The sequence below is a fragment of the Streptomyces speibonae genome (genome assembly GCF_984686075.1).
On sequence record NZ_OZ480260.1, the window covers coordinates 2,947,192 to 3,001,622 of the forward strand.

The 54,431-nt window shown below is 72.4% G+C and carries 56 protein-coding genes and 2 pseudogenes (2 of these 58 only partly in view); 20 read left to right on the forward strand and 38 right to left on the reverse strand.

Annotated features, from left to right (window positions below; translation table 11 throughout):
- The 8 genes from phoH2 to AC5L3C_RS13085 all read right to left on the reverse strand — a co-directional run.
- Positions 1 to 225, reverse strand: partial view of an RNA 5'-3' helicase PhoH2 gene (gene phoH2 / locus AC5L3C_RS13050; protein WP_125504459.1) — the 5' portion only. Its footprint begins 1,101 nt before the window's first position; the window shows 225 of its 1,326 coding nt (coding positions 1-225); the start codon lies at positions 223 to 225; its stop codon lies off the left edge, out of view.
- A gap of 351 nt (positions 226 to 576) precedes the next feature.
- Positions 577 to 1,350, reverse strand: coding sequence for an isoprenyl transferase (locus AC5L3C_RS13055; protein WP_493649138.1), 774 nt, complete (start codon positions 1,348 to 1,350; stop codon positions 577 to 579).
- A 169-nt stretch (positions 1,351 to 1,519) separates the two neighbouring features.
- The gene (locus AC5L3C_RS13060) at positions 1,520 to 2,182 is read right to left on the reverse strand and encodes a hypothetical protein (protein ID WP_493649139.1); all 663 of its coding nucleotides are present in this window, start codon (positions 2,180 to 2,182) and stop codon (positions 1,520 to 1,522) included.
- Positions 2,183 to 2,779: 597 nt separating this feature from the next.
- Positions 2,780 to 3,568 carry a class I SAM-dependent methyltransferase gene (locus AC5L3C_RS13065; RefSeq protein WP_493649140.1) on the reverse strand — a complete coding sequence of 263 codons (789 nt, stop codon included), beginning with the start codon at positions 3,566 to 3,568 and terminating at the stop codon, positions 2,780 to 2,782.
- A 60-nt stretch (positions 3,569 to 3,628) separates the two neighbouring features.
- Positions 3,629 to 4,504, reverse strand: a complete 876-nt coding sequence (locus AC5L3C_RS13070) for an LLM class flavin-dependent oxidoreductase (RefSeq protein ID WP_493649141.1) — start codon at positions 4,502 to 4,504, stop codon at positions 3,629 to 3,631.
- A gap of 65 nt (positions 4,505 to 4,569) precedes the next feature.
- Positions 4,570 to 5,079 carry a hypothetical protein gene (locus AC5L3C_RS13075; RefSeq protein ID WP_493649142.1) on the reverse strand — a complete coding sequence of 170 codons (510 nt, stop codon included), beginning with the start codon at positions 5,077 to 5,079 and terminating at the stop codon, positions 4,570 to 4,572.
- Positions 5,076 to 5,789, reverse strand: coding sequence for an Imm52 family immunity protein (locus AC5L3C_RS13080; protein ID WP_493649143.1), 714 nt, complete (start codon positions 5,787 to 5,789; stop codon positions 5,076 to 5,078). The genes AC5L3C_RS13075 and AC5L3C_RS13080 overlap by 4 nt, the downstream gene beginning before the upstream one ends.
- A 111-nt stretch (positions 5,790 to 5,900) precedes the next feature.
- Positions 5,901 to 8,333 (reverse strand): Tox-REase-5 domain-containing protein, encoded by a 2,433-nt coding sequence (locus AC5L3C_RS13085; protein WP_493649144.1) that lies wholly within the window; start codon positions 8,331 to 8,333, stop codon positions 5,901 to 5,903.
- Positions 8,334 to 8,832: 499 nt separating this feature from the next.
- Here AC5L3C_RS13085 and AC5L3C_RS13090 point away from each other — a divergent pair, with 499 nt between their 5' ends.
- Positions 8,833 to 9,702: an endo alpha-1,4 polygalactosaminidase gene (locus tag AC5L3C_RS13090; protein ID WP_493649145.1), complete on the forward strand. Its 870-nt coding sequence runs from the start codon at positions 8,833 to 8,835 to the stop codon at positions 9,700 to 9,702.
- A gap of 95 nt (positions 9,703 to 9,797) precedes the next feature.
- A complete protein-coding gene (locus tag AC5L3C_RS13095) occupies positions 9,798 to 10,199 on the forward strand; it encodes a DUF192 domain-containing protein (RefSeq protein WP_493649146.1) in 402 nt (133 codons plus the stop codon).
- Here AC5L3C_RS13095 and AC5L3C_RS13100 read toward each other — a convergent pair.
- On the reverse strand, positions 10,191 to 10,712 hold the full coding sequence (locus AC5L3C_RS13100) for an ATP-binding protein (RefSeq protein ID WP_493649147.1): 522 nt from the start codon (positions 10,710 to 10,712) through the stop codon (positions 10,191 to 10,193). The genes AC5L3C_RS13095 and AC5L3C_RS13100 overlap by 9 nt on opposite strands.
- A gap of 171 nt (positions 10,713 to 10,883) precedes the next feature.
- Here AC5L3C_RS13100 and AC5L3C_RS13105 point away from each other — a divergent pair, with 171 nt between their 5' ends.
- Positions 10,884 to 11,735 (forward strand): helix-turn-helix domain-containing protein, encoded by an 852-nt coding sequence (locus tag AC5L3C_RS13105; RefSeq protein ID WP_493649148.1) that lies wholly within the window; start codon positions 10,884 to 10,886, stop codon positions 11,733 to 11,735.
- A gap of 10 nt (positions 11,736 to 11,745) precedes the next feature.
- On the forward strand, positions 11,746 to 11,937 hold the full coding sequence (locus AC5L3C_RS13110) for a hypothetical protein (protein WP_493649149.1): 192 nt from the start codon (positions 11,746 to 11,748) through the stop codon (positions 11,935 to 11,937).
- Here AC5L3C_RS13110 and AC5L3C_RS13115 read toward each other — a convergent pair whose 3' ends face one another.
- The 14 genes from AC5L3C_RS13115 to AC5L3C_RS13180 form a co-directional block, all read right to left on the reverse strand.
- Positions 11,938 to 12,552, reverse strand: a complete 615-nt coding sequence (locus AC5L3C_RS13115; RefSeq protein WP_493649150.1) for an OmpA family protein — start codon at positions 12,550 to 12,552, stop codon at positions 11,938 to 11,940.
- A 7-nt stretch (positions 12,553 to 12,559) separates the two neighbouring features.
- Positions 12,560 to 13,141 (reverse strand): hypothetical protein, encoded by a 582-nt coding sequence (locus AC5L3C_RS13120; RefSeq protein WP_493649151.1) that lies wholly within the window; start codon positions 13,139 to 13,141, stop codon positions 12,560 to 12,562.
- A gap of 34 nt (positions 13,142 to 13,175) precedes the next feature.
- Complete coding sequence (locus AC5L3C_RS13125; protein ID WP_493653854.1) at positions 13,176 to 13,781, reverse strand: pilus assembly protein TadG-related protein; 606 nt, start codon at positions 13,779 to 13,781, stop codon at positions 13,176 to 13,178.
- A 2-nt stretch (positions 13,782 to 13,783) separates the two neighbouring features.
- Positions 13,784 to 13,984 (reverse strand): Flp family type IVb pilin, encoded by a 201-nt coding sequence (locus AC5L3C_RS13130; RefSeq protein WP_493649152.1) that lies wholly within the window; start codon positions 13,982 to 13,984, stop codon positions 13,784 to 13,786.
- A 156-nt stretch (positions 13,985 to 14,140) separates the two neighbouring features.
- A complete protein-coding gene (locus AC5L3C_RS13135; RefSeq protein WP_493649153.1) occupies positions 14,141 to 14,953 on the reverse strand; it encodes a response regulator in 813 nt (270 codons plus the stop codon).
- Complete coding sequence (locus tag AC5L3C_RS13140; RefSeq protein ID WP_493649154.1) at positions 14,950 to 16,521, reverse strand: sensor histidine kinase; 1,572 nt, start codon at positions 16,519 to 16,521, stop codon at positions 14,950 to 14,952. Before AC5L3C_RS13140 ends, AC5L3C_RS13135 begins: the two co-directional genes overlap by 4 nt.
- Before the next feature lie 16 nt (positions 16,522 to 16,537).
- Positions 16,538 to 17,425 carry a DUF5936 domain-containing protein gene (locus AC5L3C_RS13145; RefSeq protein ID WP_493649155.1) on the reverse strand — a complete coding sequence of 296 codons (888 nt, stop codon included), beginning with the start codon at positions 17,423 to 17,425 and terminating at the stop codon, positions 16,538 to 16,540.
- Positions 17,426 to 17,446: 21 nt separating this feature from the next.
- Complete coding sequence (locus tag AC5L3C_RS13150) at positions 17,447 to 18,391, reverse strand: type II secretion system F family protein (RefSeq protein WP_493649156.1); 945 nt, start codon at positions 18,389 to 18,391, stop codon at positions 17,447 to 17,449.
- A gap of 11 nt (positions 18,392 to 18,402) precedes the next feature.
- Positions 18,403 to 19,740, reverse strand: a complete 1,338-nt coding sequence (locus AC5L3C_RS13155; RefSeq protein WP_493649157.1) for a TadA family conjugal transfer-associated ATPase — start codon at positions 19,738 to 19,740, stop codon at positions 18,403 to 18,405.
- 45 nt (positions 19,741 to 19,785) lie between these two features.
- Entirely contained in the window at positions 19,786 to 20,154 is a 369-nt protein-coding gene (locus AC5L3C_RS13160; RefSeq protein WP_493649158.1) for a TadE/TadG family type IV pilus assembly protein, read from the reverse strand.
- Position 20,155: 1 nt separating this feature from the next.
- Entirely contained in the window at positions 20,156 to 20,485 is a 330-nt protein-coding gene (locus AC5L3C_RS13165; RefSeq protein ID WP_493653855.1) for a pilus assembly protein, read from the reverse strand.
- Positions 20,486 to 20,588: 103 nt separating this feature from the next.
- Positions 20,589 to 21,842 carry a CpaE/TadZ family protein gene (locus AC5L3C_RS13170; protein ID WP_493649159.1) on the reverse strand — a complete coding sequence of 418 codons (1,254 nt, stop codon included), beginning with the start codon at positions 21,840 to 21,842 and terminating at the stop codon, positions 20,589 to 20,591.
- Between the two features lie 9 nt (positions 21,843 to 21,851).
- Positions 21,852 to 22,559: a Flp pilus assembly protein CpaB gene (gene cpaB / locus AC5L3C_RS13175; RefSeq protein ID WP_493649160.1), complete on the reverse strand. Its 708-nt coding sequence runs from the start codon at positions 22,557 to 22,559 to the stop codon at positions 21,852 to 21,854.
- A gap of 87 nt (positions 22,560 to 22,646) precedes the next feature.
- Positions 22,647 to 23,480 (reverse strand): hypothetical protein, encoded by an 834-nt coding sequence (locus AC5L3C_RS13180; protein WP_493653857.1) that lies wholly within the window; start codon positions 23,478 to 23,480, stop codon positions 22,647 to 22,649.
- 436 nt (positions 23,481 to 23,916) lie between these two features.
- On the opposite strand from AC5L3C_RS13180, the gene AC5L3C_RS13185 reads away from it, so the two are divergent.
- Both AC5L3C_RS13185 and AC5L3C_RS13190 read left to right on the forward strand, forming a co-directional pair.
- Complete coding sequence (locus AC5L3C_RS13185; RefSeq protein ID WP_493649161.1) at positions 23,917 to 25,629, forward strand: chitinase; 1,713 nt, start codon at positions 23,917 to 23,919, stop codon at positions 25,627 to 25,629.
- 173 nt (positions 25,630 to 25,802) lie between these two features.
- Complete coding sequence (locus AC5L3C_RS13190; protein WP_493649162.1) at positions 25,803 to 28,142, forward strand: serine/threonine-protein kinase; 2,340 nt, start codon at positions 25,803 to 25,805, stop codon at positions 28,140 to 28,142.
- Between the two features lie 19 nt (positions 28,143 to 28,161).
- On the opposite strand, the gene AC5L3C_RS13195 is transcribed toward AC5L3C_RS13190, so the two are convergent.
- From AC5L3C_RS13195 to AC5L3C_RS13220, 6 genes are all read right to left on the reverse strand, one after another.
- A complete protein-coding gene (locus AC5L3C_RS13195) occupies positions 28,162 to 29,484 on the reverse strand; it encodes an Nramp family divalent metal transporter (RefSeq protein WP_493649163.1) in 1,323 nt (440 codons plus the stop codon).
- A gap of 126 nt (positions 29,485 to 29,610) precedes the next feature.
- Positions 29,611 to 30,339 carry a hypothetical protein gene (locus AC5L3C_RS13200; RefSeq protein ID WP_493649164.1) on the reverse strand — a complete coding sequence of 243 codons (729 nt, stop codon included), beginning with the start codon at positions 30,337 to 30,339 and terminating at the stop codon, positions 29,611 to 29,613.
- An 83-nt stretch (positions 30,340 to 30,422) separates the two neighbouring features.
- Positions 30,423 to 31,910, reverse strand: coding sequence for a GntP family permease (locus tag AC5L3C_RS13205; protein WP_493649165.1), 1,488 nt, complete (start codon positions 31,908 to 31,910; stop codon positions 30,423 to 30,425).
- Between the two features lie 126 nt (positions 31,911 to 32,036).
- A complete protein-coding gene (locus AC5L3C_RS13210) occupies positions 32,037 to 32,447 on the reverse strand; it encodes a RidA family protein (protein WP_125504490.1) in 411 nt (136 codons plus the stop codon).
- Positions 32,448 to 32,460: 13 nt separating this feature from the next.
- Complete coding sequence (locus tag AC5L3C_RS13215; protein ID WP_125504491.1) at positions 32,461 to 33,219, reverse strand: IclR family transcriptional regulator; 759 nt, start codon at positions 33,217 to 33,219, stop codon at positions 32,461 to 32,463.
- The gene (locus AC5L3C_RS13220; RefSeq protein ID WP_493649166.1) at positions 33,216 to 34,412 is read right to left on the reverse strand and encodes a sugar kinase; all 1,197 of its coding nucleotides are present in this window, start codon (positions 34,410 to 34,412) and stop codon (positions 33,216 to 33,218) included. The genes AC5L3C_RS13215 and AC5L3C_RS13220 overlap by 4 nt, the downstream gene beginning before the upstream one ends.
- A gap of 137 nt (positions 34,413 to 34,549) precedes the next feature.
- Here AC5L3C_RS13220 and AC5L3C_RS13225 point away from each other — a divergent pair, with 137 nt between their 5' ends.
- Positions 34,550 to 35,821, forward strand: coding sequence for an amino acid deaminase (locus tag AC5L3C_RS13225; protein ID WP_493649167.1), 1,272 nt, complete (start codon positions 34,550 to 34,552; stop codon positions 35,819 to 35,821).
- Positions 35,822 to 35,832: 11 nt separating this feature from the next.
- A complete protein-coding gene (locus AC5L3C_RS13230) occupies positions 35,833 to 37,443 on the forward strand; it encodes an N-acyl-D-amino-acid deacylase family protein (RefSeq protein ID WP_493649168.1) in 1,611 nt (536 codons plus the stop codon).
- A 332-nt stretch (positions 37,444 to 37,775) separates the two neighbouring features.
- Here the strand turns inward: AC5L3C_RS13230 and AC5L3C_RS13235 are convergent.
- A pseudogene (locus AC5L3C_RS13235) lies at positions 37,776 to 38,351 on the reverse strand (serine protease); the annotation flags it as partial.
- Positions 38,352 to 39,830: 1,479 nt separating this feature from the next.
- On the opposite strand from AC5L3C_RS13235, the gene AC5L3C_RS13240 reads away from it, so the two are divergent.
- The gene (locus AC5L3C_RS13240; protein WP_493649169.1) at positions 39,831 to 41,042 is read left to right on the forward strand and encodes a pyridoxal phosphate-dependent aminotransferase; all 1,212 of its coding nucleotides are present in this window, start codon (positions 39,831 to 39,833) and stop codon (positions 41,040 to 41,042) included.
- 93 nt (positions 41,043 to 41,135) lie between these two features.
- Positions 41,136 to 41,558: an SCO4983 family protein gene (locus tag AC5L3C_RS13245; RefSeq protein WP_493649170.1), complete on the forward strand. Its 423-nt coding sequence runs from the start codon at positions 41,136 to 41,138 to the stop codon at positions 41,556 to 41,558.
- Between the two features lie 149 nt (positions 41,559 to 41,707).
- Here the strand turns inward: AC5L3C_RS13245 and AC5L3C_RS13250 are convergent, their stop codons facing one another.
- Positions 41,708 to 42,577, reverse strand: coding sequence for an alpha/beta fold hydrolase (locus tag AC5L3C_RS13250; protein ID WP_493649171.1), 870 nt, complete (start codon positions 42,575 to 42,577; stop codon positions 41,708 to 41,710).
- A 369-nt stretch (positions 42,578 to 42,946) separates the two neighbouring features.
- Entirely contained in the window at positions 42,947 to 43,111 is a 165-nt protein-coding gene (locus AC5L3C_RS13255; RefSeq protein ID WP_493649172.1) for a hypothetical protein, read from the reverse strand.
- Positions 43,112 to 43,612: 501 nt separating this feature from the next.
- Here AC5L3C_RS13255 and AC5L3C_RS13260 point away from each other — a divergent pair.
- The 4 genes from AC5L3C_RS13260 to AC5L3C_RS13275 all read left to right on the forward strand — a co-directional run bounded on the left by AC5L3C_RS13260 (position 43,613) and on the right by AC5L3C_RS13275 (position 45,676).
- Positions 43,613 to 44,170: a SigE family RNA polymerase sigma factor gene (locus AC5L3C_RS13260; RefSeq protein WP_493649173.1), complete on the forward strand. Its 558-nt coding sequence runs from the start codon at positions 43,613 to 43,615 to the stop codon at positions 44,168 to 44,170.
- Complete coding sequence (locus AC5L3C_RS13265; protein ID WP_493649174.1) at positions 44,163 to 44,747, forward strand: hypothetical protein; 585 nt, start codon at positions 44,163 to 44,165, stop codon at positions 44,745 to 44,747. Before AC5L3C_RS13260 ends, AC5L3C_RS13265 begins: the two co-directional genes overlap by 8 nt.
- A gap of 122 nt (positions 44,748 to 44,869) precedes the next feature.
- A complete protein-coding gene (locus AC5L3C_RS13270; RefSeq protein ID WP_125504501.1) occupies positions 44,870 to 45,430 on the forward strand; it encodes a hypothetical protein in 561 nt (186 codons plus the stop codon).
- A gap of 3 nt (positions 45,431 to 45,433) precedes the next feature.
- Positions 45,434 to 45,676, forward strand: a complete 243-nt coding sequence (locus tag AC5L3C_RS13275; RefSeq protein WP_493653859.1) for a peptidoglycan-binding domain-containing protein — start codon at positions 45,434 to 45,436, stop codon at positions 45,674 to 45,676.
- 40 nt (positions 45,677 to 45,716) lie between these two features.
- On the opposite strand, the gene AC5L3C_RS13280 is transcribed toward AC5L3C_RS13275, so the two are convergent.
- Positions 45,717 to 45,992: a DUF397 domain-containing protein gene (locus tag AC5L3C_RS13280; protein ID WP_493649175.1), complete on the reverse strand. Its 276-nt coding sequence runs from the start codon at positions 45,990 to 45,992 to the stop codon at positions 45,717 to 45,719.
- Positions 45,973 to 46,827, reverse strand: coding sequence for a helix-turn-helix domain-containing protein (locus AC5L3C_RS13285; RefSeq protein WP_493649176.1), 855 nt, complete (start codon positions 46,825 to 46,827; stop codon positions 45,973 to 45,975). The genes AC5L3C_RS13280 and AC5L3C_RS13285 overlap by 20 nt, the downstream gene beginning before the upstream one ends.
- 158 nt (positions 46,828 to 46,985) lie before the next feature.
- Between AC5L3C_RS13285 and AC5L3C_RS13290 the strand changes: the two genes are divergently transcribed.
- Together AC5L3C_RS13290 and AC5L3C_RS13295 are read left to right on the forward strand one after the other, a co-directional pair.
- On the forward strand, positions 46,986 to 47,189 hold the full coding sequence (locus tag AC5L3C_RS13290) for a hypothetical protein (RefSeq protein ID WP_125504504.1): 204 nt from the start codon (positions 46,986 to 46,988) through the stop codon (positions 47,187 to 47,189).
- On the forward strand, positions 47,189 to 47,608 hold the full coding sequence (locus tag AC5L3C_RS13295) for an ATP-binding protein (RefSeq protein ID WP_493653861.1): 420 nt from the start codon (positions 47,189 to 47,191) through the stop codon (positions 47,606 to 47,608). The genes AC5L3C_RS13290 and AC5L3C_RS13295 overlap by 1 nt, the downstream gene beginning before the upstream one ends.
- Here AC5L3C_RS13295 and AC5L3C_RS13300 read toward each other — a convergent pair.
- A complete protein-coding gene (locus AC5L3C_RS13300; protein WP_493649177.1) occupies positions 47,591 to 48,331 on the reverse strand; it encodes an NUDIX hydrolase in 741 nt (246 codons plus the stop codon). The two genes, AC5L3C_RS13295 and AC5L3C_RS13300, sit on opposite strands and share 18 nt — an antisense overlap.
- 25 nt (positions 48,332 to 48,356) lie before the next feature.
- Here AC5L3C_RS13300 and AC5L3C_RS13305 point away from each other — a divergent pair.
- Positions 48,357 to 48,494 (forward strand): annotated as a pseudogene (locus AC5L3C_RS13305) (helix-turn-helix domain-containing protein); the annotation flags it as partial.
- Positions 48,495 to 48,512: 18 nt separating this feature from the next.
- Here the strand turns inward: AC5L3C_RS13305 and AC5L3C_RS13310 are convergent.
- On the reverse strand, positions 48,513 to 49,478 hold the full coding sequence (locus tag AC5L3C_RS13310) for an MBL fold metallo-hydrolase (protein ID WP_493649178.1): 966 nt from the start codon (positions 49,476 to 49,478) through the stop codon (positions 48,513 to 48,515).
- A 152-nt stretch (positions 49,479 to 49,630) separates the two neighbouring features.
- Here AC5L3C_RS13310 and AC5L3C_RS13315 point away from each other — a divergent pair, with 152 nt between their 5' ends.
- Positions 49,631 to 50,437: a helix-turn-helix domain-containing protein gene (locus AC5L3C_RS13315; RefSeq protein WP_493649179.1), complete on the forward strand. Its 807-nt coding sequence runs from the start codon at positions 49,631 to 49,633 to the stop codon at positions 50,435 to 50,437.
- A gap of 13 nt (positions 50,438 to 50,450) precedes the next feature.
- Here the strand turns inward: AC5L3C_RS13315 and AC5L3C_RS13320 are convergent, their stop codons facing one another.
- Together AC5L3C_RS13320 and AC5L3C_RS13325 are read right to left on the reverse strand one after the other, a co-directional pair.
- A complete protein-coding gene (locus AC5L3C_RS13320) occupies positions 50,451 to 51,047 on the reverse strand; it encodes a TetR/AcrR family transcriptional regulator (RefSeq protein ID WP_493649180.1) in 597 nt (198 codons plus the stop codon).
- Positions 51,044 to 51,499: an ester cyclase gene (locus AC5L3C_RS13325; protein ID WP_493649181.1), complete on the reverse strand. Its 456-nt coding sequence runs from the start codon at positions 51,497 to 51,499 to the stop codon at positions 51,044 to 51,046. Before AC5L3C_RS13325 ends, AC5L3C_RS13320 begins: the two co-directional genes overlap by 4 nt.
- Before the next feature lie 220 nt (positions 51,500 to 51,719).
- On the opposite strand from AC5L3C_RS13325, the gene AC5L3C_RS13330 reads away from it, so the two are divergent.
- Positions 51,720 to 52,928, forward strand: a complete 1,209-nt coding sequence (locus AC5L3C_RS13330) for an AAA family ATPase (RefSeq protein ID WP_493649182.1) — start codon at positions 51,720 to 51,722, stop codon at positions 52,926 to 52,928.
- 17 nt (positions 52,929 to 52,945) lie between these two features.
- Positions 52,946 to 54,431 carry the 5' portion of a VWA domain-containing protein gene (locus tag AC5L3C_RS13335; RefSeq protein WP_493653862.1) on the forward strand. Its footprint extends 116 nt past the window's final position, so only the first 1,486 of its 1,602 coding nucleotides appear in the window; the start codon lies at positions 52,946 to 52,948; its stop codon lies beyond the right edge, outside the window.

Below are 54,431 nucleotides of genomic sequence, written 5' to 3' on the forward strand. Positions count from 1 at the left end.
GCCGTACCGCACCCGGTAGTCGTCCAGCCGGCGGAGCGCCTGCCGGGCGAAGTAGCCGAGTTCGGGATGGTTCCGCTTGGCCTCCAGTTCCGTCACCACGACGATGGGGAGCACGACCTCGTGCTCGTCGAAGCGGTTCAGGGCGTTGGGGTCGGCCAGCAGGACGCTGGTGTCGAGAACATAGGTGCGCCGGTCTGGCTTGTGGCGCTTTGTGCTGGTCACCACGGAAGGACGTACCCCCTCGGATGAGGTCGGGGAGCGACGGAGCGGAGCTGGACCGGTCGACGGCCCCTTCGCACGGCGGGCCGAGAACCGGCCCTCCGCTGCGTCGTCCGTGCCGTGACCGCACGGTCGGGCTGCTGCAAAAGGGCCTCCCGGGCGGACGGCTTCCGTGCCGCCCGCTGAGATCCGACACCCGTGGTTCGGGTGTCGACCTGCCTGGCTTATTCCCTCGAACGGGCAAGGCCATGCCACGGCATATGACGGCGGACCGGTGAACAACGCGTGACCAGGGGGGACGGGGGCCGTGCGGAAGGCGGACCAAGGCCCCGGTACGGGGGCTGCGCGCGGTGCCGTTCAGCCGCCGTAGCGGCGGTGGCGGGCGGCGTAGTCGCGCAGCGCCCGCAGGAAGTCGACCTTGCGGAAGGCCGGCCAGAAGACATCGCAGAAGTAGTACTCCGAGTGGGCGGTCTGCCAGAGCATGAACCCGGACAGCCGCTGTTCCCCGCTGGTGCGGATCACCAGGTCCGGGTCGGGCTGGGCCCGGGTGTAGAGGTGACGCCCGATCATGTCGATGTCGACGGCCTCGGCCAGCTCCTCCATCGAGGTGCCCTTCTCGTGGGCGTCGACAAGCATGGACCGCACCGCGTCGGCGATCTCCTGGCGGCCGCCGTATCCGATGGCGACGTTGACCACTATCCCGGTGATGTGCGCGGTGGCCGCCTCGGCCTCCTTCAGGGCGGTCTGCATCCCGGACGGCAGCAGGTCGGGCGTGCCCACGTGGTGGACCCGCCAGCGTCCGTCGGCGGCGAGGCCGCGCACCACGTCCTCGATGATGCCGAGGAGCGGGACGAGTTCCTCCTTCGGCCGGTCGAAATTGTCCGTCGACAGCAGCCAGAGGGTGACGACCTCGACGTCCGTCTCGCTGCACCAGCCGAGGAACTCCTCGATCTTGTCCGCGCCGGCCCGGTGGCCGTGGACGGTGCTGGAACCCGCGGCCTTCGCCCAGCGGCGGTTGCCATCCATGATGATGCCGATGTGCTTGGGCACCTGAGCGGTGTCCAGGTGGCCTTCCACCCGGCGTGCGTACAGCCTGACCAGCAGGCCCCGCAGCTTGTCGCGCAGGTTCACGTGATCGTCAGCCCCTCCGTACGGATCGGACAGGCGCGGCGCCCCGCCGCGTGGCGCGGCTGGCGGCCCGGTCTCGGCCGCGGGCGGTACCTGTCCGTATGGCGGTCCCCGAAGGCGAAGCGTACCCCTGCCGGGGCGGGGGTCCCCAAAGTCGGCGGTGGTGCGTTTGTCAGCTGTACTTCAGGGGCACGCCGTCTGCGCTGTGCCGCCTGAACCACTGCTTCGCCGAGCCCTGGCTGAGCAGGACGAGGACGGCGATGGCGGAGCCGAGCGGCACGATCCCCAACTGGACGCCCTGGGCCGTGGCGCTCAGCGTGAACAGGATCTGCACGGCGGACAGCACCTGGCAGGCGACGCGGACGCCGTTGCCCGCCGTGTGGAAGCGGAACGCCAGGACGAACAGCACGACGGTCGTGACGTACGTACTGAAGAACCGCCCCGAGGAATGGGCCCCGGCGCCGGCGGCGACCACGACGGCGAGCAGCACACCGACCCCGAGCGTCGCGAAGATCACGATCTGGGCGGCGCGCACCGGACCGGGCATGGCCGGGGGCTGGGACGGTCCGGGGTACGGCGGGGTGCCGGGCCACCCGTAGGCGTGGGCGCCGGGCTGGGGCGGAGGATGGGCCCCGGGCTGCTGCGGGTACGGAGGCCGCGGGTACGGCTGCTGCGGGTACGGTGGCTGCGCTCCGGGCGCCGGCGGGGTGCCGTACGGGCCGGGCGGCGGGCCGTACGGACCCTGACCGTAGGGGCTCTGCCCGCCGGGGGGACCGTAGGGGCCCGGCGGGCCGGGCGGCTGCTGCCCAGGTGGCGTCGGATACTCGTTCGACATGCCTGGACTCTAACCAGGGGGCGGCGGGCGGCATCATGCCCGGGCACAAGAAAACGGGCCGGTCCGTGGGGGGGAGACGGACCGGCCCGAGGGGGGGTTTCCACCATAACCCTTCGTAAGTGATGCTGCGCGCATCAGCGACACACAACTACTCTCCGGAGTCGTCCGGCGACGCCGGAGAGCCCTCGGAAAGCGCGCTCCATGGCCTTCTCGTGGCCGAAACACCGCCACATCCTGGGGAGAAAGAGACGTTGAGGGGACTGTGTGCAGGTTGTGACACCAACGCCGCACCTTCAGCGCCACTCTTCCGGTCGTCCCCCTGACGGGTGACCCCGGCGGCGACAGCGGCTTGACCCGGATCGGGTGTCCGCCCGGCCCGGAGACGGCATCCGCCCGCCCCGGCCGGGCCGCTTTCCGCGGCCGGTGAACCCGGCGCCGCGCAGCCCCCTCCACTGCGCGGCGCCGCCCCGCGCAGCTTTGCTTACGCGAATCACCTTGGTCCGAACCTATGTGATGCCTGGGTTCCAGGGGAAGCCGCGGTCCGTAACAATGCGAAAACCGCGGCCTCCCCGAGCCGCGACGAGCCCCCGCGCACGCTCACTCGCCCTTGCGGAGCTCGAGGAGATGCCGGCTGCTGTGCGCCACGAACGCCCCCTCGGCCTCGATCCGCTCGTGCAGGGCGCGCAGCCGCGGCCGGTACGCCTCGACGGTGAAGTCCGGGACCATCCAGATCACCTTGCGCAGGAAGTGCACGACGGCGGCGATGTCGTGGAACTCCATGCGCAGCCGTTCGGCCCGCACGTCGACGGTCTCCAGTCCGGCGGCCCCGGCCGCGCGCCGCTCCCGGTCGGGATGGCGCGCCCGGAGCTGCTCCTCGGGCTGGGGTCCGAGGAAGAACTCGACGAGTTCGTACGCGCTGGCCGGGCCGACGTGCTGCGCGAAGTACGTACCGCCGGGGCGCAGCACGCGTGCGATCTCGTCCCAGTGGGCCCGCACCGGGTGGCGGCTGACGACCAGGTCGAAGGTGGCGTCGGCGAAGGGCAGCGGCGCGTCCTCGGGGGAGGCGACGACGGCGACACCGCGGGGGCGGAGCAGCGCCGTGGCCCGGGCGACGTTGGGCGGCCAGCCCTCGGTGGCGGCGGTGAGCGGCGGACGCCGGCCGGCCCGCGCGAGGGCGAAGTCGAGGACCTCCCCTCCTCCGGTCTGGATGTCGAGCGCGGCACCGGCGCGGGCCAGTCGCCCGGCCATCGCCGTGGCGTACCCCCACGAGGGCCGGGTTTCGGTGGCCCGCCCCTCGAACCAGGAGAAGTCCCACCCGTCGGTGGGCACGGCGGCGCCTTCGGCGAGGAGTTCCTCGAAGGAGCGCGTCTGCTTGTCGTCGGACATGCACCGACCCTGCCCGACCACCCCGCCGCCTGTCGCTCGTTTATCGCCTGCTCCGCCCCGCTACGGCACCAGCGGCCGCACGTCCCGCGCCACGAACCGTACGAAGCCCTCGGGGTCGGGTTCGTCGCCGGTCGGCTGGAGGATGACGGAGTCGGCCCCGGCGTCGGCCAGCCGCCGCACCGCCCCGGCCACGGCGGCGGCGTCCCCGGCCACCCCGAGGTCCGGCTGCCCGGCGACCCCCTCGGCGGCGAGTTCGGCGCGCAGCCGCTCGTCGGCTCCGTCCCCGGTGGCGGCGAGCAGATAGACGACCACCTTGTGGGGCGTACCGGTCCGGCCCGCCGCGGCCCGGCCCTCCTCGATGAGCTCGCGCGCACGGCGGACCCCGTCGGGGGAGGTACTGGCGGTGAGGATGGTCCCGTCCGCGGCCTCTCCGGTGAGCCGGACGGTGCGCGGGCCGGTGGCTCCGGCGAGGATCTCCACCGGTCCCTGCGGCGGCCAGTCGAGGGCGACGTCGTCGAGCCTGACGTAGCGCCCCTCGGTCGTGACCCGCTGCCCGCCCAGCAGGGCGCGCAGCGCGGCGAGATGCTCGCGCAGCAGGGTCAGCGGCGACTCGGCCCGCGCCCCGACCTGCCCCATCCAGTCCTGCACCCCGTGCCCGACCCCGAGGGCCGCGCGCCCGGGGAACATCCGGTGCAGGCTCGCGGCCTCCATCGCCGTGACGGCGACGTTCCGCAGCGGCACGGGGAGCAGGCCCACGCCGACCCTCACCCGTTCGGTCCATGCCAGCGCGGCGGCGCCGGTCGAGATTCCGCCTTCCAGGAAACAGTCCTCCCAGAGCCAGAGTTCCTCCAGGCCGGCCTCGTCGGCGGTCCGGGCGACGGAACGGAGTTTCTCGGGAGGGAGCTGGGGACGGAACACTGCGCCAAGTGTGGTCATGGGCCCTTCCTACCCGAGCCCGGCGGCCGGCTTCCGCTCTTTTTCGGCGCCGCTTTTCGGCGCCGTCACCGGTCCTCGGGCAGCGGCCGGTCGGTGATCAGCGCGGTGAGTGTCATCGGGGCGTCGCCGTCGGACTGGTTGAGCGAGACGGCGGCCCAGCGGTCGCCCGGGGCGGCGGGCACCGGGCCCCAGAGGGTCAGGTCGCCGCCGCAGTCCTTGGCGAGGAGGGTGCGGAAGGGTTCCGCGGCCGGGCGTGCGCGCAGGTCCGGCCCCATGGTCACCGTCCGGTGCGGCCCCCAGCGGCGGTCCAGTTCACGCACCACGGCGGCCAGGTATGCCTCCGCCGTGGCCTCCGCGTCCGTCCACTCGCGCCCGTACACGCCGGTGAGCGGGGCGCTCTCCCAGAGGGGGAACAGCAGGAACCCCTCCCCCCGGGTCGCCCGCCACTCACCGGTGTCCGGCTCCCCCTCGTCGGCCACCGGACCGGCATCGGGGAGACGGGCCTCGGACAGGGCCGTCTCGACGGCGGCCACCACCCGCCCCGGGTCGAACGGCTCACCCGCGCGGGCCGTCACAGCATGGGCCGCTTCATCGGGCGGGGCAGCGGCTCCAGAGCACCGGACTTCTCGAGGGCCTCGTACGCCTCGACGACGGCCGCGGTGTCGCCGGGCGAGGCGATGTTCAGCAGGACGCCCTCGGTGGGCAGTTCGACACGCTCGGCGGCCAGGCCGGCGGGGATACGGGCGGCACGCCCCTTCGACAGATAGCCGACCCACCCCACCGACGGCGTACCCACCCTGAAGCCGGCCTCCTTCTTCAGGGCGGCGGTGACGGTCCGGTCGCTCACGTCCCCGTAGTCCGGCTGCCAGGCCTCCGCGACGACGGTGAGCAGCGCGGCGCCGGGAAGTGACGCCCCGTCAGGGGCGGTGATCGTGGCGACCAGCGACTGGAGCAGGGAGTCCGGCGCCGCGCCGGCCAGCGCGGCGAGCTCCACCTTCCAGCCGTCGGCGAGGCCGGTGGCGAGCAGGCGCAGGGACGTGCCGTTGGCCGCCGCCCAGGGGTCGGCCTCGCGGGCCGTACGCAGCGCGCCGAGCAGCGACGCCTCGTCCGTCCCGACCGTCTCGCCGGCCCCCGCGGCGGGCACGGTCCGCCACGCCCACTCCGCGTGACCGACCGCCTCCGGCAGCAGCACCGCGAACCGTTCCACCGTCGTGCTCCACCGAGCGGCGAGCTCCTCCGCCGACTCCTGCCGAGGGCCCCAGAAGCCCCGCACCACGCGTCGCATGTCCCCGCTCTCCGCTCTCACCCGCGGCCACACCGGTCCTCCCGCCCACCTTAGACGCGCCCTGCGCGGTGCGGCGGGCAATGACGGTGCTCACGTGCCGGCCGGGCCGTGTCAGTCGAACGCCTCGGGTTTCTTCTCGCCCGCGATGCGGTCGGGGGCGGTGTGGACGACCTCGATGTCCAGGCCCGCGTCCTCGAAGGCGTCGCGGGCCGCGTCGGCGACCTCCTCGTTGGAGAAGTGCCACTCGATGCCCTTGCCGTCCGCCGCGCTCACCTGGCGGCGTGCCTCGGCCAGCAGCCGTTCCCTGCCGGAGGGGGTGAGTTCGGTGCGGTCGGCGGCGAGGTAGCTGTCGTATCCGTTCTTGGCCTCCAGATACGTCTGCCGGGAGGAGTCCCAGCCGTCGAACTCGACGTCCGGCACCTTCGGGTCGGGGTGCGGGACGACGTACTCGTAGCCGCGCTGGGTGCCGGTGACCTGTTCCTGGTAGCGCAGCCATGACTCGTTGCGCCAGGTGGGGCTGGGGTTGCGGTCGCGGCTCGCCCAGAAGCCGTCGCCGCCGTCCGCGTCGCCGTACTCGCGGCGGCTCAGGCCGTCGGCCCAGTCCGGCGGGTCGTAGTTGCGCGGGTCGCCGGCGTCGCCGTGCTCGGGGTCCGGGTACCGCTTGCGGTTCTCCAGCGCCTCCCGGGCGCGGGCCGGTTCCTCGGCGCGCTTGCGTTCCAGGTAGGCCTGGCGCTCGGCGGCGCGGGCCTCCTCGGCCTGCTCCCGGGCCTCCTGGTCGCAGCCTTCCTCGGCCAGCAGGGTGTACGGGCCGTCCGCGACGGGGCCGGCGGCGAGCACGGTGGTGCCCGTGCCGGGCCCGCCGCCGGGACCGGGGTGCGGGCCTTCGCCGTACGGGGTCCTGCGGGCGGGCGCGGAGAGGGTGCAGCCGGTGCGGCGGGCCGCCTCCTCCGCCTCGTCCGCGGCCTCGTCGGCGCGCCGGGCGGCGTCCTCCAGCGCGTCCAGGTCGCCCGCCTCGGCCGCGCGCCGCGCGTCCTGGGCGGCCTCGGCGGCGTCGTCGACGACCTTGCTGAGCCGGCCGAGCGAGCCGACCTTCTCGGCGATCTTCGCTTCGCCGTAGCCGGGGATGAAGAGGGAGCCGACGTTCCAGATGACGGTGGTGACGGCGCGGGTCTCGTTGCCGTCGTTCCACTGGTCCACGACGTCGTCGCCGATGAACGAGTCGAACAGGACGGTTCCGCCGGTGCCGAGGGAGGCCCCGCCCCAGTCCAGGATCGCTCCGAAGTAGTCGCCGTCGTCCCACTTGTCGCGGGCGTCGGCGGTGTTGTCCCACCACGCGTCACCGAGGGAACTGCCGTAGTCCATCAGACCGTTCCAGGTGTCGACGGGGTTGGTCACCACGTCCCAGATGCCGGTGAGGTCGCCCCCGATGCCGTCGACGAACAGCCCCTGGCCGACCTGCTCGAGCTGGTCCCCGGCGCAGCCGAAGAAGGCACCGACGCCGGAGAAGCACCCCTCGTCGTCGCCCTCGTCACCGTTTTCGCCGCCGTCGTCGTCGGTGGTCGGGTCCTCGTACGGCGGCTCGTCGATCTCGTCCTCGGCGGCGACGGGGTCGACGAGGGAGGGGTCGCCCGTCGTGCCGGCCGACGGGTCGTCGGAGCCGGTGCCGGTGCCGGTGTCCGTACCGCCTGGGTCGCCGGAGTCGCCGCCGGGGTTGCCGGTACCGCCGGTGCCGCCGGTGCCGCCGGTGCCGCCGGTGCCGCCGGTGCCGCCGGTGCCGCCGGTGCCGCCGGTGCCGCCGGTGGTGCCGGTGCCGCCGGTGGTGCCGGTGGCACCGGCGTCGTCCCCGCCCCCGTCGCTGTCCTCGGCCGTGACCTGGCCGTCTCCGTCCCCACCGCTCCCGGGCGCGGGGCAGGCGGCACCGATGACGCGGCACACCTGTGCCTGGATGCCGCCGAGCAGCTGCCCGCCCAGTCCGCTGAGGACGAGCGCCGCGATGATCGCCGCGACGACGGCGACCAGGCCCGCGTACTCCACCGCCGTCTGGCCGTCGTCGCGGCGCCAGCGGATCATCCGGGGCAGCGAGAAGGCGCGGCGCTCACGCCGTTCCGGTGCGGCGAGGCGGTACCAGTCGCGGCTCTCCGGGCGGGTCAGGAGGAACAGGACGAGGAAGGGGAGGAGCAGCTGGGTGAAGCCGCGGGCCGACCCGTCGGCCAGGTTCGAGACCGCGCCGAGGACCAGCCACGCCTGGACGGCGATCAGCCCGGCCCAGATCCTGGCCCCGCCCCGCCAGGTGCGGCGGGCGAGCCACCAGCCGAGCACACCGGGAGCGGCGGCGTGGGCGACCTGGGCGAGGAGCGTGCCGTCGACCGCGTCGAGCGACGCCGCGGTCAGCAGCAGCCCGAGCCCGCCGAGCACGGTGAGCGCGAACAGGGCGTGCACGAGCAGCAACGCCCGGGACAGGGACCGGGGCATGCCCCGCCGCCCGCCCCCGCTCCCGGCCGCCGGTACGGCCCCGGTCCCCGCCCCTCCCCCGTTCCAGGCCATGCCCGTCCCCCTCGAGTCCCCCGGTTCGCAACCGTGTGCGGTTCACGGCAGGCCCCGAGGGTAGGAAGGGGCGGGTGGCGGGGGCATGGGCCCGTGGGCCCAAAACAGCGCCCAACTACGGCGGTTCACGCATGCCGGACGCCGGACGGCTCACGCACGCCGGACGCCGGACGCCGGACGGTCTCAGCGGTCCGTCCGCTGCGAGGTCAGTGCCGGAAAGGTCACCCCGGTGAGCTGCTCGGAGACGGTCCACAGGCGCCGGCGGCAAGCCCCGTCGTTCGAACTGGGCATTATCGGGCGGGTGTTGTGAAGATGCAAGATGTTGACGCCCACGGAATGAGACCTGTTTACTCCATGGCACGCGGCGGTCGGAGCACTTCCGCGTCAGAGGTACGCCCAGCCGGTACGCGGCCCTCTCCTGCCGCAAGCCCGGACCGAGTCGCCAGGTCGCCCCAAGGCGCCGAGGCGGGGACGTGCCCTCGTACCACGGAGCCTGTCCATGCGCCTTCTGGCAACAGCTCGTTCCCGAGTTACCCTGGCCGCGGCCGTCGTCGCCGCGGGCGCCGCGGCATTCCTCGTCCCCGGGGCCGAGGCCGCCGAGTGGTCCCCGCCCCCGGCCGGTGCCGACTTCGACTACCAGATCGGGAAACCCTACGACCCGCCCGCCGGGGTGACGGTGGTCAGCCGGGACTGGAAGGAGTCACCGGCAGCGGGGCTGTACAACATCTGTTACGTCAACGCCTTCCAGACCCAGGAGGTCGGGGATGTGGACGGTCCCGACGACTGGGACCAGGATCTGCTGCTGAGGAACGACGACGGCGACGTGGTCATCGACGAGGACTGGAACGAGGCGATCCTCGACATCACCACCGACACCAAGCGGCAAGCCATCGCGACAAGGATCAACACGCAGATCGACACCTGCGCCGACAAGGGGTTCGACGCCCTGGAGTTGGACAACTACGACACCTTCACCCGGGACGTCGTCGACGGCAAGATCACCGCCGACGACGCCCAGGCCTACATCCGGCTCCTGGCCGAACACGGCCACGCCCGGGGCCTGGCCGTCGGTCAGAAGAACACCGTGGAGCTGGCCCCGTACCACGACGAGAACGGCCTCGACTTCGCCGTCGCGGAGGAGTGCGGTGACCCGGAGTGGAACGAATGCGCCGACTACGTCGAGGCGTTCGGCGACAACGTCATCATGATCGAGTACAGCCCCGAGGGCATGGCCAACGCCTGCGCCTTCAGTGATCGCGTGAGCGTGGTGCAGCGTGACCGTCCGGTCCTGGCCCCGGGCGAAACGGCCGAGGAGACGGACGACGACGGCAACGTCCACGTCATCGAGTACGTCCGCGAGACCTGCTGACGCCGCCCACCGCCGTGCGGACGCCCGCCTGTCCGCACGGCGCATCCGGCCCATATGTTTGGTGGGCCACGGTGCCTACAGGAGGGGGTCGGTCGGTGAGGGGACGCCGGCGGGACGGACACGGGCAGTTGCTGGTCCGGGGAGAGGGGGACGGGGGCCCCTCCGCGCGCGTCCCGCTGGAGATCGCCACCTCCTACCGAGCGCGCACCAAAGGGCTTTTGGGACGCGACTCCCTCACCGGCGCGCTGCTCCTCTCCCCCGCCAACAGCATCCACACCTTCCGCATGCGCATCCCCATCGACGTCGCCTACCTCGACCGCCGCCTCCGCGTCATCGCCCTGCGCACCATGCCCCCGGGCCGCCTCGGCCTCCCCCGCCTCCGAGCACGCCACGTACTGGAAGCCGAGGCGGGCGCGATGGCGGGGTGGGGGCTGCGGGTGGGAGCGCGCGTGGAGGTGGTGCGGGAGGAGGACGGAGGCGGCCCGACGTCAGGGTGACGTAGCCGCACCCCTGCCGCACCCGTCCACGTAGGCGCGGGCACCCTCCCTGGGCAGGACGGCCCACATGCGCGTGCCGCCGCCCGGCTCCCGCGCATCGCCGACGCCCCAGTCACCGGAGCAGGCCTTGACGACACAGGCCAGCAGGCGCAGCGCGGCCCGGCGGCGGTTGTCGCAGGCCGTGGCCAGCCGGGGGTGGGTGTGGCGGGGATGCGCGTCGTAGAGGGTGACGCGGAGGGCGTCGTCGCGGTAGCGGAGCGAGACGTACAGAACGGTGGTGGGGGCCAGGCGGTAGGCCGTGGCGGCGAGTTCACCGAGTACCTGGACCGCCGGGTCCGTCATGTCCTCCAGACCGTGGGCCCGCAGGATGGTCCGGGCCGCCGCACGGGCGATCCCGGGGCTCTGCGCACCTGCGGGGAGCGTGAAGCTGTACGAGAGGGTGTCGGGCTCCGGCCCTGCGGGCGGCAGATCGGCGGGGGCGGCGATCGGACAGAGGCCGGCGGATGCGGACATGGCGACTCCAGTGGTCAGCGGGTGAACGTGTCGTAATCGACCTGTCGCTGACAGTAGAAGGCTGAGGTGGCAACGTGCCACCTTCTCCTCGAAATTGCCACCCGTGTGGGTGGACCACGGGCTTGAGGAGAGGGCAAACTGACGCCGCGACAACTGGAGGTAGTGACACACATGCCGCCTAGGGCAACACCCACGGAACGCCAGAAGCGCCTGGGTGCAGAACTGCGCAAGATGCGCCTTGCAGCAGAGGTGTCCACGGAGTACGCCGCCGGTCTGCTGGGCATCGACCGCACGAAGATCTCCAACATCGAGTCCGGCATCCGAGCCATCACACCCGACCGTCTCCGGACGCTCGCGTGCAACTACGACTGCCGGGACGAGGCGTACGTCAACGCCCTCGCCCACATGGCCGGAGACCGCACCCGTGGATGGTGGGAGACCTACCGCGGACGGTTGCCCGCCGGGCTGCTGGACATCGCGGAGATGGAATGGAACGCGCGCAAGGTACGTGCCGGACTGGCCATTCATGTCCCCGGTCTGCTGCAGACCGACGCGTACGCCCGCACACTGTTCACCGTTGCGCTTCCGGCACTCTCACCGGCCGAGGTCGAGTTGCGCGTGGCGCATCGCATGCAGCGCCAGCAGGTGCTGTACCGCGAGGACCCGATCATGTACGTCGGGTACGTGCACGAGGCCGCTCTGCGCGTCGAATTCGGGGGCACCGGGACCATGCGGGCGCAGCTCGACCGCCTCTGCGATCTGTCCGAACGCGAGAACATCGACGTACGTGTGATTCCCTTCAAGGCGGGCGCCTTCCCCGGTGCAGGACAGGCCTTGACGTATGCGGAGGCAGTAGTGCCGCAACTGGACACGGCAGAGCTCGACTCAGCACACGGTCCCGAATTCCTCCACGGGACGTCCCAGTTGGACAAGTACCGCGCACACCTGGACTGGATGGAGGCCGCGTCGCTCTCGTCGATCGATTCCCGAGACTTCATGCGTAAGCTCGCCGGCGACCTGTGAGGAGTACCCGATGACAGATATCACGTGGGAAGAACCGTTCTGCGCCGAGGGCGCGAACTGCTTCCGCATAGGCACCGACACCGAAGGCAACGCCTACATCGCCGTCGCCGGGCAGGAGGACACCCCGCTCACCGACAGCAGAGAGGCCCTGCGCTCCCTGATCCTGGAGATCAAGGCAGGCAAGGCCGATCATCTGCTGTAGTCAGCTCTGCGTGCGCGGGAAGGAGATCTCCACCCTCCGGTTCTTCTTGCGGCCGGCCTCCGTGGAGTTGTCGGCGATCGGGTACTGCTCGCCGTAGCCCCTGACCTCGTACGTGACGTTGGCGTCGCTGAGCTCCTGGACGAGGACACCGTGCACGGCGTTGGCACGCTTGCGGGACAGCACGTCGCCGTGTGCGGACGAACCCAGGTTGTCGGTGAAGCCGAAAACGCGGATCTTCGTGGCGTTCTGGGTCTTGATCTCGTCCGCGATGGAGGCGATGCGGGACTTGGCCTGCGCGCCGAGCTTGGCGCTGTCCTTGCCGAAGAGGACCTCGGCCTGGAGCGCGAATTTCACGTCGGCATTGGTGTCCTCACGGCGTTCGTCTCCGCTCTGCTCTTCGACGATCTGCTTGATGTCGAGCACCTTCGGCTCCGCGAGGGTCGCGCCGTCGGGGAGCTTGAGGTCGGGGTCGTTGGCGTCGAGCTCGACGGGCGCCGATGCGGTGGCCTCCGTGCCCGGGGGGACGCTGGGGCCGTCGTCGGCTCGGGCCACACCTGGGGTGACGGCCAGGACGGAGACGACGGTGCCGATGAGGATCAAGCGCGTATGCGTCATCTCTGCCTCACCCAGAGATCTGGATGGTGCCGCTGGCGAAGGTCGGCAGTTGGAATGTGACTTCGGAGGCGTCCGTCGGCGGTGCCGGGAACTGCATGAAGACGGCCAGAGATTCACCCGGTTTGAGCGATGAGAAGCCTGTGGTTGTCAACGGTCGCCCATCCGTGTCACGTAGGACGTAGTAGCGCTTCTTGTCCTTGCTGTCGACGAGAGTCGCACCCCCGAAAGACATTCCGTGCCGAAGAATCTCGGTCTCGTTACCACGGATAGCAGCCGGCACCGTGATGCGCTTCGCGCCATCATTCTTCAGTGTTCCGCTGACGGTGACGAATCCCCCGCCATCACGCTGAGCCGAGGTGATTTGCAGCAGAAGACCATCTGTGCCCTTCAGCTCTGCCAACGGCTCGTCCGCCTGGCCCTCCTGAGCGCTCGGGTTGGACCCGTCGTCCTTCGAGGCAGAGGCCGACGTCTTCGGCTTCTTGTCGTCGTCACCGGCTCCGCCGCACCCGGCCACACCCATGGCCAGTGCGGCCGCAGCGGTCAGTACGACCATCCCCCTGCGGGCCTTCGTAGTGAACCGCATGCTCATGCCTCTGCTTCCTTCATCATTCGTCGATCGCTTGTCAGTCGGCCAGGTGGACATCGAAGAGGTCTTCCGGTTTGGGCAGCAGTTCCTCAGGAGCCTTCGGGTCCAGTTTCCATTCCGTGCCCTCACAGGTGAGCAGAGGCAGCGTGTCCTCCGCAGCCTCCTCCACTGGAAGATCGCCGAACTCGCAGCGGGGTTCGATCACGGCAGTGGCCTTCTCTTGGGACTTCTTGTCTTCGGTGCCGGGCACGATGGATTCACCCACGGTGTCGTTCGTTTCGACCACGACCGTGTAGCCCAGCGGGCCGTCGGGAACGCAACTCAGGACGATTGCATCGTTCTGCGCCGCGAGTTGGTCCGCTCGCCAGCAAGAGAGTCCGAGCCCTTCCGCGTTCCCCTGAAAGATCGCTTGCCACCTGTCCGGCTCGAGCAGGTTCTTCACCCATGCACCTGCGAGCTGATCCCGCCTGTCCTGAGCAGCCGCGAGTGCGGCCGCGTCAGCGGCGGTCTGCGCGTCATTCCGGTTAGCCGCCGCCTGGCCGACCGCAAAGTACGCGAACGCGAGGAAGAGCAGGCCCCCCACCACCGTGATGTAGATGGGGAATGCCTGCCCTGCATCGTCGTACCTGCGAAGGCGCCTCAGCCTCAGCCGCCGCCGACGACCTCGTTCACCTTGTCCGTGATCGCGGTGTAGATCGTGTTGCCGATGTCGGTCCCCGTGATCGCCAGAACAATCGCCACGACCACCGCGATGATGCCCAGGTACTCCACCGCCGTCTGGCCCTTGTCGTCGCGGGCTGCGCGGGAGTTGAGGTAACTGACGGTCGTGTGGATCCAGTTGCTCATGGGGTCCCCCCTCTGGCGCGGTGGCGGCCCTGTTCGTGGGGCCGGTTTCGACACGAGCAACGTACGGTCGGGTGCCCCGTCCGGCGGAGGGTCCCAGGGCCCAATTGCGGGCCCAAAGGGAGGCCCACCGCGTCTTCCCCCACGGCCTCACCACGGTCACCCCACCCCCCGGTCCGGACCCGGTGCCGTGCCGAGCCACTTGGCCGCGGCCTCGGAGCGGCTCGTGCTGTGCAGCTTCGCGAAGATGCGGTTGATGTGGTTCTTGACCGTCTTCTCGCTGATGAAGCACGTGGCGGCGATCTGCTGGTTGTTCATGCCGGACGCGATGAGGTCCATGATCTCCGCCTCCCTTGCGCTCAGTTGGAACCTCGACCTGTCGGGAGCGGCCGGGCGGCCGCTTGTCCACCCAGACGACGACTGTGCCACATCCGGTTGCAGTTGCGAAAGGTTTTCCGCAGAAATAGGTGGCTCACCACCTAGTCCGTCGGGGAGTTGGCGCTCGGGAGCACGCTCGCGACGCAGTTGCGACAGCAACGCTCCCGCCGCCGTCGGTGTGAAGTGCGGTCGGCCGTCCTTGATGTCCCGTACCGCCGACACCAGTTGGTCCGCCGTGAACTCGCCGTGGACCAGGTAGCCGCCCGCCCCGCGGCGCAGGGCCTCCTGGACGATCTCCGATTCCCTGCTGTACGTCAGCATCATGACCGGCGCGATGCCCACCAGGTGCGGCAGCGCCGCGATGCCGTCCACGCCGGGCATGCGGACGTCCAGGAGGACCACGTCGGGCCGGTGGGTCCGGGCCGCCTCGTACGCTTCCCTGCCGTCCGCCGCCTCCGCCACCACCGTGATGTCCGCACGGCCGGTGAGCAGGGCGGTCAGGCCGGCGCGGACCACCGGGTTGTCGTCCGCCACCACCACCCGGAGGGGGGAGGGAGGAGGGACGCTCGCGAAGGGGTGGGGGGGCGTGTTCATCGGGTGGCCTCCGTGGGGGTCGCCGGTGTCACGGCCGCGAGCGGGAGTTCCAGGCGGACCTCCGTGCCCCGGGCCCGTGTGCCCCGGCCGATGCGGATGCGGGCGCCGACCGAGGCGGCTCTCTCGACCATCCCGACCAGGCCGAAGTGGCCCGCCTTGCGCAGATGGGCGAGGTTCGTCCCCGGCGGGAGTCCGGTGCCGTCGTCGTACACGCTGATGCGGAGCAGGTCGCCCTGGACGCCGGCCCGCACGTCGACGCGGGTCGGCTTCGCGTGGCGGTGGGCGTTCTCCATGGCCTCGGCGGCGATGGTGAGAAGTTGGCGTGCCACCGCCGGAGGGACCGGCGGCACCGTGTCCTCCCCGGTCGGGTGGTACGACGCCGGCAGGCCCGTGCGCTCGCTGAAGTCCTTCGTACGGGCCGCGAGTTCCACCAGTACGTCCGTGCCCTGGCCCGGGTCGGACTCCCTGCGCAGGTCGGTGAGGAGTTCGCGGGATTCGGCGGCGGCACGGCGGGCCGAACGGGCCACCAGTTCCGCCTGCTGTGTCACCCGGGCCGGGTCCATGTGGGGAGCACCGGCCGTGGCCGCCAGACCGTCGGCCGCCAGGGCCACCCCGTGCAAGGTCTTGGCCACCGAGTCGTGCATCTCGCGCGCCAGACGGGCGCGTTCGGCGCTGACGGCCTCCGTGACGGCCAGCTTGGCCCGGATTGTCGTCAGGGCCCGGGTCGCCGAGCCGAGGCGGAGCATCAGGTTGCGCAGGCTCGAACCGACCGCGCCCGCGATGACGCACAGGCCCGGCAGGAGCAGCGTCTGCGCCAGGTCCTGGTGCGGGTTCTCCAGGGCCGCGTAGACCAGCAGGAGGATCAGGCCCTGGAGGGAGGCGAAGACCGCGGCGCCACGCCAGCCGTAGATCAGGCCGGCGAGGAGGGGGGTGCAGACGCTGACGTAGGCGAGGGTGGTGTCCGGGCCTGCCGAGACGAGGAGCAGGGCGCCGAAGAGGGTGTCCACGGCCAGGAGGGTGGGGTGGCGCAGGAGGAGGGGGCCGAAGCGCTCCCAGTCGCGGAAGAGGACGTAGGACGCCATGAAGGTGACGACCACGGCCGTCGCGACGAGCCGGGTGCCCCAGCCGGGGCCGGCGTTGAGCAGGGCGGCGGGGGATGCGAGGGCGATCATCGCCAGCCTGAAGCCGAACGCCTGCCGGCACAGGGCTTGTAGGGCATTCACCTGGATCTGGACGTCCGGGGCGGTTGCCGGTGCCGGTGCGGGTTGTTCGGGGTGCATCCGGCCTTCGGCCGGATGGGGGTTCCCACCCGGACCACCCGTGCGGGATGCGTTGTCGGGTGCGGGTGGCCCCTGTGGGGGTTCTGCGCCGTCGGCGGCATTCGGTTCGTGGGCCGACATCACCGGCTCCCACCCCGGCGGCAGTGCCGGTGTCGCCGACGTCACCGGGATGTCGGGCGCGCCCGTCCTCGTGTGGGGCGGGAGGACCGTGCCCGCCGGCGGTGTGGTGATCTCCGACGGCTTCGCCGGACGGCGCAGCCGCCTCGTGCGTTCCCTGGTCGTCGTCATCGCACCCGCCCCCGTCCTACTCGCCCGTGATGGAGCCGAAGTCGGTGCCGGAGCCGAGGATCAGGCCGGCGCCGAGGAGGATCATGGTGGCCGGAACCATGAAGGTGGTGATCATCATGGTGGCCTTGGGGACCGCGCGCGCCGCCTTCCGGCGTGCGTTCTGCGCGTCCGTACGGCGCATGTCCTTGGCCAGCGACACCAGCGTGTCGACGATCGGCGCGCCCAGTTCCTCCCCCTGCTGGAGCGCCGTGACGAACATCGCCACCTGCTCGGAGTCGTTGCGGCGGCGCAGTTCCGCGAACGCCTGCCTGCGGCTCATGCCCAGGTCCATCTGGCGCAGCGTGATGCGCAGTTCGTCCGCCCACGGGCCCTCGTACTTCGAGGACACCCGGTCCAGGGCCTGCCGGAAGCCCAGGCCCGCGCTCACCACCACGGCCAGCACGTCCAGGAAGTCGGGCAGGGTCCGCTCGATGACGTCCTTGCGGACGCGGATCGCCGACCAGATGCCGACCTCCGTCCAGAACGCGCCGAACGCCAGGAGGAGCAGCGCCACGAAGAGCTGGCCGCGCAGCAGGAAGACCAGGAAGCCGGTCGCGCCGAGCGCGCCGTAGACCGCGCGGCGGGCGGCGTAGCGGTCGATGGTGAGGCCGCCGGGGTTGCCCGCCAGGTCGATCTTGCGGCGGTACCTGGCGACCTGCTTGGGGCCCATGAGACGCAGCACGGCGGGGGCGTAGCGCATGCCCATGCGGTCGATGAGGGAGTCGACCGCGCCGGTGCGGGTGGAGCCGACCTCCAGGGCGAGCATCAGGTCGCTCGGGAGCTTGGCCTCCGCGCGGTACATGCGGATGCCGGCGAAGACGCCCCAGACGCCGAGGCCCATCAGCAGGGCGAGCAGGAGTCCCATGTCAGTCAGCCTCCTCGCCGGTCAGACGTCGATGCGGGACAGCCGGCGGATGAGGACGAAGCCGACGGCGTACAGCCCGAAGGCGAGGATCACCGCGGCCTGTCCGGCCGGGGAGCCGGTCATGCGTTCGAGGGCGCCGTCCTTCACGCCGTTCATCAGGAACAACGAGCCCACCCCCAGGACGGGAACGGCGTACGAGGTCATGCTGACCTGGGAGAGCTGGGTGCGGACCTCGCGCCGGGTCTCCTTGCGTTCCTCCAGCGTCTCGGTGAGGTTGCGCAGCGCGCTCACCACCTGGCCGCCCGCCCGGTTGGACAGCACCAGCGTGGTGACGAGGACGACGAGTTCGCGGGAGGGGAGGCGGTCGGCGAGTTCGCCGAGGGCGTCGTCCATGGAGGCGCCCATGGCGAGCTGGTTGGCGACCTTGGCCAGTTCCTCGCCCGCCGGGGCCTCCAGTTCCTCCGCCGCCATGCCGAGGGCCGTGCGCAGGGCCAGGCCGGCCTGGGTGGCGTTGGCGAGGATGCGGGCCAGTTCCGGGAGCTGGTTGATGAACTTCTCGATGCGTTTCTGGCGCTGCCAGGTGAGGAACTGCAGCGCCGCCCAGATGCCGAGCAGCCCGGCGATCGGGCCGAAGAACGGGGCGAGGGCGGCCTGGCCGACGAGCCAGAGTCCGGCGACGACGGCGAGCATGGCGGCGGCGAACTCGCCGGGGGTGATGTCCAGGCCGGTGGCCAGCAGGCGGAGTTCCAGCTTGCGGCCGGCCTTGGTGCGGCGCAGACGGCGGTCCAGGGTGGGGAAGTGGCGTCGGCGGCCGGCGACGGGGATCTGACCGGTGGCTGTCAGGCGGTCCACCAGTGCCTGGCGCTGCGCCCTGCCGGAGGCGTAGGAATGCACCCCGGTGACCGCGAGGACGCAGGTCAGCAGGGCGATGCCGATGGTCAGCGTGGTCAGGTTCTGCAGCTCCATGGGGACGGTTCCTACCTGGCTTCTCGGGTGGCGAGCTGGTCGGCGGACTGGGCGATGCCGAACGCCTGCGGGATGGGCTGGCTCGCCATGTAGAGGCGGTCGGCGGTGCGGCGGGGCAGGGGATAGTGGGCGTAGGCGCCGTGGACGCGTCCGTCGGCGGTCATCGGCCGGGCGTCGAAACGGGCGACCGTGGCCAGCCGGTACGGTTCGCCGCCGTGGCTCTCCAGCAGGGCGATCTCGGTGATGCGGCGGGCGCCGTCGGCGAAGCGGGTGAGCTGGACGATCACGTCGACGGCGCTGTTGATCTGGTCGTGCAGGGCGACGAAGGGGATCTCGACGTCGGACATGGAGGCGAGGGTCTGCAACCGCGTCAGCGCGTCCTCCGCGCTGTTGGCGTGGACGGTGGCGAGGGAGCCGTCGTGGCCGGTGGACATGGCCTGGAGCATGTCCAGGGACTCGCCGCCGCGGACCTCACCGACGACGATGCGGTCGGGGCGCATCCGCAGGGAGTTGCGGACCAGGTCGCGGATGGTGACCCGGCCCTTGCCCTCGACGTTGGGCGGGCGGGACTCCAGGCGGACGACGTGCGGCTGCTGGAGCTGGAGTTCGGCGGAGTCCTCGATGGTGATGATGCGTTCGCCCTCGGGGATCAGTCCGGACAGGGCGTTGAGGAGCGTCGTCTTCCCGGTGCCGGTCGCGCCCGACACGATGACGTTGAAGCGTGCCTGCACCAGCCCCGCGAGCAGGTAGAGCATGTGTTCGTCGAGCGAGCCGAGGCCGATGAGTTCCTGGAGGGTGAAGGAGCGCGGGAAGCGGCGGATGGTGAGGGTGGCGCCGGTCAGGGAGAGCGGCGGGATGATGACGTTGACGCGCTCGCCGGAGGGGAGGCGGGCATCGACCATCGGGTTGGATTCGTCGACGCGGCGGTTGACGGTGGAGACGATGCGTTCGATCGTCTGCATCAGCTGGTCGTGGGAGGCGAACCGCAGGGGGAGCTGCTCCACCCGGCCGCCGCGCTCGACGAAGATCGCGTCGGGGCCGTTCACCATGATCTCGGTGATCGACGCGTCCTCCAGCAGCGGTTCCAGGATGCCCAGGCCCAGTGCCTCGTCGACGACGCGGCGGATCAGCTGGGAGCGTTCGACGGTCGACAGGACCGGTCCCTCGCGGCTGATGATGTGGCCGAGGACGCGCTCCAGCCGGACCCGGCGTTCGGCCGCGGCCAGCGAACTCATCTCCGCGAGGTCGATCTCCTCCAGGAGCTTGGCCCGGTAGGAGGCGACCAGGCGGGTGTCCTCGCCCCGGCCGGTCGTCTCCTCGGGGGAGTTGATGCGTGCCCGCAGGCTCATGGGTGGCGCGCTCCTCGTCCTCGGTGTCGTCCTCTTCCGGCTGTCTCAGTGGTCCATCGGCATCGTGGCGCTCTTGGTGGCGGGCCCGAAGTCCCAGCCCGGGACGATCGACGGGATGTCGACCGTGGCGGTGACGGTGACCTCGTCGCCGCCCCGGGCCTCCCCGCAGGCGGTGCCGTCGGCCAGCCAGCTGCTGATGGCGGCCGTGCAGGCGCCCTGGGCGCCCTCGTCCAGCGACGCGCTGCGCGCTCCCGCCCGCGCGGCGGTGCCCGCCTGCTGGGCGGTGTAGGCGATGAGGCCGAGCTGTACGGCGGCCATGGCGACGAGGAGCAGGATGGGCAGGAAGCCCAGGTATTCGAGGGCCGCCTGGCCGCGGTCGCCGTGCCGCCGGTGGCGGGTGCGCCCGTACGGCATGTCAGTCCACCTCCTCCTCGACGGCCCCCGCGTGGCCCGTCACGGTGAAGGGGAAGGAGACGGTGCCGGGGAAGAGGATGGGGACGTCCAGCTGCACATCGGCCGTGACGAAGCCGCCCGCGGTCGCACAGTCCACGCTCGCTCCCCCCGCCCACGCTCCCGACAGCTTGTCCAGACCGGCCTCCTGGCAGGCGCCGTCGCGTCCGCCCGGTGCCGTCGCGGTCGCCGCCCGTACCGCCTCGTCCGCAGCATTCCCCGCGAGCGTGTACGTGTACCCCACGAGCACGAGCTGCCACAGCACCACCAGCGTGACCAGGATCGTCGGGGTCATGCCGAGGAACTCGACGGTGACCTGGCCCCGGTCGCCGCCGCGGTGCCCGGGTACGTGCTTGCACACATCCCTTGCTCCCCTCATCTCCCTCGCTCCCCTCATCTCATCCGCCGTCGTCCCGCTTGCGCCGGAAGCTGACCGACCCGCGGTCGCCGCGCAGCCGGCCGCCCTTGTGGGCGACTTCGGCGGCCTTGACCAGGCCGAGTTCGCCGGCCAGGCCCCACAGGGCCTGTTTCACCGTGCTCTTGGCCTCCAGTTCGTGGACGCGGCCGGCGTCCACGACGCCCTGGAGTTCCTTGAAGTGGGCGGGGACCGTGGTGGCCGCCACCGTGGTGCCGGTGATCCGCTGGATGAGCGCGGGCTGGATCTCCGTGCCCCGGGTGTGGCGGTTGACCACCACCGTGGTCTCCTCGGCCTTGCGGATCTGCAGCCGGTCCCACATCCGCACGGCCCGCTTCGCGCCGCGTACGGCGATGACGTCGGGGGTGGTGACCAGCAGGGCCCGGTCGGCCATCTCCACGGCCGCCGCGCCGGCGCCGCCGAGCTGGGCGCCGCAGTCGATGACGACGACCTCGTAGCGGGAGCGCAGGGCGCTGACGATCTGCCGGGTGGCGCGGTCGGTGACCTCCTCGCCGCGTTCGCCCTCGGCGGGGGCGAGCAGCAGGGCGAGGCCGGTGTCGTGGCGGAAGACGGCGTCGGCCAGGACGCGCGGGGAGATGTCGCCCACCGCGGCGAGGTCGACGACGGAGCGCCGGAACTGGACGTCCAGGTAGGAGGCTATGTCGCCGGTCTGCAGGTCCATGTCGACCAGGGCGGCGGTACGGCCGGACGCCTGGGCGGCGAGGGCGAGCTGGATGGCGGTCAGGGTGGCGCCCACGCCGCCCTTGGCGCCGCTGACGGTGACGACGGTGCCGCCGACGCCGGTGAACACGTCGATGCCCGCGCCCAGATGACGGCGTACCCCGACGGACCACTGGGCGACGGCCTGGACGCGGCTGGCGAGTTCCTCGTAGCCGAGCGGGAGGGCCACCAGTCCGCGGGCGCCGTAGTCCATGGCGGCCTGGAAGAGGCCGGGGCTCGCGTCGGAGGTGACGAGGATGACGCCGACGGAGGGGAAGCGCAGGGCGACTTCGCGGATCAGCTCCAGGGCGGGGACCGGACCGATCCGCTCGTGCACGACCACGACCTCGGGCAGTTCGTCGACGGACTCGGCGGCCAGGCGCGCGAGGGTGTCGATGAGCTGGGTGGAGTCGGTCACCGGGGCCACCGGCTCGGCGTCGGGGAGCTGGCTGAGCAGGGTGGTGATGGACCGGACGGCGTCCGCGTCGCCGACTGCCGGGAGGATCCTGGTGGGCATGCGGGCCTCTCACTTGTCCTTCGCGAGTTCGTACGTCCGGTCCTTCTCGGGGACGTCCCCGTCGCCCCCGGGTGCGACCAGCGCGAGCCGGACCCGCTGGGCGAACGACTCGGCGTAGGTGAGGCGCTGGGCGTCGAGGGCGGACAGCGCGAAGGTGATCGGTACGGCGTCGGTGGGCCGGCGGCCGCGGTCGTTCTCGTCGGGCTGGAGGGCGGTGAGCCGGCCCACGTCCAGCACCTGGGCGTTGGTCACGATGATCCGGGACTGGTCGGGCTCGCCCTCCCGCTCGCCCTCGAAGGTGGCGTAGACGTTGACCGACGCGCCGGGGGTGATCTTGCCGGCGACGCCGGTGGCCGCGTCGATCATGATGGCGACCTCCTGCTGCCCCGGTTGCAGGGCGGGCTGGTTCACGACCATGTCGCTCTGCAGCAGGGAGCCCTCCCGCAGGGTGGTGACGGCGATCTTGCCGCGGATGTCGTCGAGGTCGGTGACGGCGTTCTCGGAGAGCCACCGCTCGGGCATCTCGATCTTCTCGAACTGGTCCGCGCCGAGGGCGGTGTAGGGCGCGATATCGGTTCTGACCCGGTAGGCGGTCACCTCGGGGCCGACCTTGGACTCCACGTCGTTGATGACGGAGAGCACGCCGGCGAACGCGCCGAGGGCGCACAGGACCGACAGAAGCAGGAGTATCACGCCGCGGCGCTGACGGGAGTTCATGAACCGTACAACCTCATCGGGGATATCGGTCGAGCGGACTCGGGCGGTCGGGCGGGTGCGGTGGAGCAGGTGCGGTGGGGCGGACGGTCAGGTGCGCCGGGTGAGGGCGGGTGTGCCCTCGGGGGCGGGTGGTACGGCCGAGCAGAAGACGCAGCGGTCGCCGATGACGTCGATGCCGCACCAGTGGCAGGTGCCCCGCCGTACGGAGGTGACCAGCTGGTACAGGACGGACAGGTCGGGCAGGAAGGTACAGAACTCGACGAGTTTTCCGGTCCCCCACCAGCCCGGGGACGCGGCGGGCAGCGGTGTCTCCCGCAGGCCCTGGACGCTCCAGGCGGGGGCGAGGGTGGCGGTGACCCAGTCGGACTGGAGCTGTCCCTTGGCGACGAGCATCCAGGTCCCGAACTCGGGGCCGTCGAGGACGGTTTCGGGGCCGATGCGGACGAGCTGGGGCTGCGGGTGGGCCAGGACGGCGAACTGGCTGCCCGGCACCCAGGACTTGGCGTGCTGCTTCAGGTCGACCGGGACGCGGTCGAGCCGGGCGACGGAGCCGAGCAGGGCCCCGGAGTGGATGTAGTGGATCAGCAGGCGGCCGGCCGAGGCGAGCACGCCGGGGCTGAGGTCGCAGGAGGCGAGCTGGCGTAACTGGCGGGCCAGGACGGCCACTCCGAGCGGAGGCAGATCGGGGCGGAAGAAAGCTATCCGGTCGCTCTCCAGGAGGGCGCGCAGGGTGTGCAGCCGCCGCTGGACCGCGGTGGGGGCGGCCCGGGAGCAGACGACGATGACATGGCCGTGCTGCTCGATGACCATCTGGAGCTCGGTCAGCGTCTGTTCCAGCGGGCGGGTGTCGAGGTCCCGCAGCACGACGGCGGGCAGGGTCCGTTCGTCCTGGGCCGGCAACGCCATGTCGGCGCCGGTCACGGCAATGGCAGTTGGCACGCGCGGCTCCCCGTTCTCCCCATCCCGGCAGCCCACCGGGCGTCACTCCGATGCACCCTGGCGACTTCACTGCGTGACTACGTGAGCACTGTAACCGCGGGCCTGTGGCCGGAGAACAGCGTTTGTGCAGCCATACAGCAACTACTGGGGCACAAGGTGCGCCAAACCGGGGCAGGTTGAGCATCTCGCCGGTCTCTATCCGGACCCAGGGGTGTGGATCCTGTGCACGCGACTTGACGCCGGACCCGCTCCGGGCCCTCGGACCCACGTTTCCCTCCCGGCGCCGGGCCTACTCCCGCCCCGGATGCCCGCCTTTCCGGTCTGGACCTATTGACAAGGAGATTGGTCTGGACCAACTTGTCTCCAACGGTGGCCACCGTCGTCCCAGCCCCCCAACTCCCCCACCGGAGGCCCCACAGTGGACCGCGCACCACGCACACCCGGCCGCGGCAGACATGTCTGGGCCGGAGCCCTCGTCTCCGCTCTCGCCCTCGCCCTTCCCCTCGCCGGCGCGGGCCCGGCGTCCGCGGCGGACGTCAACAACGCCAAGAACGCAGGCTTCGAGGCGGGTCTGAGCAACTGGACCTGCTCCGCGAACAGCGGCACCACCGTCTCCTCCCCCGTGCACGGCGGCACGGCCGCGCTCGAGGCCACCCCGGCCGGACAGGACAACGCCCGCTGCAGCCAGACGGTCGCGGTGCGGCCCAACTCGACGTACCGGCTGAGCGCGTGGGTGCAGGGCGGGTACGCCTACCTGGGCGCGACCGGCACCGGCACGACGGACGTGTCCACCTGGACCCCGGACTCCGGCAGCTGGAAGGAGCTGTCGACGTCCTTCACCACCGGCGCGAACACCACCTCGGTGACGGTCTACACCCACGGCTGGTACGGCCAGCAGCCCTACCACGTCGACGACCTGTCGGTGTTCGGCCCCGACGGGGGAGGCGGCGGTGACCCCGAGCCCACGGTCCCGGGCACCCCGGGCGGTCTCGGTGTCTCCGGTACGACGGCGTCGTCGGTGTCCCTGGCGTGGAACGCGGTGTCGGGCGCCACGGGTTACACCATCTACCGCGACGGCACCCGGGTGACGGCGGTGTCGGGCACCTCCGCGACGGTGACCGGGCTCGCCGCCTCGACGTCGTACTCCTTCCAGGTCGCGGCGACCAACGCGGCCGGTGAGTCGCCGAAGTCGGCGGCGGTGACCGCGCGGACCAAGGACGACGACGGCAGCGGCGGCGGAGGCGACCTGCCCCGGCACGCGGTGACCGGCTACTGGCAGAACTTCAACAACGGCGCGGCGGTCCAGCGGATCTCCGACGTCCAGTCCCAGTACGACATCATCGCGGTCGCCTTCGCCGACGCCACCGCCACCCCGGGCGCCGTCACCTTCAACCTGGACACGGCGGGCCTGAACGGCTACACCGTCGCCCAGTTCAAGGCGGACATCCGGGCCAAGCAGGCGGCCGGGAAGAAGGTCATCATCTCGGTCGGCGGCGAGCGGGGCACCGTCTCGGTGAACGACTCCGCCTCCGCGACGAACTTCGCCAACTCGGTGTACGCGCTGATGCAGGAGTACGGCTTCGACGGCGTCGACATCGACCTGGAGAACGGCCTCAACGCGACCTACATGACGCAGGCGCTGCGCTCCCTGTCGGCGAAGGCGGGCCCGTCGATGATCCTGACGATGGCCCCGCAGACCATCGACATGCAGTCGACGTCCAACTCGTACTTCCGGACGGCGCTGAACGTGAAGGACATCCTCACGGTCGTCAACATGCAGTACTACAACAGCGGCTCGATGCTGGGCTGCGACGGCAAGGTCTACAGCCAGGGTTCGGTGGACTTCCTCACCGCGCTCGCCTGCATCCAGCTCGAGGGCGGCCTCGACCCGTCCCAGGTGGGCCTGGGGCTCCCGGCCTCCACCCGGGGCGCGGGCAGCGGCTACGTCTCCCCCTCCGTGGTGAACAACGCCCTGGACTGCCTGACGCGGGGCACCGGCTGCGGCAGCTTCAAGCCGTCCCGGACCTACCCGTCCCTGCGGGGCGCGATGACCTGGTCGACCAACTGGGACGCCACGGCGGGCAACGCCTGGTCCAACGCGGTCGGCCCGCACGTCCACGCGCTTCCGTAACCGGCGCGGCCCGAACGGAGACCGCCCCTGCCCCGCGACGACGTGGGGCAGGGGCGGTGCCGTCCGGGGCCCGGCGCCCCGCACACGGAGACCGCAGGTCACGAGCGGGATACAGAAGTGACCGATGCGTAGTGGACCGCGTCTCGGCGTGCCCGCTGTGCGAGGATCGGACCGTGGACGAGCTGAGACCCGACGATCCGTCACGTATCGGTCCCTACCGGCTCCTTGCCCGTCTCGGCGCGGGCGGCATGGGCGAGGTCTATCTGGCCCGCTCGGCCGGTGGCCGCACCGTCGCCGTGAAACTGGTCCGTTCCGAGCTGGCGGCGGAGCCCGAGTTCCGCAGGCGCTTCGCGCAGGAGATCGCCTCCGCGCGGCGCGTGGGCGGCGAGTGGACCGCGCCCGTGCTGGACGCGGACACCGACGCGGCCGCGCCGTGGGTCGCCACCGGGTATGTGCCGGGGCCCTCCCTGCACGAGGTGATCGCCGGGCGTCCGGAGCCGCTGCCCGAGCGGTCGGTGCGGATCCTCGCCAACCGGCTCGCCCGGGCGCTCACGGCCGTCCACGAGGCGGGCCTCGTCCACCGCGACCTCAAACCGGCGAACATCCTCGTGACGATCGACGGGCCGCGCGTCATCGACTTCGGCATCGCCCGCGCCCTCGACGCGGTGACCGCCGACGGCAAACTGACCCGCACCGGGGCGGTGATCGGCTCGCCCGGCTACATGTCCCCCGAGCAGGTCCGCGGCGAATCGCTCACCGCGGCCAGCGACGTCTTCTCGCTCGGCTCGGTGCTGGCCTTCGCGGCGACCCGGCGCCAGCCCTTCAGCTCGTCGGACAGCGGGATGCACGCGGTGATGTACCGGATCGCGCAGGAGCCGCCGGACCTGTCCGGCCTGCCCGAGGGCCTGTCGGAACTCGTGCGCGACTGCCTGGACAAGGACCCCGCCGCCCGGCCGACACCCGCCGATCTGGTGGAGCGCACGGCCGCCGACGCGGCGAGCGCGGACACCGAGCCGTGGCTGCCGGCCGGCCTGATCGCGGAACTGGGCCGTAAGGCCGCCCAGTTGCTGGACTCGGAGGCACCGGGCACCCGGGCCGTCCCCGCGCCTCCGGCCGCACCGCCGACCGTGCCGCCGATGCCCGTCACCGGGCCGCCCGCGGCCACCCCGCCACCGCCCGGGGCGCCGCCGGTCCCGCCGCCGCCCGCGACACCACCCTCCACGCCGTCCTCGACGCCGCCGCCTCCGGCGAGCGCGCCGGCCACCCCGCAGCCCGCACCGGACCCGGCCCCGCCCGCCGCCGACCCGGCGGCCGTGGACCAGGGACCGGCCGCCGCGAACCCGGCCGCCGTGGACCAGGGACCGGCCGCCGCGAACCCGGCCGCCGTAGACCCGAGACCGGCCGCCGCGAACCCGGCCGCCGTAGACCAGGGACCGGCCGCCGCGAACCCGGCCGCCGTGGACCAGGGACCGGCCGCCGTGAACCCCGCGTCGGCTCCCCCTCCGGCGCAGACACCCGCGCCGACACCGGTCGCGCCGCCGCTCGGTGTGTTCGGGGACCCCATTCCGGCACCGGCCCCCGCGCCCGCTCCGGCGGCCCGCAGGCGGACCCGGCTGGTCGTCGGCTCCGTCGCCCTGGTCGTCGCCCTGCTCGCCGGCGGCATCACGTACGCCGCCATGAACCTGGGCGGCGACAAGGGCGAGGGCGGCAACACCAGCTCCGGCTCGACGGACGGCCCCCGGCAGCCCGACGGCACCGAAGAGGCCGCGGGCGACCCCAGGCAGGACGACGAGGACACCTCCTCGGGCCCGGCCCCCTCGGCCTCCATCGAGGGCTCGATAGCCGAGGAGTACCTGGGGACCTGGCAGGGCCAGGGCAAGGACTCCGACGGGGACGTGCGGTCGCTCCGGCGCATCACGATCACCCAGGGCGTGGAGGGGGAGGACGTCGCGACGACGTTCAACTCCTTCGAGGACGTGCTGTGCATCGGCGCCGGGAAGCTCGTCTCGTTCGGCAACCTGATGGTGCTGGAGTCCCGCTCGGTCACCAGCATCCCCGAGTCGGGCTGCTCCGACGGCGGCGAGCAGACCCTGCGCCTGGGCGACGACGGCTCGATCACCTGGACCAGCGGAGACGGCCGCGAGACCGCGATCCTCAAGAAGACCGAACCGTCCGACACCCCCATCCCGGACGACTTCCTCGGCACCTGGGAGCGTGAGGGCACCGACGCCGGCACAAGCATGTCCCTCGTACTGAAGCAAGGGGCCTACGGCGACGTGGTGGCCGAGTGGACCGGTGACGGGGCGGCGTACCACTGCGAGTGGGAGAGCGTCGCGGTGGACGCCACCAGCACGGGGGTGCGGCTCGGTCCGGCGATCGTCACGGTCGCGGAACCGGAGGACGAGTGCGAGAACGGCAACACGGAGACGCTGCGGCTCAAGAGCACCGACGTGATGACCGTGACCACGCTCGGCGACGACCAGCCCCCGGCGACCTACCGTCGCAAGGACTGAGCGCACCTCCGGCCCGGCGTCAGAAGAACTCCGACCACGGCTGGTCCCAGACCTGCTTCACGCACAGCACCAGGAAGAGCAGGCCCGCGACGGTGAGCATGCCGTTGCTCAGCGGGCCGTTGCGCCATTCGCGGGGCGTGCGGGAGGAGTTGAGCAGCCACATCAGGGTGAGGGCGAGGAACGGCATGAAGGCGGCGCCCAGGACGCCGTAGATGATGATCAGGCGGAAGGGCTCGTCCTGGAAGAGCAGGACCATGGGCGGGAAGGTGAGCCAGAGCAGATAGGCGCGGAAGGTCCATGAGCGCTCGCGGCGCCCGGAGGCCAGCTCGTCGCCCCGCGCCTCGCGCTCGCCCCGCTGCCGGGCGAGGAAGTCGGAGAACATCAGGCTGACGCCGTGCCAGACGCCGATCAGGGAGGTGAAGGAGGTGGCGAAGAAGCCGATCAGGAACAGTTTGCCGGTGGCCGTGCCGTACTCGTCCTCCAGGATGCCGCCGAGCTGCATCAGCCCCTTGTCGCCCCCGGCGATGGCGATGTTCGCCGAGTGCAGCAGCTCCGCGCCGACGACGAGCATCGCGACGACGAAGATGCCGGTGGTGGCGTAGGCGACCCGGTTGTCCAGCCGCATGATCTTCATCCAGCCGGTGCCGGTCCAGCCCTTGGCGTTGACCCAGTAGCCGTACGCGGCCAGCGTGATGGTGCCGCCGACGCCGCCGATCAGCCCGAGGGTGTTGAGCACCGAGTCCTTCTCGTCCGGGAGGACCGGGAGGAGGCCGGCGAAGGCGTCGCCGAGGTTGGGGGTGACCCGGACCGCCAGATAGACGGTCACCACGAACATGACGCCCACCAGGACGGTCATGACCTTCTCGAAGACGGCGTACTTGTTGAACCAGACGAAGACCAGGCCGGCCAGACCGCAGGCGATGGCCCAGTACTCGAGGTCCATCACGTCCGGGAACAACGCCTGGAGCGGCAGGCCGCTGGACGACATCGCCGCCGCGCCGTAGACGAAGCCCCAGATCACGGCGTAGACGCCGAAGAACCAGGTCGTCCAGCGGCCGAGGCCGGCCCAGCCGTCGAAGAGGGTGCGGCCGGTGGCCAGATGCCAGCGGCCGCACGCCTCGGCGAGGGAGATCTTCACCAGACAGCCGATGACCGCGGCCCACAGCAGCGTGTATCCGAAGTTGCTGCCGGCGATGAGCGTGGCCACCAGATCACCGGCGCCCACACCGGTCGCGGCGACGACGATGCCGGGGCCGATGTAGCGCCAACTGGACTTGCGCGGGTCGGGGCCGGGGCCACTCGCCGCCCCGGTGTCCTGGATGTTGCCCGTGGTGTCCGCCATGGGGTCAAGAAAGCGGAAGGGCGCCGGTCGGACAAGAGGGCGTGCGGGGATCTTCACCAGATGCACCGGGACCGGCCGGCGCCGTGCGCCGCACGGCCGACCCCGTCACCGCCGGCGGCTGCCCGCTCAGGCCGACGACTTCTTGGCCTCCTCGGCCTCTTCGGCCTCTTCGGAGCCCTCCGACTCCTCGGGGTCCTTGGCCTCCTTGGAGTCCTTGGAGTCCTTGGAGTCCTCGGAGTCGTCAGCGGCCGTATCCGAATCGTCCGCGGCGTCCGCCGTCTTGTCCTCGTCGCCCGCCTCGTCGTCGAAGTACTCGTCCAGGACGGCGTCCAACTCGGCGTCCCACTCGGCGAAGCGGCTCCTGGAGTCGGCCTCGATCTCCAGGAAGTACCAGCGGCGGTCCGGGGTGTGGACAGTGACCGTGTAACGCTTGCCGAAGCGCGGGGTCTCCGTCTCCACGGCCCCGATCTCGTCCCAGCGGAACTCGCACTCCTGGTCGTCCAGGCGCAGGCGTACACCACTGTGGTCGGCGACGATCCTGGCGCGGCGGTCGGACGCCTCGAAGACGGGGCCCTCGGGGGCGGGATCCGGGTCCTCCTCGGGGGTCTCGGAGCCGTCCGCGGACGCCGCGGGCTCCTCGGCGGCCTCGGCGGTCTCCTCCGTGGTCTCTTCCGCGGCCTCCGTCCCGGCATCCGCCTCCGGTGCCGTGGCGTCGTCCTCGGGGCCGTCCGTCTTCGTCTTCGTCTTCGCGTCCTCCTCCCGGCCGGACGCGGGCGAGGTGAGCCCGGGGATGAATGCCGGGTCGAACCCGGCGCCTTCCAGGGGCTGGCTGCTCGAACCTATGCGCTGCTCCACACCGCAGGAGTATGGTCGACAAACCTGTGCGGGTCACAGCCAGCCCCAACTTCGTTATCAGACGCCTACACGGGCACCACGGCTCACACCGCCAGGCTGAGCGCCGCAGCGGCCACGAAACCCGCCACGGAGAGGACGCTCTCCAGGACCGTCCAGGTCTTGAGCGTGTCGCGTTCACTGATGCCGAAGTACTTGGCGACCATCCAGAATCCGCCGTCGTTGACGTGCGAGGCGAAGATCGAGCCCGCGGAGATCGCCATGATGACCAGCGCCACGAACGCCTGGGAGTGGTCCCCCTCGGCCAGCAGCGGGGCCACGATGCCCGCCGTCGTCACGATCGCCACCGTCGCCGAGCCCTGCGCGACCCGCAGCACCACGGAGATCAGGTAGGACAGGACGATCACCGGCAGGCCGACGTCGTTGAAGGTGTCGGACAGCGCCTGGGCGACCCCGCTGGCCTTGAGGACCGCGCCGAAGACCCCGCCCGCGCCGACCACCAGGAGGATGTTGCCGACCGGCTTCAGCGAGGACGTGGAGACGGTCTCCAGGGACTTGCGGGACCAGCCGCGCCGGATGCCCAGCAGGTAGTAGGCGAGGAACAGGGCGAGGGTGAGCGCCACGAACGGGTGGCCGAAGAACTCGATCACCGAGCGGAGGGTGGACTCGTCCAGCGCGATCGAGGAGAAGGTCGCCGCGAGGATCAGGATCAGCGGCGTACCGATGATGCCGAGGACCGTGCCGAGCGGCACCGGCGTCTCCCGGGGCGTGACGCCGGAGGCGCGCTGCTCGGCGGCGACGGCGTCCTTGGCCTCCTGCGCGGCCTCGACCATGTCCTGCGGTACGGCGACGAAGATGCGCTTGCCGATCCAGGCGGAGAACACCCAGGCGGCGGCGACGGCCGGCAGACCGCAGACGATGCCCATGAGGATGACCCAGCCCAGGTCGACGTGGAGCAGTCCGGCGGCGGCAACCGGGCCCGGGTGCGGGGGCAGGAACGCGTGGGTGACGGACAGGCCGGCGAGCAGCGGGAGGCAGTACAGCAGGATCGACTTGCCGGAGCGCTTGGCGGCCGCGTACACGATCGGCGCGAGGACGAAGATGCCGACGTCGAAGAAGACCGGGATGCCGAAGATCAGTCCGGTGAGGCCCATGGCGAGCGGGGCGCGCTTCTCGCCGAACAGGCCGAGCAGCCGGCCCGCCAGCACCTCGGCGCCGCCGCTGACCTCGAGGATCGCCCCGAGCATGGTGCCCAGGCCGATGATGATCGCGACATGCCCGAGGATGCCGCCCATGCCGGACTCGATGGTGGACACCGCGTCGGAGCGCTGGACGGTGCCGAAGAGTTCGGTGACCGACAGCCCCGCCAGCAGGCCGACGGCTATGGAGACGCCGAGCAGGGCGACGAACGGCTGGAGCCGGACCTTGATGATCAGGAAGAGGAGCAGGGCGATGCCGAGGGTGGCGACGGTGAGCAGGCCCGCGGTGCCGTCGACGAGGAGGAGCAGTCCTCCGGTGTGCGGTGGTGTCTCCGCCGGCGCGGACGCGGCGAGCGGGAGGAGCGGATGGGACATTCGGGGGTCCTCTGGGTAAGGGCATGGGGCTTTCGGGCAGGGGGGACCGCGGCACGGCGTCCCGGGGGGTGCGGAACACCGTGCCGTGACGGCTACGGCGTGCGGATGCGGTGGTTCCGGCGCGGGTCAGCCGAGGACGGCGAGCGCGTCGATCTCGATGAGGAGGCCGGCGGGGAGACCGACGTAGACGGTCGTGCGGGCGGCGGGCGGCTGGGTGAGGCCCTGCTCCTCGAAGTAGGTGTTGTAGATCTCGTTCATCTCCGCGAAGTGGTCCACGTCGGTGAGGTAGACGCGGATCATCATCACGTCGTCCCAGCCCGCGCCGCCCTCTTCGAGGATCGCCTTGACGTTGGCGAGGGTCTGGAGGGTCTGCTCGCGCAGGGTGGGACCGGCGGGCGTGGGCGGCTTGCCCTCCTCGGCGGGCAGGAACCCGACCTGGCCGGCGACCTGGAGGATGTTGCCCTTGCGGACGCCGTGGGAGAACTTCGCGGGCGGGGTGGTGTGGGTCGTGGGGGTCAGCGCGACTTTCTCGGTCATACGGGTCTTTCCTTCACTGGAGTTCTGCCGGGGTCCTGCCGGAGTACTCGCCGCTGATCGCGTCCGCCGTACGGCGCACCAGCGGGAGCAGGGTGAGGAGTTCCTCGGCGGTGACGACGACGTTCGGCGCGGAGACCGACATCGCGGCGACCACCCGGCCGTCGGCGCCGCGGATCGGCGCGGCGACGCAGTTGATGGACTCCTCGTGGCCGCCGAGGTCGGTGGCCCAGCCCTGTTCGCGCACCCTGGCCAGTTCCTGGAGGAACGCGGTGGCATGCGGTGTCGAACGGGACGTGTACAGGGGGTAGTCGAGCTTCTCCGCGAGGGCGCGGCGCTCGGGTTCGGGCAGGTCGGCGAGGAGGAGCTTGGCCACGGCCGCGACGGTGATGGCGACGGGCTTGCCGATCCGTGAGTACATCCGCACGGGGTAGCGGCTCTCCACCTTGTCGATGTAGAGGACCTCGTTCTCCTCGTACACGGCGAGGTGGACGGTGTGTCCGCACTGCTCGTTGAGGCGTACGAGGTGGGGGTGGGCGATCTCGCGGATGTCCAGGTTCTCCATCGCCTCCTGGGCGAGGGCGAAGAGGCGGGCGCCGAGGCGGTAGCGCTGGTCGGACTGGCGGTAGACCATGCCGTGCTCGTGCAGGGTGCGCAGGAGGCGGAGGGCCGTGGACTTGTGCACGCCGAGGCGGTCGGCGACCTGGCCGAGGTCGGCGGGGCCCTCCGCGAGCAGCGGGAGGATGCTCAGGGCGCGGTCTACGGTCTGGCTCATGGTGTGCGTGCCTCCTCTTCGGCCCGGCTCATGGTGTCGGTCCAACCCGGGCCGAGTCGCAGTCTCCCCCACGCGGTGTCGTCGAGGGCGGCGAGGCGGTCGGCGAGGGCGCGGGAGGGGGGCGGGGCGAGGTCTCCGGGGGCGGTGAGGGTGGCGGCGGCGGTGAGGTGGCCGTGGCGCAGGCGGGTGCGGAGGGGGAGGTTGCGGAGGGTGGCCGAGAGGAAGCCCGCGGCGAAGGCGTCGCCGGCGCCGGTTGTCGCGACTACGTCCACTTTGAGGGCGGGGGCGCTGGTGGTGGCTGGGCGGGGGGTGGTTGCGCGGCCCGGCGCCTGCGGGGTGCCTCCCCCACTCTCGGCTTCCCCCCCACTCTCGGCTTCGCTCGAGCGGGGGGACCCCCATGAGCGGGGGGACCCCCATCGCCCACCCGTGCCGCCCCAGCGGCACGACTGCCCGGGATCAGCGCACAACGCGACGGCCCCCCGTCGCCCCTGCTTGACGACCACGAGCTCCGGTTCCGGGAGTGCTTCGCGGATGTGGTCGCCCGTGAGACCCCAGGCCTCCTCCGCCTCGTCCTCGCCCACGAAGACGAGGTCGGCGCGGCGGGCCAGTTCCAGGAGGATCTCCGGGCCCCGGCCGTCGCGCCACAGGGCCGGGCGGTGGTTGACGTCGAAGCTGATCAGGGGGCGGCCGGGGCGGGGGGCGGTCAGCTCGCGCATCAGGGCCAGGCAGTCCTCGGAGAGAGCCGGGGTGATCCCGGAGAGGTGGAGGATGCGCGCGGCGCCCACCGCGTCCGGGTGGAAGTCGGCCAGGGACATCGCGGAGGCCGCCGAGCCCGACCGGTAGTAGGCGACCTCGTGGGCGTCGGTGGACCGGTCGCCGGCCGTGCGGAAGTAGACGCCGGTGGGCCGGGCCGGGTCGCGGCGGACGTGAGAGACGTCGACGCCGTAGCCGCCGACCGTCTCGAGCAGGTGGTCGCCGAAGCCGTCCGCGCCGACCCTGCTCAGCCACCGGGCCGTGTGTCCCGCCGCCGCCAGTACGCAGGCCACGTTGGACTCCGCTCCTCCGATCCCGCGGTCGAAGGAGGGGACGTCGGCGAGGCGGCCGGGCCGTGAGGGCCGGAACGTCACCATGGACTCCCCGAGCGCGACGACGTCGACGACGTCGGGGGCGTTGCCGGTTCCGGTGACGGTCACGATGACGGGGCTCCTCGTCCGGTGCGGGGTGAAGCGGTGTCCGTTGACCCCGCGTGGCCGAGATGTTAGACAGCGGGTAGCGATATACGCAATGAGTGTTGCAGTGAATGCAATGCGCCTGATCAGGGAGGTTCCCGATGGTCTCCGGCACCGAAGCTCTCGCCCGCCTCGCCGAGGAACGTGTCGACCACCGCTTCAAGGGCCTCCCGCCGGACGCCGAGGGACTGACCGTCGGCGAGCTGGCCGCGCAGCGGCGCAATCTCTTCACCGACGGGTTCACCACCCCCGTGCTCGCGCTCTCCGCCGAGCGCCTGGAGCACAACCTGGAGCTGATGGAGCGGTACGCCGCCCGGCACGGGCTCGCGTTCGCGCCGCACGGCAAGACCTCCATGGCGCCGCAGCTCTTCCAACGGCAGATCGAGCGCGGCGCGTGGGGCATCACGCTGGCCGTCCCGCACCAGGTGCGGGTGGCGCGGGCGTACGGGATCCGGCGGATCTTCCTCGCCAACGAGCTGGTGGACGCGGCGGCCCTGCGGTGGATCGCGGCCGACCTGGACGCCGACCCGGACTTCCGCTTCGTCTGCTACGTCGACTCCGTGCGCGGCGTCGAGCTGATGGACGCCGCCCTCGCCGGGGCCTCGCGTCCGGTGGACGTGGTCGTCGAGCTCGCCGCGGGTGAGGGGGCGCGCACCGGGGTGCGCACGGAGGCGGAGTGCGCCGCCGTCGCCGACGCCGTGGCGGACGCGCGGTCGCTGCGGCTGGCCGGGGTCGCCGGGTACGAGGGCGAGGTGCCGCAGGCCGACCCGGAGCGGGTGCGCGCCTGGCTGCGGCGCCTGGTGGCGCTCGCGGCCGACTTCGACAAGGCGGGCCGGTTCGCGGGGCTCGACGAGATCGTGGTGAGCGCGGGCGGCAGCGCCTGGTTCGACGCGGTGGCCGACATCTTCGCCGGGATCCCGGAGCTCTCCGCGCCCGTGCTGAAGCTGCTGCGCTCGGGCGCGTACGTCTCCCACGACGACGGCCACTACCGCGAGCTGACCCCCTTCAACCGGGTCCCGGAGGAAGGCGCGCTGGAGCCGGCGTTCCGGCTGTGGACGCAGGTGGTGTCCCGGCCGTCCGCCGAGCAGGCGTTCACCAACGCGGGCAAGCGGGACGCGGCCTACGACCTGGATCTGCCGTTCGCCCAGGTGGTCCGCCGGGAGGGGAGCGAGCGCCCGGCCACCGGGATCTCGGTGACCGGCCTGTCCGACCAGCACGCGTGGCTGCGCACCACCGGGGAGGCCGACCTGGCGGTGGGAGACTGGGTGGGGCTCGGACTGTCGCACCCGTGCACGTCGTTCGACAAGTGGGTGCTGATTCCCGTCGTGGAGGCCGACGGCACGGTGACCGACTACGTCCGTACGTTCTTCTAGGAGGCCGGCAGATGGAAGAGCTCGTCATACGGGACGCGGACGTCGTCGACGGTTCCGGCGACTACGCGTACCGCGCGGACGTCGTCGTGGACGGCGGCCGCATCGTCTCCATCGTGAAGGAGGCGGCGGACGCGGGCTGTCAGCGCCCGAAGGCACGCCGTGAACTGGACGCCGAGGGGCTGGTCCTGGCCCCCGGCTTCATCGACATGCACGCCCACAGCGATCTGGCGCTGCTGCGCGACCCCGACCACAGCGCCAAGGCGGCGCAGGGCGTCACCCTCGAAGTCCTCGGCCAGGACGGGCTGTCGTACGCGCCGGTCGACGACCGCACGCTCGGCGAGGTGCGCCGGGCGATCGCCGGGTGGAACGGTTCGGGCGACGACATCGACTTCGACTGGCGGTCGGTGGGCGAGTACCTGGACCGGCTCGACCGGGGCATCGCCGTCAACGCCGCCTATCTGATCCCGCAGGGCACGGTCCGCGCGCTCGCCGTCGGCTGGGAGGACCGCGAGGCCACGCCCGACGAGCTGGAGCGGATGCGGCGGCTGGTCGCGGAGGGCATGGAGCAGGGCGCGGTCGGGATGTCGTCGGGACTGACGTACACGCCCGGGATGTACGCCAAGGACGCCGAACTGACCGAGCTGTGCCGGGTGGTGGCGTCGTACGGCGGCTACTACTGCCCGCACCACCGCTCCTACGGCGCCGGCGCCCTGGAGGCGTACGAGGAGATGGTGGCGCTGGCCCGGGAGGCGGGCTGCCCGCTGCATCTCGCGCACGCCACGATGAACTTCGGGGTCAACAAGGGCCGGGCGCCCGAACTGCTGGCCCTGCTGGACGAGGCGCTGGACGCCGGGGCCGACATCACGCTCGACACCTACCCCTACACCCCGGGCTGCACCACCCTCGTGGCGCTGCTGCCGAGCTGGGCGAGCGAGGGCGGTCCGGAGGAGATCCTGCGGCGGCTGGCGGACGAGGCCACGGCCGAGCGGATCCGGCACCATCTGGAGGTCACCGGTTCGGACGGCTGCCACGGCGTGCCGGTGGAGTGGGAGACGATCGAGATCTCGGGCGTCGGCGATCCGGCGCTGGGCGAGTACGTGGGCCGTACGGTCCTCGAATCCGCGCGCGAGCGCGGCGAGTCGCCCTGGACGGTCGCGCGGGAGCTGCTGCTGAAGGACAGGCTCGCCCCGACCATCCTCCAGCACGTGGGCCACGAGGAGAACGTCCGGGCGATCATGCGGCACCGGGTGCACACCGGCGGCTCCGACGGCATCCTCCAGGGCGCCAAGCCGCACCCGCGCGCGTACGGGACGTTCCCCCACTACCTCGGGCACTACGTGCGGGAGTTGGGGGTGCTGTCGCTGGAGGAGTGCGTGGCGCATCTGACCGCGCGCCCTGCCGCGCGGCTGGGGCTGACGGACCGGGGGCTGATCCGCGAGGGCCACCGGGCGGACCTGGTGCTGTTCGACCCGCGGACGGTGGCGGCGGGGTCGAGCTTCGCCGAGCCGCGGACGCTGCCGACGGGGATCCCGTACGTGATGGTCGACGGGCAGTTCGTCATCGAGGACGGGCGGCGCACGGACGTCCTGGCGGGACGGGCGGTCCGCAGGACTCCCCGCTGACCGCCCGCCGCGACGGACTCGAACCTGTCCGCGCCGCAGCGGGCGGGAACTATGTAGATCCGCTTCCATTGACGTCCTCCCCAACACGAGGGCTGGAGATTGCGGTCCGTACCGCGTCGCGATACCACCACGGGTTCCTGCTTCACGGGCCCCTGCCAGTCTCCGAGAAAACCGGTCTTACACGGGCCTCCACAGGCGTCACTTTCCGCCCGTCCGGCGGTAGGTCCGCCAACTGCGTTGTCGGACAGGGCGACTCTAGCGATGGCGCTGACCTCTGACATCAAGAGGCCCCTTGCCTTCACGCTGAGGAGCGATGACTGAACCTGAGTCCGATAACCGGAAACCGTACCGGAGTTTCCGGGCACCGGGCGGGTGGCGCTCAGGGTCAGCGGGTCGATGCCGTACGCGCTCTTGATCTGCGCGTATGTCGTGCCGAGCCGGTAGACGGCGGCGTCCGTGTCGGTCATGGTCGCGTACACGAGCCGTTCGGCGCGCAGGGTGGCGACCTGGGAGCCGGAGGAGTTCAGCAGTCCGAAACCGCGGCTGGACGCCCGGTCGACGAGGACCTGCCCCGGCGCGGGGAATCCGCTCTCCAGGCAGTGCCCGTTGGTGAGCACGAGGGCCGGGTCGTCGGGCGCCGAGCCGGGCATCCGGACGACGGAGCCGGAGCAGTTGCTGAGCGAGACGGTGCCCGCGAAGCTCACCGCGCCGGCCTTGGGCGCGGTGAGCCCGGACAGGGCGTCCGCCGCGGCCCCGACCGTGTCGTTGACGAGATCCGTCAACGCGGTCGGGGCCGCGTCCGTGGTCGTGTCCGCGCCCGTGGGGGTTGGCGCGGCGGCGACCGCGGGGGTCGCGCCCGCCCCGGCGAAGGCCAGGGCGCAGAGCGCGACGACGAGAGGTTTTCTCATGGGGGTCCCCTCTTGCGGCGTCGGACGGCCGGGGGGCTCCCTCCGGCCGCCCAAAGTTGTCATGCGCATTGTCAGCACGTGTAAGCCGAGGAGACAAGCCCTTGTTTCCGGCCGGTAACTTCACCGGGAGGGGCCCTCACCGGGCCGGGCATGCGTGACCGACGCGCGGCCCGCCGGACGCGGATCCGGGTCGGGGTCCGGGTCCGGGTCCGGGGTCCGGATCCGCGTCCGGGGGGACCCACCGCCACCCGGGCCCGTGCGGGCCACGGCCCCACCTCGACCGGTCGCCGGAGTTGCCCGGACCAGGGTCACCCGGGCCGGTGGAGGCGGTGGGGGGTGCCGTGGGGAGGGTCGGTGTGGAGGTGATGGAGGCGGGCGCGGCCACCGGCTCGCCACCTGGTCCGGCGGCCCCCGCGGCCGCCGGAGGAACCGCTCGCACGCGTACCCGGGGAGCCGGAACGGGGCGACGGCCTGCCGACGGTTTCCGTCTCCCCTGCCGGTACGGAGGCGTTCGCCGCCGTGGACGGCTCCTCAGGCCGCCCAGCGGCTGCCGCCCCCTCGCGGGAGGTCCTCCCCGTGCCGCCGCCGTCACCGTCGGGCCCCCACCCGAGAAGGCGAACGCGGCGAACAGCGCCGCCGCCGCACGACGTGTGTGCGGGGGCGCGGGGGGCCGAAGGCCCGGGGCCCGGGGGCCCGGGGGCCCAGGGGCCCGGCGGCCCAGGGGCCCGGCGGCCCGGGGGCCCAGGGGCCCGGCGGCCCGAGGCGCGGGGGCCCGGGGGCCCGGGGGCCCGGCGGCCCGAGGCGCGGGGGCCCGGGGGCCCGGCGGCCCGAGGCGCGGGAGCCCGAGGCGCGGAGGCCCGGGGCGCGGGGCCCGGGGGCCCGAGGCGCGAGAGCCCGGGGCGCGGGGGCGCGGGGGCCCGAGGCGCGAGAGCCCGGGGGCCCGAGGCGCGGGAGCCCGAGGCGCGAGAGCCCGGGGCGCGGGCGCGGGGGCCCGAGGCGCGGAGGCCCGGGGCGCGGGCGCGGGGGCCCGAGGCGCGGAGGCCCGGGGCGCGGGGCGCGGGGGCCCGAGGCGCGGAGGCCCGGGGCGCGGGAGCCCGGGGGCCCGGCGGCCCGAGGCGCGGGGCGCGGGGGCCCGAGGCGCGGAGGCCCGGGGGCCCTGCGGCGCCCCCGCCGCCGCCCGGCCTCGGAGCGCGAGGGGCCGGTGCCGGGTACCGGCTCGTGCGCCCCACCCCCCGGGGTGCCGCGTAGGCGTCGTACGCCGGGGACGGGCGCTCTGCGGGCGGTACACGTTCGGCGGAGTCCGGGGATCCGGCGCGCCGTTCCCTCCGTCGGCGTACGGGGTGGGGCCGGACGTGGCGGCGCAGTGCAGGAAAGTCGGGGGTCTCCAAACCAGTGGGCGGACAAAAACGCCCGAACCGGCGCGTCTCACGTGGCGGAAAACACGGTCCGAAGGGCCATACCGGGCCGTAAGCTCCCAGCATGCAGGTGATCCAGTCGACCAAGCTCGCCAACGTCTGTTACGAGATCCGGGGCCCGGTGCTCGAGGAGGCGATGCGGCTGGAAGCTGCCGGTCACCGCATCCTCAAGCTGAACACGGGGAACCCGGCGGCGTTCGGCTTCGAGTGCCCGCCCGAGATCCTGGAGGACATCCTCCGCAACGTATCGACGGCGCACGGCTACGGCGACGCCAAGGGGCTCCTGGCGGCGCGCCGGGCGGTCGTCATGCACAACCAGACCCTCGGCATCGAGACCGACGTCGAGCACGTCTTCATCGGCAACGGCGTCTCCGAGCTGATCGTGATGGCGATGCAGGGACTGCTGGACGACGGCGACGAGGTGCTCGTACCCGCGCCCGACTACCCCCTGTGGACGGCCGCGGTCTCCCTGTCCGGCGGCACGGCGGTGCACTACCGCTGCGACGAGCAGTCCGACTGGATGCCGGACCTCGCCGACGTGGAGCGCAAGGTCACCGACCGCACCAAGGCCATCGTCATCATCAACCCGAACAACCCGACCGGCGCGGTCTACGACGAGGCCGTCATCAAGGGCCTCACCGACATCGCCCGCCGCCACAACCTGCTGGTCTGCTCGGACGAGATCTACGACAAGATCCTCTACGACGACGCGCGGCACATCCCGACCGCCTCCGTCGCCCCCGACCTGCTCACCCTCACCTTCAACGGCATGTCGAAGGCGTACCGGGTGGCCGGCTACCGGGTGGGCTGGATGTCGATCTCGGGCCCGCGCGCGCACGCAGACTCCTACATCGAGGGCCTGACGATCCTGGCGAACATGCGCCTGTGCGCGAACATGCCGGGCCAGCACGGCGTGGTCGCCGCGCTCAGCGGCCGCCAGACGATCAACGACCTGGTCCTGCCCGGCGGACGGCTGCGCGAGCAGCGGGACGCGGCCTACGAGCTGCTGACCCAGATCCCGGGTGTGAGCTGCGTCAAGCCCAAGGGCGCGCTGTATCTCTTCCCCCGCCTCGACCCCGACGTCTTCAAGATCAAGGACGACCGGCGGATGGTCCTGGACCTGCTGCGCCGCGAGAAGATCATGGTCGTCCAGGGCACCGGCTTCAACTGGCCGGAGCCGGACCACTTCCGGATCGTCACCCTGCCGTCGGTCACCGACCTGCGGGACGCGATGGGCCGGATCGGCCGCTTCCTGGACGGCTACGGCCAGCCCTGACAACGGCACCCATCCGTCTGATCTTGTGAACGACTCAACTTTAGACGGAATCCAAGCTAGGATGGCTTCCTGTCAGCACCCAGGAGGCCATCCATGTACGAGCCGATACGTGACAAGTCGGTCCACAGCACGATGGCCGGCACCACCCACGACTTCCCCCGCAGGTCCCGCGAGGAGGAACTGGACATCCAGCTCGCGGGCCACCTCGCCGCGCTGCTCGCCGTCACCGACGAGCTGCGCGCCACGGCACCCTCGGCCGATCTGGACACCGCGGCCGAGCGGCTCACCGAGCAGGTCACCCGCCTGCGGGGAGGACGTACGCCGGCCCGCGCGTCGGCGCCCACGACCGGCCGGGAGCCGAACGCGGCAGCCCTGCACCGGCGCGCCCACGCCCTCGCGGGGCGCGCCCTGGTCGTCGCCGCATCGCGCGCCGACACGGCGGTGGCGATCCTCGCCGCCGAACGGATGGACGCCCACGCCGCGGCCTCGCAGCCGCGCGCCCTCGCGTCCCGCTGAGCCCTCCCGGGCTCCCCGAATGGCCCCGGTCCGCGCGCACCCGCAGCGACGCGCGGACCGGGCGCCCTCGCCTCCGGCGCGCATCCCGTTCGACGATCAGCGCTCCTCAGCTTCCGTGACCAAGGCCCCGTGAAGGCCGCATCCGCGTGTCACCCGCCGTGTTGTCCGAGCGTGAGCATCGCCTCGGCGATCTCGGCGGTCGCCGCATCAGGGATCGCGGTGGCGGCGTCCTCGAGGACGAGCAGGCGTGCGCCGGGGATCTCTCGTGCGATCGCTTCCGCGTTGCCGACCGGGAAGAAGCGGTCGTGGCGGCCGTGGACGACGAGTGTGGGGAGCTTGATCCCGGGCAGGCGTTCGCGCCAGCGGGGGGTGCAGTCGAGCCTGGAGAACACCATGCCCAGCTGGTTGGCCATCTGGACCGCGGGTGCGGTGCCGGGTGTGCGGTCCCAGATGCGCGCGGCGACCGCGCGTGCCGTCTCCGGGTCGTCGCCGAGGATCTCCGCACCGGCGGCGGCGAAGTCCGCGACCGCCTCCCGGTCGCTCCAGTCCGGCATTGCGTGCGCGAAGAGCCGGCTCATCGTCGCCTGGTCGTGGTCGGGGAGGTCGTCGTCGGGCGGGCCGGGGGCGACGGCGCGGGTGCCGGCCAGGGTGAGCGCCGAGAACGCGCCCGGGTGGTCGAGCGCGGCGACCTGGGCGACCATTCCGCCGACGCCGATGCCTCCGAGATGGGCGGGCCCGCCGCCGAGCGCGCCCGCGAGGGCCGCCGCGTCGGCGGCGAGGTCGCGCAAGGTGTAGGCGGGCGCCTCCGGATCCGCCGTGGTCGACTCCCCGCTGTCGCGCAGGTCGTAGCGCACGGCACGGCGCCCGCCGGCGGCGAGGCGCTCGCAGAGCGCGTCGGGCCAGGAGAGCAGCGTCGTCCCGCCGGCGAGCAGGACGAGTGGCGCGCCCTCGTCACCGAACGACTCGATGCCCAGGGTGATCCCGTTGACGTTGACGGTGGTGGTGGTGATTCCAGTCATGCCACGGCAGACTCCGTCCGCCGCCCGGACTCATCGCTCCTGCGCCGGCTCCGTCTTCACGGTGGGGCGGGTGGGGGCGTGGCATGGGTCGCGCGGGTACAGGCCGCCTCGCAGCACAGCACGACGTTGGGCGGCAGCGAGGGCAAGCCCGCGGTGGCCGCCCGGGTCGCGGACTTCGGGGTCGGTGTCGACCTGCGCACCGGGGCGGCCGGGCACCTGCGCGGTCGGAGGAGCCGTCCGGCGGGTGCTCGACGAGCCGGAGTTCCGGTGCCGGGCGCGGGAGCTGAGCGCGGAGTACCGGGCGGCGGACCCGGTGCGCGCCGTGCTGGACCTCGTCGACGGCGCGTGACGTCACCGGACGTCTTCCGCTCACACCCGGGAGACGTCCGGTTCGAGGAAGACCGCGACGAGCCGGTCGCTGAAGGAGCCGGCGTCCTCGGCGGTCCCGGCGCGGTACGCGCGGATCGCGGGGTCGGTGAAGGTGAGGGTGATCGCCCGCCAGGATGGACGCGTGGACGGTGAAGCGGGGCTCACCCGGCTCCTTCGGCCCCGGGTCGTGGTAACCCCAGCTCCTGAGCACCAGTTGGGGATCCGTGCCCCGCTCGCCCTTCCCCCGTGGTTCCGGGCGCGGCCCTTCGTTCACTCCGCACTGCGAGAGCCGGGCCGTGCCGCCGGAGGACAGCGGCCGGTCCCGCAACGGCTCGGCGGCGGCCCGCACCTCGGCGGACGGGGGCGGCTCGGGCGTGGTGGCGGAGTACGTCAGCACCAGCAGACCGACGACGGGCACGGCGAGGATCAGCCAGGAACGAAGAGACGCGCGGAACACTCAGCCACGCCCCCGCACTCGGCGGACCGTCCCGGCATGTCTGGTCTCCAGACCTCGTTCGTCGGCCGGGGGGAACATTTCCATGACGCTCATGATTGTTTCTGCGCGCTCGAGGGTGAGAACGTCACTGTTCCCAGCCTCCCTCCGAGTCGCTGACCACTTGTGTCGCGGGGCAGTCGGGTGACACCGTGCAGCGCGACAGGAGAGGCATGCGATCACCAGATGTACCGCGCGGCGGCCGGGGTGCTGACGAGCACGACGAGTTCGACGCCTTCTACGCCGAGAGCGTCGGCCGGCTCATCGGCCAGCTGTACGCGATGACGGGCGACCTCGCCGAGGCCCAGGACGTGGTTCAGGAAGCCTTCGCCCGCGCCTGGGAACGCCGGGCCGAGCTGGACCTGAACGGCGCCCCCGAGGCGTGGGTGCGCACGGTGGCCTGGCGGCTGGCGGTCAGCCGGTGGCGACGGGTGCGCACGGCGCTGGCCTTCGCGCGGCGGCAGGGCCCGCCGGCCACGGCTCCGCCACCGGAGCCGCACCATGTGGTGCTGGTCCAGGCGCTGCGGCAGATCCCGGAGGCCCATCGACGGGCCGTGGTGCTGCACCATCTGTGCGACCTGCCGGTGGAACAGGTGGCTGCCGAGACCGGCTGCCCGGTCGGTACGGTCAAGGTTCACCTGAGCCGGGGCCGGGCGGCACTGGCACGGCTGCTGGCCGACACCGACCTGGACCCGCGGACTAGCCGCCTGCCGGAGGGGCGTCATGGCTGACGAAACGAGGCTGGGGGACTACCTGGCCGACCTCGCCGATTCGGGCCGTCGGCACACGGATCCGCTCACCGCAGAGCAGATCCGGGCGCGTGGTGAGCAGCGCCTGCGCCGCAAGCGGGCCGCCCTGGCGTCGGGTGGCGCGCTGCTCACCGCGGCTGTGGTCCTGGGCGGACTGTCGCTGATCCAGGCCACCCGGGGGTCCGAACCGCCCGCCGTCGGGCCGGCGCCGACCGATTCGCGGTTCGTGCCGCCGACGCCCGCTCCGGGTGAGGAGTACGCCGGCGAGTTGGGCTATGTGTACGGTGCGGTGGGGAAGGGGGGCACGGTGCAGGTCACCGTCGAGCGGGTCCGTAGCGTACGGGGGGCCTCGACACCGGGTGGCGGGGTGCACACGCTGACGCTGCCGCGGAGCACGCTGGTCGAAGTACGGCGGCTGGCCGGCGGGAACGCCGCGGACGTGGAACTGGGCGAACTCGTGGAGCAACTGGCCGCCGGTCCCCGGTGGGTGTTCGCGATCGACTACGACAGCGAGGGCCGCGTGCGGTCGCTGCGGGAGGCGTACTGGCTCGCCGAGTGAGTCCCCGTGCGGGCTCGGCGGTCGTCACCAAAAGAGGTCGCCCCGGGGTGTAACCCGGAGGGCGGGGTGACACGTAGAGACTGCGTATCCAGAACACACGCGATCTCTTGGGGGACTCGACCATGCGCCTCACACACCGCCGGCCCGCCTTGCGCTGCCTCACCGCGCTCGCCTTCAGCCTTGTCATTCTGACCGGGTGCAGTGGCGAGGACGACGGGCAGGCGGCCACCACCGCACCCGCGGCGTCGGCGACACCTTCCACGTCGGACGACGGTGCCGGCCCGGACGGTACGGCGTCGGCGTCGGCGTCGGCGTCGGCGTCGACCGGCGCGGCTTCCTGGGCCGGCGCCAAGAAGTTCGTCCAGATCGACGGCGCCCGGACCGGCGACGGGCGGACGTACCTGTCGGTGCGACCCGCCCAGAAGGAGCTCCACCCCAAGTTCGACGCCTGGGTGATCCACCCGGGCGAGGGGCCCTACAGGGAGGTACCCATGGCCGAGGACGCCCAGGTGCTGCTGTCGGTCCCGCTCGGCGACGAGAAGCGTGCCGAGGCGTACTCCCAGGCCGAGTTCGTCAGCCGGCTGACGGCGAAGTCGTCCTCGGCCCGCTCTGCCATCGGGTACGACCTGAGCTTCGACGGCCAGGGGCAGGTCACCAGGCTGCAGTCGCTGCCCATGCCCTGAGCCCTGAACAAGTGCTACTCGGCGGGCCTGGCGGTCGACGGCGTCTTCGGCGACCGGACGGAGGCCGCGCTGCGCAGAGCGCAGAGGGCCACCGGTGCGACCGTCGACGGCGAGTACGGCCCCAACACGCTGAAGCACATCGGCTGGCCGGCCTACCGCACGAGCACGGGGCAGTTCGTGCACTGCTACAAGTGGTCCAACATCCAGTGGGCGCTGGTCTGGCCTGCCCGTCCGGCCACTGCCTGAGCGTGTCTTCCCCGTGGGGGAGGGATGACACGCTCGGCAGCTACTTGAGGGAGGTGACGAACGACGTCCAGGCCGGGGCAGCGATGGTGAGGACCGGCCCGTGGGGGACCTTGGAGTCCCTCACGGGGACCACGGCGGTGTGGGCGTCGCAGACTTCGAGGCAGTCACCGCCCGTACCGTTGCTGTAGGTGCTTTTACGCCAGCGGGCTGCGCCGGGGAAGGCTTCGGCTACCTCGACGCAGTTACCGCCGCTGCCGTTGCTGTAGCTGCTCTTGCGCCAGACGGCCGTGCTCAAGTCAGTCGCGTTGCTTGCCATTTCTGCCATCCTCAGCCGCTCGATCGATAAGGGCCAGGGACGCCTCCCGTGGCAATGCGGCGGCCCTGAGCAGATCGTACGACCTTCGGTACTCCTTCACGAGGCCCGGATCGTCGATCGTGTCCCCGCTGTGCAGTGCCTCCGTGTAGACCAGCGGTGGCGCATCGGGAAACGTCATGATCATCGCAGTGCCCAGCATGAACGGATGTGCTCCGCAGTTCCACGGGAGGACTTGGGGAACGATCCGGTGCTGTCGGGCCAACCCCGCAATGTGCTCCCACTGTTCAGCGGCCTGGTCCAGCGGAACGATCGGCTGGCGCAGCAGGGCCTCGGAAAGGATGGCCCAGTAGACCGGGGTCTTGTGGTTCTCCTCGAAGAGACGCGCCCGTGCCAGCCGAGCGGTGGCCTTCTCCTCCACCTCCTCAACCGGTGCCAGCGGGTGGGTCGCCCGCACGACCGCCCGCGCATACGCCTCCGTCTGCAACAGCCCCGGGATCAGCGTCGGGCACCACTCCTCGATGGTCTCCGCGTGCTTCTCCGCCTCCAGCACGCGCTCGAAATAGCTCGCGTGCCCTCTCCTCTTCGCCCGCCGTACATCCTCACACCGCCGCCGGAAGAAGCCGTCCGTACCGAGCACCTTGTCGACGTGTTCCGCCAGCTCCGCCGGCATTCTCCGCGTCCCGCGTTCGATCTCGCTGAGGTGGCTCGGGCCGTAGAAGCTGCCCTCGACCAACTGCTGGAGTGTGAGGCCCGCTTCCTCCCGCTTCCAGCGCAGTTCACAGCCGTAGAAGGTAGGGACGCCGGTCGAGCCGTCGATGTCCTTGCGCTGCCCCATGGTTCACCGTCCTTGGTGTGCCGTTTCCGGCCGCTACCCACTGTCGTACCGCGTACGTGCAGTTCAGGGCCGGGATGCCGAAGGGCTGTCACGCTACGCCGGGCGGCGGCAGAGTGTGAGCGATTCGTCACACAGAGCACTGGAAGGCGTGAACCCCCATGCACAGCCCCACCGAAGCCGACGCCTGCGCCGAGGAGTTGCGGTCGGCGCTCGCCGCGCACGGCATCACGCTGCCGTCCCTCGGCGTCGACCTGCCGACGTTCGCCGCGCGCTGCCCCACCCGGCCGCTGATCGCGCTCGGCAACTGCAATCTGCTCACCGCCCAGGCCTTGACCGCCGCTCTGCGCAAGGGGGCCGCGTGATGCGACCGGCGATGACGCTGGAGCTGCTCGCGACACCGGCCGAGGTGTCCGGCGTACGCAGGGCGTTGCGCGAGTACGGCGCCGATGTCCAGCTCTGCGCGAGTGAACTGGTGACGAACGTGATCCGGCATCTGGGCGAGGGGGTCCCCGTCACCGTCCGGGTGTCGCGCGACGACGGCGGACGGATCCGGCTGGAGGTCACCGACCCCGACCCCCGGGTGCTGCCCGTGCTGCGGGCGGCGGTGGACGCCGAGGAGGAGTCGGGGCGCGGGCTCGCCCTGCTGGAGGCGCTGACGGCGCGGTGGGGCGTGACGCAGGGACCCGGTCGGAAGACCGTGTGGTGCGAGTTCGGGGCGGGGGCGCCGGAAGGCGGCGGTGCCGTTCCGGGTCCGGGGGCGGTGTCAGTGGTGTCCGTGTGATGGAGGCCCGTCGGAGCGGGCGTGGCGGTGGAGGACCGGGGCCAGGTAGGAGACGTGCGGACCGGTGAGGTCCGCCAGGCCGGCCGGGTCGCGGGCGAGGGCCAGCCGGTCGAGCTCCGGGGTGCGGCCCAGGGCGTGCTCGGTCGCCGTGAGGGCCGCGTGGCGGGCGTGCAGCCAGGCGGCGGGACGGGACGGAGCCCGGAACAGGACACCGACGCTGCCGTTCGTCTGCCGGGTGACCTGCCAGGGGGTGAGGTCGTCGGCGGGGGTGTCGACGCCGGTCTCCTCGGCCAGTTCGCGGGCCGCGTGGCGGCGCAGGGCGGCCAGGTCGAGGGGTTGGCCGTCCGGCGGGGGCTCGACCGAGCCGCCGGGGAGCTGCCAGCGGCCGGGTGAGCTCGTCCACGACGCCATCCGGCCCACCAGCAGCCGCCCGTCGTCCGACGGCTGCGCGACCGACACGAACAGGGACGGCAGCCGTACGGTCGCGCCGGGCAGCCTGCGCAGAACGAAGTACCGGTACGTCGCGCGGACCCAGGTCAGGACGAGGCCGTCACGTTCGTCGCGCACCAGGCTCGTGCACCCGGCCACCGGCCCGTCGAACAGCGCGGGGTTGGCCCGCACCGCCGCGTCCCACGCATCGTCCATGGCCCGCTGCTCCCCCGGCGACAGCCGCAACGGCGGAGCCTCCAGCAGCCGGAGCGCCCCGGCATCGAAAAGATCCACACCGGGACCGTATCGGGTGCGTACGGGCAGGCTGGGTCTCGCACTGCTTCACGACCGGCGGACGGAGCTGGGGCTCACCCAGACGGAAGTGGCCGACCGCGCCGGGCTCACCCAGGCCAAGATCTCCCGTATCGAGGGTTCCGACACCGTCCCGACGCCCCCTGAGCGGACCGGGTCCCTGTCAGGGGCGGAGGAACGTGTGGTTCAGGTGGGCCGTGGCCAGGAGGTGGTGGTGGGTGCGGGCCTCCGCGAGGAGGGTGTGGCGGGTGCGGCGGGCCGTGACCTGGTCGTCCTCCAGGCGGTAGGCGACGTCCGGTGCCGCCAACTGCACCGCGTGGACCAGGACATCACCGGTGATCATGATGCTGTGCCGACCGCCCTCGACGAGTACGGACTGGTGGCCGGGGGTGTGTCCGGGCGTCGGTACGGCGGTCAGCCCCGCGCAGCCGGGGCGGCCCCGCACCTTCACCCGGCCGTCGACCGCGTGCAGCAGCCCGGCGCGGCGCAGGGGCTCGACCACGTACGACAGGGCGCTGTCGTCGGCGCCCAGGGACTCGATCTCCGTGCGCTGGACCACGTGGCGGGCGTTGGGGAACATCGGGGTGCCCTCCGGGTCGACCGTCCAGCCGAAGTGGTCCTCGTGGAGGTGGGTCAGGATCACCGTGTCCACGTCGTCGCGTGCGATGCCCGCGTGCCGGAGGACCGACGGGAGGCGGCCCGGGACCGGGGCCCAGTCGGACGCGGGGCTGCCGGCCGGGCCGATGCCGGTGTCGACGAGGGTGACGCGGCCTCCGGGCCCTCGGACGGCGTAGCAGCGGAAGTCGAGTTCCCAGGTGTCGTCCGGGCCGAAGGCCGCCGGGTCGAGCCGCCGCGCGCGGGCCCAGTCCGCCTCGGTCGCGTCGGGGAAGACGCCCTGCTGGGTGCCCGGGAAGGTGCCGTGGGCGTCGAGGAGGGCCATCACCTCGTAGGGGCCGGTGTGCCGGGTGATGATGGACGGGGCTGCGGCATGGCGGGGCGCGGCGGCTGCCCGGGGGCCCGCTGTCCACAGGGCCAGCGTGCCGGCGCCCGCGGCGGCGGCGCCGCGCAGGACGCCGCGGCGGGTGGCGGTGTGAGTGTGCGTGTGGGGCGGGTCGGGGCGGTGGGTCATGAGGTCCCCCAGAGAGTGACGCGTACGGGTCGTGGTGCGCGTTCGTCATCGTGCTCGGGGGTGGCGTACCGGCGCTTGTACGTGCGTGTCCGTTTCGCGGGAGGCCGGGCAAGGGGGGCGCGGGGCCCGGGTGCGGCTTCTACGATGGCCGTATGGCCGGGGAGCGGCGGGTGCACCTGTGCGAGGACGACGTCCTGCTCGCCGATGTGCGCTGCGGCAGCGTCGCGCCCGGCTGGTCGCCGCTCCGGCCCGCTCCCGTGTTCGGGCTCGTGCTGCTCCGGGACGGAGTGCTGCGGGCCCGGGTCGACGGGGTGGAGCAGGTGCTCGACGCGGGTGCCGTGTACGTCGAACGGCTCGGCAGCGAGCAGCAGTTCGCGCATCCGCTCGGGCCGGACGCGTACACCGAGATCGTGCTGTCCGCGCCCAGGGTCGCCGATCTGCTGGGCGGTGATCCCACGGTCCCGGAGGGGCTGGTGATGGTGACGGCCGAGCTGGCGCTCGCGCACCGGGTGCTGCTCTCCCTCGCCCGCCGGGGCGATGACTCCTTCGCGCTCGCCGAGCACACGGTCCGTCTGGCGGCCGGGGTCTTCGCACGGCTCGCGCCCGACCGCGTCGCCTCCGGCCGGCCCGCGTCCGCCGCCGCGCGCCGGCGGCTGGCCGACGACGCGCGTGCCGCGCTGGCCGCCGAACCCACGCTGGGGCTGGCGGCGTTGGGCCGGGCGGTGGGCGCGTCGCCGCACCATCTGAGCCGGGTCTTCACGGCCGTCACCGGCAGCACGCTGTCCGCGCACCGGGAGCGGCTGCGCCTGGCCCGTGTGCTCGACCGGCTCAGCGAGGGCGAGCGGGACCTGGCGGGTCTGGCGCGGGAGCTCGGTTACACCGACCAGTCGCACATGACCCGGGCGGTCCGTCGTGCGGCGGGGCTCCCTCCCGGGCGGCTGCGCGCCCTGCTGGCCTGACGCCCGGCCCTCGTCACGCCGTCAGCGCGCGCAGCAGCAACCCGTGCAGTGCCTCCAGGGCGCCGTCGTCCATCGCGCCGCCGGACGTGGCGAACCGGATGACATGGGGTCCGGCCAGCAGGTCGAGGACCACGTCGGCGTCGACGTCCGGGGCGATGTCACCACGCGCGACGGCGCGGTCGATCAGCTGCCGGACGTGGCGGCGCCGGGGCACGGAGACCTCGCGGCGCAGGGCCTCGGCCAGCTCCGGCGAGCGCAGGGACGCCGCCACCAGGTCGGTCACGATCGGCGCCACGTACGGCTGCGCCATCGCGTCGCGGATGTCCCGCAGCACCGCCCACAGGTCACCGGAGAGGGTGCCGGTGTCCTGCGGTTCGGCGGCCGACACCGCGACGGAGGCCACGATGTCGACGACCATGGGCAGCTTCGAGGGCCAGCGCCGGTACAGCGCGGCCTTGCCGACACCGGCGCGCTCGGCCACCGCGTTCATGGAGAACGCGCCGTACCCGCGCTCGGCCAGCTCCTCGATCACCGCGGCCCCGATGGCCGCCGTGACCCGGTCCCGCAGCTGCGCTCCTCCGCGGGCCGCGCCGGATGGCGCCCGTTTCACCCCGCGGCCTCCAGCGGGGGGAGTTCGCGCAGGCCGAGCTGCTGCACGAACCACAGGCTGTCCGGGTGCACCCAGTACTCCACGATCCGGTCGTCGTCGTTCAGGCGCAGCATATCGAGTCCGTAGAACCGCACCGGGGTGCCCGGTTCGGCGCTCGCCTCCGGTATGCCCCCGGGGTACGTCGCCTCGGCGAGCCAGTGGGTGACCACCATGTCGCCGTCGCGGAGGGGGTCGCGCTGGAGGGTGTAGTGCAGTCCGGGCAGGGCCTGGTGCGCCCCGGCCACCCAGGCATGCAGTCCGTCGTGCCCCTGGATGTCCACGGGGGCGCCGCCGGTCAGCGGTGCCGTGTGGGCGACGAAATCGGGGGACACGACGCGGGGGATTCGGGTGAGGTCCCCGTCCCACAGAGCGATCCAGGCGTTCACCACGTCTTTGGTGGCCGCTTCGGCCATGGCGCGACTCCTTCGAGCGAATTCAAGCGGTTTCAAGCGGTTTCAAGCGGTTTCAAGGAGCAAACGGAACAGGTCGGTTCCGTTCCAATATACATGCGCCCGCATGCGCCCCGTCGCGCCGGAGCTTCCCCGGAAGGGCGCGTACGTCCCCAAAGTCCCGGTAACGTCGGGGGCGCTGCCGTCCCAGCAGCCCCAGGGCGTCACAGGCGAGGAGCGGGAAATGAGCGACGGGCGGGACACGGCCCAGCGGCTGCGCGCGATCTGTGACGGACTGTCGGAGCGCTTCTACGAACGGGCGGACGTCGTACGGACGCTGGTGGTGACGCTGCTGGCCGGGCAGCACTCACTGGTGCTCGGCCCGCCCGGGACCGCCAAGTCGGAGCTGGCGCGGGAACTGACGGGCCGGTTCCACGGGGCGGCGTACTGGGAGATCCTGCTGTCGAAGTTCACCGCGCCGACGCGGATGTTCGGCCCGATCGACGTCGCCGCGCTGGCCCGGGGCGAGTACCGGCAGGTGTACGACGGGCGGGCGACCACCGCGCACGTCGCGTTCATCGACGAGATCTTCAAGTGCTCCACCGCCGCGCTCAACGAGACCCTGGGCTACCTCAACGAGCGGATCTACCACCCCGAGAACGGCGGCGCCCCGATCCACTGCCCGCTGATCGGTGCGATCACCGCGAGCAACGAGTTGCCCGAGGGGGAGGACTCGGCCGCGATCTACGACCGGCTGCTGGTCCGGATCGAGGTCGGGTACCTGGAGGACCCCTCGAACTTCGCCGCCCTGGTGCGCTCCGCCGTCGGCCGTCCCGCCGCACCGGCGCCCCCGACCACCGTGGAACTGGCCGAACTCCAGCGCGCGGTGGCCGAGGACGTCCCGGCCGTGGACGTGCCCGACGTGATCGTGGACGCGGTGGTGACGCTGCGGGCCGCGCTGCGCCGCAAGGAACTCGTCGCCTCCGACCGGCGCTGGCGGCAGGCGGTCGGGCTGCTCCAGGCGTCCGCCTACCTGGACGGGCGTACGGCGGTGGCGGAGAGCGATCTGTCGGTGCTGACGCATGTGCTGTGGGACTCCCCCGCCCAACGCCCGCTGGTCGAGCGGGAGGTGCTGCACCTGGTCAACCCGGACGCCAAGGAGGCGCTCGAACTCGCGGACGCCATCGACGAGCTGGAGGCCCAGCTCGACGCCATGGCCGGGCAGTCCCGGGAGGCGCTGAGCGAGTGGGTCATCAAGAACGCCCACGGGACCCTGGCCCTGGCGGGCAAGCGGCTGGAGAAGCTGCGCGAGGAGGCGGCGAACGCGGGCCGTTCCACCGCCGCCATCGACCGGGTCACCGGCCGCCAGCGCGCCGTCCGCGCCCGCGTGCTCACCGAGGCCCTCGGGATGGACGCGAGCATGGTGCACGCCCAGCTCCAGGGCGCGCCGTGAGTCAAGGGCCGGACACCCTGGGCGCGTTGGCGGACCGTTCCGGGACATGGCTCTCCCGGTCCGCCGCCACCGCGGCACGGCACACGGGGGCCGTGGTCGCGGACCCGTTCGACCGGGTCGCCTGGCGGGACGTCCACGAGCGGTCGGCGGGGGTGCGCGAGCTGGCGGCCGCCCTGGACCCGTACCACCCGCACACCGCCGATCTGCTGGCCGACGTGTTCCTGACCGCCTACCAGGCGGCCCCCCGGCTGCGCGACCGCGCAGAGATGGCCCCCTCCCACCTGGTCAACCACGAGGTCGTCGGCGCCCTGCTGCACGCACCGGACTTCGCCGAACTGCACCGGGAGACGGCGGGCGACCCCTACGCGGCCGCCATGGCCGTCCTCGCCCAGGCCTCCGCACTGCGCGGGCTCCTGGAGCGCGCCCGGGACGCCCGGGAGCGGTCCGGGCAGGCGGACCGGGCCCGGCAGGACGCCGCGACCGCCGCGAGCGCCGTGAGCGAGGCGCTCCGGCGGGCCGCCGAGGAGACCGATACGGACGGCACCGTCCCCGCCCCGGCCGCCGGCGCCGTACGCCGGGCGATCGAGGCGGCGGAGTCCGCCGAGGCCGCCGCACGCCAGGAGGCCCAGGCCGCCGAGCGGGCCCTCGCGGCGGCGCTCCCCGGCATCCGCGCCGCCGCCAGGAACGCGACGGCGACGGCGGCGCGGGCCGTCCGGCAGGAGGCGGCGCTGATGCGGGCGTGGGGCGTCGGCGCCGGCGAACGGGAGCGTATGCCGTTCGAGGAGCGGGCCCGGCTGGCGGAGCGGCTGCGCGGCGGACGGCTCGCCCGCTGGGCCGAACTCATCGGCCGCTTCCGGCAGATGGCCGCCGGAGAGCGGGCCCGCAAGGTGGAGAACGCCACGGGGGAACTGGTCGGCGTCACCCTCGGCGACGACCTGTCCCGCGTCATCCCCTCCGAACTCGCCGTCCTCGGCGTGCCGGAACTGCGCGCGGTGTTCGCCGCCCGCTACGCCGCCGGGGAACTGATGCTCTACGACACGCGCGGCGAGCAGAGCACCGGCCGGGGAGCCGTCGTCGCGTGCGTGGACACCTCGCACTCCATGTACGCGGAAGGGCCCGGCGGCATCACCCGGGAGGCCTGGTCGAAGGCGTGCGCGCTGGCCCTGCTCGACCAGGCCCGGCACGCCGGCCGGGACTTCGTCGGCATCCTGTTCTCCGGCTCCGACAAGGTCAGCGTCTTCCGCTTCCCGGGCGACCGGCCGGCCGCGATCACCGACGTCCTCGACTTCGCGGAGACCTTCCTCGGCGGCGGCACCGACGTCCAGCGCCCGCTCGGCACCGCCGCCCGGCTGCTGGAGGAGGAGTTCAACGACACCGCCCGCGGGCGCGGGGACATCGTGCTGATCACCGACGACGCCTGCGAGGTGACGGAGCGGTGGACGCGCGCCTGGAACGACGTCAAGCACCGCCTGGGCTTCCGCCTGTTCGGCGTCGCCGTCGCCC

What these genes read in the sequence shown, in the direction of transcription:
- AC5L3C_RS13205 (WP_493649165.1), bottom strand. Translation starts at nt 31,910, where the DNA reads ATGTCCCATCCGCTCCTCCCGCTCGCCGCGTCCGCGCCGGCGGAGACA.
- AC5L3C_RS13065 (WP_493649140.1), bottom strand. Translation starts at nt 3,568, where the DNA reads ATGTCCGACGACAAGCAGACGCGCTCCTTCGAGGAACTCCTCGCCGAA.
- AC5L3C_RS13330 (WP_493649182.1), top strand. Translation starts at nt 51,720, where the DNA reads ATGAGCGACGGGCGGGACACGGCCCAGCGGCTGCGCGCGATCTGTGAC.
- AC5L3C_RS13130 (WP_493649152.1), bottom strand. Translation starts at nt 13,984, where the DNA reads ATGAGCAACTGGATCCACACGACCGTCAGTTACCTCAACTCCCGCGCA.
- AC5L3C_RS13240 (WP_493649169.1), top strand. Translation starts at nt 39,831, where the DNA reads ATGCAGGTGATCCAGTCGACCAAGCTCGCCAACGTCTGTTACGAGATC.
- AC5L3C_RS13270 (WP_125504501.1), top strand. Translation starts at nt 44,870, where the DNA reads ATGCGCCTCACACACCGCCGGCCCGCCTTGCGCTGCCTCACCGCGCTC.
- AC5L3C_RS13165 (WP_493653855.1), bottom strand. Translation starts at nt 20,485, where the DNA reads ATGACCCCGACGATCCTGGTCACGCTGGTGGTGCTGTGGCAGCTCGTG.
- AC5L3C_RS13080 (WP_493649143.1), bottom strand. Translation starts at nt 5,789, where the DNA reads ATGCGACGCGTGGTGCGGGGCTTCTGGGGCCCTCGGCAGGAGTCGGCG.
- AC5L3C_RS13100 (WP_493649147.1), bottom strand. Translation starts at nt 10,712, where the DNA reads ATGTCCGCATCCGCCGGCCTCTGTCCGATCGCCGCCCCCGCCGATCTG.
- AC5L3C_RS13150 (WP_493649156.1), bottom strand. Translation starts at nt 18,391, where the DNA reads ATGGAGCTGCAGAACCTGACCACGCTGACCATCGGCATCGCCCTGCTG.
- AC5L3C_RS13115 (WP_493649150.1), bottom strand. Translation starts at nt 12,552, where the DNA reads ATGACGCATACGCGCTTGATCCTCATCGGCACCGTCGTCTCCGTCCTG.
- AC5L3C_RS13210 (WP_125504490.1), bottom strand. Translation starts at nt 32,447, where the DNA reads ATGACCGAGAAAGTCGCGCTGACCCCCACGACCCACACCACCCCGCCC.
- cpaB (WP_493649160.1), bottom strand. Translation starts at nt 22,559, where the DNA reads ATGAACTCCCGTCAGCGCCGCGGCGTGATACTCCTGCTTCTGTCGGTC.
- AC5L3C_RS13225 (WP_493649167.1), top strand. Translation starts at nt 34,550, where the DNA reads ATGGTCTCCGGCACCGAAGCTCTCGCCCGCCTCGCCGAGGAACGTGTC.
- AC5L3C_RS13290 (WP_125504504.1), top strand. Translation starts at nt 46,986, where the DNA reads ATGCACAGCCCCACCGAAGCCGACGCCTGCGCCGAGGAGTTGCGGTCG.
- AC5L3C_RS13310 (WP_493649178.1), bottom strand. Translation starts at nt 49,478, where the DNA reads ATGACCCACCGCCCCGACCCGCCCCACACGCACACTCACACCGCCACC.
- AC5L3C_RS13060 (WP_493649139.1), bottom strand. Translation starts at nt 2,182, where the DNA reads ATGTCGAACGAGTATCCGACGCCACCTGGGCAGCAGCCGCCCGGCCCG.
- AC5L3C_RS13160 (WP_493649158.1), bottom strand. Translation starts at nt 20,154, where the DNA reads ATGCCGTACGGGCGCACCCGCCACCGGCGGCACGGCGACCGCGGCCAG.
- AC5L3C_RS13085 (WP_493649144.1), bottom strand. Translation starts at nt 8,333, where the DNA reads ATGGCCTGGAACGGGGGAGGGGCGGGGACCGGGGCCGTACCGGCGGCC.
- AC5L3C_RS13285 (WP_493649176.1), bottom strand. Translation starts at nt 46,827, where the DNA reads ATGGGGCAGCGCAAGGACATCGACGGCTCGACCGGCGTCCCTACCTTC.
- AC5L3C_RS13280 (WP_493649175.1), bottom strand. Translation starts at nt 45,992, where the DNA reads ATGGCAAGCAACGCGACTGACTTGAGCACGGCCGTCTGGCGCAAGAGC.
- AC5L3C_RS13325 (WP_493649181.1), bottom strand. Translation starts at nt 51,499, where the DNA reads ATGGCCGAAGCGGCCACCAAAGACGTGGTGAACGCCTGGATCGCTCTG.
- AC5L3C_RS13140 (WP_493649154.1), bottom strand. Translation starts at nt 16,521, where the DNA reads ATGACGACGACCAGGGAACGCACGAGGCGGCTGCGCCGTCCGGCGAAG.
- AC5L3C_RS13295 (WP_493653861.1), top strand. Translation starts at nt 47,189, where the DNA reads ATGCGACCGGCGATGACGCTGGAGCTGCTCGCGACACCGGCCGAGGTG.
- AC5L3C_RS13135 (WP_493649153.1), bottom strand. Translation starts at nt 14,953, where the DNA reads ATGAACACGCCCCCCCACCCCTTCGCGAGCGTCCCTCCTCCCTCCCCC.
- AC5L3C_RS13105 (WP_493649148.1), top strand. Translation starts at nt 10,884, where the DNA reads ATGCCGCCTAGGGCAACACCCACGGAACGCCAGAAGCGCCTGGGTGCA.
- AC5L3C_RS13195 (WP_493649163.1), bottom strand. Translation starts at nt 29,484, where the DNA reads ATGGCGGACACCACGGGCAACATCCAGGACACCGGGGCGGCGAGTGGC.
- AC5L3C_RS13110 (WP_493649149.1), top strand. Translation starts at nt 11,746, where the DNA reads ATGACAGATATCACGTGGGAAGAACCGTTCTGCGCCGAGGGCGCGAAC.
- AC5L3C_RS13215 (WP_125504491.1), bottom strand. Translation starts at nt 33,219, where the DNA reads ATGAGCCAGACCGTAGACCGCGCCCTGAGCATCCTCCCGCTGCTCGCG.
- AC5L3C_RS13070 (WP_493649141.1), bottom strand. Translation starts at nt 4,504, where the DNA reads ATGACCACACTTGGCGCAGTGTTCCGTCCCCAGCTCCCTCCCGAGAAA.
- AC5L3C_RS13155 (WP_493649157.1), bottom strand. Translation starts at nt 19,740, where the DNA reads ATGAGCCTGCGGGCACGCATCAACTCCCCCGAGGAGACGACCGGCCGG.
- AC5L3C_RS13245 (WP_493649170.1), top strand. Translation starts at nt 41,136, where the DNA reads ATGTACGAGCCGATACGTGACAAGTCGGTCCACAGCACGATGGCCGGC.
- AC5L3C_RS13120 (WP_493649151.1), bottom strand. Translation starts at nt 13,141, where the DNA reads ATGAGCATGCGGTTCACTACGAAGGCCCGCAGGGGGATGGTCGTACTG.
- AC5L3C_RS13090 (WP_493649145.1), top strand. Translation starts at nt 8,833, where the DNA reads ATGCGCCTTCTGGCAACAGCTCGTTCCCGAGTTACCCTGGCCGCGGCC.
- AC5L3C_RS13170 (WP_493649159.1), bottom strand. Translation starts at nt 21,842, where the DNA reads ATGCCCACCAGGATCCTCCCGGCAGTCGGCGACGCGGACGCCGTCCGG.
- AC5L3C_RS13145 (WP_493649155.1), bottom strand. Translation starts at nt 17,425, where the DNA reads ATGGGACTCCTGCTCGCCCTGCTGATGGGCCTCGGCGTCTGGGGCGTC.
- AC5L3C_RS13230 (WP_493649168.1), top strand. Translation starts at nt 35,833, where the DNA reads ATGGAAGAGCTCGTCATACGGGACGCGGACGTCGTCGACGGTTCCGGC.
- AC5L3C_RS13265 (WP_493649174.1), top strand. Translation starts at nt 44,163, where the DNA reads ATGGCTGACGAAACGAGGCTGGGGGACTACCTGGCCGACCTCGCCGAT.
- AC5L3C_RS13315 (WP_493649179.1), top strand. Translation starts at nt 49,631, where the DNA reads ATGGCCGGGGAGCGGCGGGTGCACCTGTGCGAGGACGACGTCCTGCTC.
- AC5L3C_RS13260 (WP_493649173.1), top strand. Translation starts at nt 43,613, where the DNA reads ATGCGATCACCAGATGTACCGCGCGGCGGCCGGGGTGCTGACGAGCAC.
- AC5L3C_RS13250 (WP_493649171.1), bottom strand. Translation starts at nt 42,577, where the DNA reads ATGACTGGAATCACCACCACCACCGTCAACGTCAACGGGATCACCCTG.